The sequence below is a fragment of the Klebsiella sp. P1CD1 genome (genome assembly GCF_003790505.1).
In the GTDB taxonomy this organism is placed as follows: domain Bacteria; phylum Pseudomonadota; class Gammaproteobacteria; order Enterobacterales; family Enterobacteriaceae; genus Klebsiella; species Klebsiella variicola.
This window is the reverse complement of record NZ_CP033631.1, coordinates 2,903,017-2,959,500: the sequence shown is the minus strand read 5'-3', so window position 1 is coordinate 2,959,500 and position 56,484 is coordinate 2,903,017. Positions and strand designations below refer to the sequence as shown.

Annotated in this window: 54 protein-coding genes and 4 pseudogenes (2 of these 58 cut by a window edge); 22 read left to right on the top strand and 36 right to left on the bottom strand. The window is 55.6% G+C overall.

Features of this window, described 5'->3' with window-relative positions; all coding sequences use genetic code 11:
* The 3 genes from DTA24_RS14770 to DTA24_RS14755 form a co-directional block, all read right to left on the bottom strand.
* Window positions 1-1,197, bottom strand: partial view of a sugar porter family MFS transporter gene (locus tag DTA24_RS14770; protein ID WP_123836915.1) — the 5' portion only. It extends 249 nt beyond the left edge of the window; 1,197 of the gene's 1,446 nt are visible here — the first part of the coding sequence; its start codon is at window positions 1,195-1,197; the stop codon falls past the left edge of the window.
* Between the two features lie 728 nt (window positions 1,198-1,925).
* Complete coding sequence (locus DTA24_RS14760) at window positions 1,926-3,254, bottom strand: 6-phospho-alpha-glucosidase (protein WP_072125992.1); 1,329 nt, start codon at window positions 3,252-3,254, stop codon at window positions 1,926-1,928.
* Window positions 3,255-3,265: 11 nt separating this feature from the next.
* Window positions 3,266-4,804 carry a PTS transporter subunit EIIC gene (locus tag DTA24_RS14755; protein ID WP_008804901.1) on the bottom strand — a complete coding sequence of 513 codons (1,539 nt, stop codon included), beginning with the start codon at window positions 4,802-4,804 and terminating at the stop codon, window positions 3,266-3,268.
* Between the two features lie 255 nt (window positions 4,805-5,059).
* Between DTA24_RS14755 and DTA24_RS14750 the strand changes: the two genes are divergently transcribed.
* Window positions 5,060-5,758: a GntR family transcriptional regulator gene (locus tag DTA24_RS14750; protein ID WP_123836913.1), complete on the top strand. Its 699-nt coding sequence runs from the start codon at window positions 5,060-5,062 to the stop codon at window positions 5,756-5,758.
* A 5-nt stretch (window positions 5,759-5,763) separates the two neighbouring features.
* Here the strand turns inward: DTA24_RS14750 and DTA24_RS14745 are convergent, their stop codons facing one another.
* Complete coding sequence (locus DTA24_RS14745; RefSeq protein ID WP_023340133.1) at window positions 5,764-6,507, bottom strand: sulfite exporter TauE/SafE family protein; 744 nt, start codon at window positions 6,505-6,507, stop codon at window positions 5,764-5,766.
* A 111-nt stretch (window positions 6,508-6,618) separates the two neighbouring features.
* Between DTA24_RS14745 and DTA24_RS14740 the strand changes: the two genes are divergently transcribed.
* Window positions 6,619-7,503 (top strand): LysR family transcriptional regulator, encoded by an 885-nt coding sequence (locus tag DTA24_RS14740; protein ID WP_012968233.1) that lies wholly within the window; start codon window positions 6,619-6,621, stop codon window positions 7,501-7,503.
* A 112-nt stretch (window positions 7,504-7,615) separates the two neighbouring features.
* Entirely contained in the window at window positions 7,616-8,491 is an 876-nt protein-coding gene (locus DTA24_RS14735) for an NAD(P)-dependent oxidoreductase (protein ID WP_016161020.1), read from the top strand.
* A gap of 52 nt (window positions 8,492-8,543) precedes the next feature.
* Here the strand turns inward: DTA24_RS14735 and DTA24_RS14730 are convergent, their stop codons facing one another.
* The 10 genes from DTA24_RS14730 to DTA24_RS14685 form a co-directional block, all read right to left on the bottom strand.
* Window positions 8,544-10,013, bottom strand: a complete 1,470-nt coding sequence (locus tag DTA24_RS14730; RefSeq protein WP_123836912.1) for an alpha/beta hydrolase — start codon at window positions 10,011-10,013, stop codon at window positions 8,544-8,546.
* Window positions 10,014-10,195: 182 nt separating this feature from the next.
* Entirely contained in the window at window positions 10,196-10,783 is a 588-nt protein-coding gene (locus tag DTA24_RS14725) for a histidine phosphatase family protein (RefSeq protein WP_012968231.1), read from the bottom strand.
* A gap of 4 nt (window positions 10,784-10,787) precedes the next feature.
* Window positions 10,788-11,543: a CbtA family protein gene (locus tag DTA24_RS14720; RefSeq protein WP_008804894.1), complete on the bottom strand. Its 756-nt coding sequence runs from the start codon at window positions 11,541-11,543 to the stop codon at window positions 10,788-10,790.
* Window positions 11,544-11,553: 10 nt separating this feature from the next.
* Entirely contained in the window at window positions 11,554-11,763 is a 210-nt protein-coding gene (locus DTA24_RS14715) for a CbtB domain-containing protein (RefSeq protein ID WP_008804893.1), read from the bottom strand.
* On the bottom strand, window positions 11,760-12,227 hold the full coding sequence (locus tag DTA24_RS14710; protein WP_008804892.1) for a nitrile hydratase accessory protein: 468 nt from the start codon (window positions 12,225-12,227) through the stop codon (window positions 11,760-11,762). Before DTA24_RS14710 ends, DTA24_RS14715 begins: the two co-directional genes overlap by 4 nt.
* The gene (nthB, locus tag DTA24_RS14705) at window positions 12,224-12,877 is read right to left on the bottom strand and encodes a nitrile hydratase subunit beta (protein WP_044649963.1); all 654 of its coding nucleotides are present in this window, start codon (window positions 12,875-12,877) and stop codon (window positions 12,224-12,226) included. Before nthB ends, DTA24_RS14710 begins: the two co-directional genes overlap by 4 nt.
* A gap of 15 nt (window positions 12,878-12,892) precedes the next feature.
* Window positions 12,893-13,501, bottom strand: a complete 609-nt coding sequence (gene nthA, locus DTA24_RS14700; protein WP_008804890.1) for a nitrile hydratase subunit alpha — start codon at window positions 13,499-13,501, stop codon at window positions 12,893-12,895.
* Window positions 13,502-13,525: 24 nt separating this feature from the next.
* Window positions 13,526-15,040: an amidase gene (locus DTA24_RS14695; RefSeq protein WP_012541727.1), complete on the bottom strand. Its 1,515-nt coding sequence runs from the start codon at window positions 15,038-15,040 to the stop codon at window positions 13,526-13,528.
* Window positions 15,041-15,176: 136 nt separating this feature from the next.
* The gene (locus DTA24_RS14690; protein ID WP_008804888.1) at window positions 15,177-15,659 is read right to left on the bottom strand and encodes a group I truncated hemoglobin; all 483 of its coding nucleotides are present in this window, start codon (window positions 15,657-15,659) and stop codon (window positions 15,177-15,179) included.
* Window positions 15,660-15,719: 60 nt separating this feature from the next.
* Window positions 15,720-16,613 carry a transporter gene (locus DTA24_RS14685; protein WP_012541726.1) on the bottom strand — a complete coding sequence of 298 codons (894 nt, stop codon included), beginning with the start codon at window positions 16,611-16,613 and terminating at the stop codon, window positions 15,720-15,722.
* A 408-nt stretch (window positions 16,614-17,021) separates the two neighbouring features.
* Between DTA24_RS14685 and DTA24_RS14680 the strand changes: the two genes are divergently transcribed.
* Window positions 17,022-17,975 (top strand): helix-turn-helix domain-containing protein, encoded by a 954-nt coding sequence (locus DTA24_RS14680; RefSeq protein WP_032730996.1) that lies wholly within the window; start codon window positions 17,022-17,024, stop codon window positions 17,973-17,975.
* A 121-nt stretch (window positions 17,976-18,096) separates the two neighbouring features.
* On the opposite strand, the gene DTA24_RS14675 is transcribed toward DTA24_RS14680, so the two are convergent.
* The 4 genes from DTA24_RS14675 to DTA24_RS14660 form a co-directional block, all read right to left on the bottom strand.
* Window positions 18,097-21,171, bottom strand: coding sequence for an efflux RND transporter permease subunit (locus tag DTA24_RS14675; protein WP_043875286.1), 3,075 nt, complete (start codon window positions 21,169-21,171; stop codon window positions 18,097-18,099).
* Window positions 21,168-22,316 (bottom strand): efflux RND transporter periplasmic adaptor subunit, encoded by a 1,149-nt coding sequence (locus DTA24_RS14670; protein ID WP_072045536.1) that lies wholly within the window; start codon window positions 22,314-22,316, stop codon window positions 21,168-21,170. Before DTA24_RS14670 ends, DTA24_RS14675 begins: the two co-directional genes overlap by 4 nt.
* 78 nt (window positions 22,317-22,394) lie before the next feature.
* On the bottom strand, window positions 22,395-23,591 hold the full coding sequence (locus DTA24_RS14665) for a sensor histidine kinase (protein WP_072045535.1): 1,197 nt from the start codon (window positions 23,589-23,591) through the stop codon (window positions 22,395-22,397).
* Entirely contained in the window at window positions 23,588-24,283 is a 696-nt protein-coding gene (locus tag DTA24_RS14660; RefSeq protein WP_022064721.1) for a response regulator, read from the bottom strand. Before DTA24_RS14660 ends, DTA24_RS14665 begins: the two co-directional genes overlap by 4 nt.
* Window positions 24,284-24,407: 124 nt before the next feature.
* Between DTA24_RS14660 and DTA24_RS14655 the strand changes: the two genes are divergently transcribed.
* The 5 genes and pseudogenes from DTA24_RS14655 to DTA24_RS14635 form a co-directional block, all read left to right on the top strand.
* Window positions 24,408-25,193 carry a MipA/OmpV family protein gene (locus tag DTA24_RS14655; protein WP_012968225.1) on the top strand — a complete coding sequence of 262 codons (786 nt, stop codon included), beginning with the start codon at window positions 24,408-24,410 and terminating at the stop codon, window positions 25,191-25,193.
* 499 nt (window positions 25,194-25,692) lie between these two features.
* A pseudogene (locus DTA24_RS29100) lies at window positions 25,693-25,956 on the top strand (ISNCY family transposase); the annotation flags it as partial.
* A gap of 405 nt (window positions 25,957-26,361) precedes the next feature.
* Entirely contained in the window at window positions 26,362-26,817 is a 456-nt protein-coding gene (locus DTA24_RS14645) for a MarR family winged helix-turn-helix transcriptional regulator (RefSeq protein ID WP_012541719.1), read from the top strand.
* Window positions 26,818-26,832: 15 nt separating this feature from the next.
* Window positions 26,833-27,024 (top strand): annotated as a pseudogene (locus tag DTA24_RS14640) (EmrA/EmrK family multidrug efflux transporter periplasmic adaptor subunit); the annotation flags it as partial.
* A 1-nt stretch (window position 27,025) separates the two neighbouring features.
* Window positions 27,026-27,232, top strand: a pseudogene (locus DTA24_RS14635) (MFS transporter); the annotation flags it as partial.
* A 185-nt stretch (window positions 27,233-27,417) separates the two neighbouring features.
* Here the strand turns inward: DTA24_RS14635 and DTA24_RS14630 are convergent.
* The 6 genes from DTA24_RS14630 to DTA24_RS14605 all read right to left on the bottom strand — a co-directional run bounded on the left by DTA24_RS14630 (window position 27,418) and on the right by DTA24_RS14605 (window position 34,362).
* Window positions 27,418-29,091, bottom strand: coding sequence for a dipeptide ABC transporter ATP-binding protein (locus tag DTA24_RS14630; RefSeq protein WP_012968222.1), 1,674 nt, complete (start codon window positions 29,089-29,091; stop codon window positions 27,418-27,420).
* Window positions 29,088-29,951 carry an ABC transporter permease gene (locus DTA24_RS14625; RefSeq protein WP_012968221.1) on the bottom strand — a complete coding sequence of 288 codons (864 nt, stop codon included), beginning with the start codon at window positions 29,949-29,951 and terminating at the stop codon, window positions 29,088-29,090. The genes DTA24_RS14630 and DTA24_RS14625 overlap by 4 nt, the downstream gene beginning before the upstream one ends.
* Complete coding sequence (locus tag DTA24_RS14620; RefSeq protein ID WP_008804871.1) at window positions 29,944-30,906, bottom strand: ABC transporter permease; 963 nt, start codon at window positions 30,904-30,906, stop codon at window positions 29,944-29,946. Before DTA24_RS14620 ends, DTA24_RS14625 begins: the two co-directional genes overlap by 8 nt.
* Window positions 30,884-32,494 (bottom strand): ABC transporter substrate-binding protein, encoded by a 1,611-nt coding sequence (locus DTA24_RS14615; RefSeq protein WP_032740652.1) that lies wholly within the window; start codon window positions 32,492-32,494, stop codon window positions 30,884-30,886. The genes DTA24_RS14620 and DTA24_RS14615 overlap by 23 nt, the downstream gene beginning before the upstream one ends.
* 378 nt (window positions 32,495-32,872) lie before the next feature.
* A complete protein-coding gene (locus DTA24_RS14610) occupies window positions 32,873-33,517 on the bottom strand; it encodes a TenA family protein (RefSeq protein WP_043875266.1) in 645 nt (214 codons plus the stop codon).
* Window positions 33,517-34,362: a BtpA/SgcQ family protein gene (locus tag DTA24_RS14605; protein ID WP_004176161.1), complete on the bottom strand. Its 846-nt coding sequence runs from the start codon at window positions 34,360-34,362 to the stop codon at window positions 33,517-33,519. Before DTA24_RS14605 ends, DTA24_RS14610 begins: the two co-directional genes overlap by 1 nt.
* A gap of 26 nt (window positions 34,363-34,388) precedes the next feature.
* Here DTA24_RS14605 and DTA24_RS14600 point away from each other — a divergent pair, with 26 nt between their 5' ends.
* Window positions 34,389-35,261 (top strand): PfkB family carbohydrate kinase, encoded by an 873-nt coding sequence (locus DTA24_RS14600; RefSeq protein WP_032456053.1) that lies wholly within the window; start codon window positions 34,389-34,391, stop codon window positions 35,259-35,261.
* 1 nt (window position 35,262) lies between these two features.
* Here DTA24_RS14600 and DTA24_RS14595 read toward each other — a convergent pair whose 3' ends face one another.
* A complete protein-coding gene (locus DTA24_RS14595) occupies window positions 35,263-36,216 on the bottom strand; it encodes a substrate-binding domain-containing protein (protein ID WP_004176159.1) in 954 nt (317 codons plus the stop codon).
* A 345-nt stretch (window positions 36,217-36,561) separates the two neighbouring features.
* Between DTA24_RS14595 and DTA24_RS14590 the strand changes: the two genes are divergently transcribed.
* From DTA24_RS14590 to tolA, 7 genes and pseudogenes are all read left to right on the top strand, one after another.
* Window positions 36,562-37,584, top strand: coding sequence for a LacI family DNA-binding transcriptional regulator (locus DTA24_RS14590; RefSeq protein WP_004190069.1), 1,023 nt, complete (start codon window positions 36,562-36,564; stop codon window positions 37,582-37,584).
* Between the two features lie 380 nt (window positions 37,585-37,964).
* Complete coding sequence (locus tag DTA24_RS14585; protein ID WP_164481368.1) at window positions 37,965-38,711, top strand: ATP-binding cassette domain-containing protein; 747 nt, start codon at window positions 37,965-37,967, stop codon at window positions 38,709-38,711.
* Between the two features lie 18 nt (window positions 38,712-38,729).
* Complete coding sequence (locus tag DTA24_RS14580; protein ID WP_008804867.1) at window positions 38,730-39,731, top strand: ABC transporter permease; 1,002 nt, start codon at window positions 38,730-38,732, stop codon at window positions 39,729-39,731.
* 3 nt (window positions 39,732-39,734) lie between these two features.
* A complete protein-coding gene (locus tag DTA24_RS14575; protein WP_043875264.1) occupies window positions 39,735-40,814 on the top strand; it encodes a phosphotriesterase in 1,080 nt (359 codons plus the stop codon).
* Window positions 40,815-40,828: 14 nt separating this feature from the next.
* Entirely contained in the window at window positions 40,829-41,584 is a 756-nt protein-coding gene (locus DTA24_RS14570; RefSeq protein ID WP_008804865.1) for a glutamine amidotransferase, read from the top strand.
* A pseudogene (locus DTA24_RS14565) lies at window positions 41,584-42,725 on the top strand (M20 family metallopeptidase). Before DTA24_RS14570 ends, DTA24_RS14565 begins: the two are co-directional and overlap by 1 nt.
* A gap of 111 nt (window positions 42,726-42,836) precedes the next feature.
* Window positions 42,837-43,265, top strand: coding sequence for a cell envelope integrity protein TolA (gene tolA, locus DTA24_RS14560; RefSeq protein ID WP_008804864.1), 429 nt, complete (start codon window positions 42,837-42,839; stop codon window positions 43,263-43,265).
* Between the two features lie 104 nt (window positions 43,266-43,369).
* Here the strand turns inward: tolA and ahlK are convergent, their stop codons facing one another.
* Window positions 43,370-44,164 carry an N-acyl homoserine lactonase AhlK gene (gene ahlK, locus DTA24_RS14555; RefSeq protein ID WP_164481337.1) on the bottom strand — a complete coding sequence of 265 codons (795 nt, stop codon included), beginning with the start codon at window positions 44,162-44,164 and terminating at the stop codon, window positions 43,370-43,372.
* A gap of 160 nt (window positions 44,165-44,324) precedes the next feature.
* Here ahlK and DTA24_RS14550 point away from each other — a divergent pair, with 160 nt between their 5' ends.
* The gene (locus tag DTA24_RS14550) at window positions 44,325-45,212 is read left to right on the top strand and encodes a LysR family transcriptional regulator (protein ID WP_043875263.1); all 888 of its coding nucleotides are present in this window, start codon (window positions 44,325-44,327) and stop codon (window positions 45,210-45,212) included.
* Window positions 45,213-45,253: 41 nt separating this feature from the next.
* On the opposite strand, the gene DTA24_RS14545 is transcribed toward DTA24_RS14550, so the two are convergent.
* Window positions 45,254-46,156, bottom strand: coding sequence for a LysR family transcriptional regulator (locus DTA24_RS14545; protein ID WP_004190055.1), 903 nt, complete (start codon window positions 46,154-46,156; stop codon window positions 45,254-45,256).
* 103 nt (window positions 46,157-46,259) lie between these two features.
* Between DTA24_RS14545 and DTA24_RS14540 the strand changes: the two genes are divergently transcribed.
* Window positions 46,260-47,468, top strand: a complete 1,209-nt coding sequence (locus tag DTA24_RS14540) for an MFS transporter (RefSeq protein ID WP_016161051.1) — start codon at window positions 46,260-46,262, stop codon at window positions 47,466-47,468.
* 57 nt (window positions 47,469-47,525) lie between these two features.
* On the opposite strand, the gene DTA24_RS14535 is transcribed toward DTA24_RS14540, so the two are convergent.
* From DTA24_RS14535 to DTA24_RS14500, 8 genes are all read right to left on the bottom strand, one after another.
* The gene (locus DTA24_RS14535) at window positions 47,526-48,146 is read right to left on the bottom strand and encodes a LysE family translocator (protein WP_016161052.1); all 621 of its coding nucleotides are present in this window, start codon (window positions 48,144-48,146) and stop codon (window positions 47,526-47,528) included.
* Between the two features lie 185 nt (window positions 48,147-48,331).
* The gene (locus tag DTA24_RS14530; protein ID WP_012968207.1) at window positions 48,332-49,438 is read right to left on the bottom strand and encodes a PTS fructose transporter subunit IIC; all 1,107 of its coding nucleotides are present in this window, start codon (window positions 49,436-49,438) and stop codon (window positions 48,332-48,334) included.
* 42 nt (window positions 49,439-49,480) lie between these two features.
* Window positions 49,481-49,792: a PTS fructose transporter subunit IIB gene (locus DTA24_RS14525; protein ID WP_004179922.1), complete on the bottom strand. Its 312-nt coding sequence runs from the start codon at window positions 49,790-49,792 to the stop codon at window positions 49,481-49,483.
* Window positions 49,793-49,848: 56 nt separating this feature from the next.
* Entirely contained in the window at window positions 49,849-50,319 is a 471-nt protein-coding gene (locus DTA24_RS14520; protein ID WP_012968206.1) for a PTS sugar transporter subunit IIA, read from the bottom strand.
* A gap of 113 nt (window positions 50,320-50,432) precedes the next feature.
* The gene (alsE, locus tag DTA24_RS14515; protein WP_012968205.1) at window positions 50,433-51,113 is read right to left on the bottom strand and encodes a D-allulose 6-phosphate 3-epimerase; all 681 of its coding nucleotides are present in this window, start codon (window positions 51,111-51,113) and stop codon (window positions 50,433-50,435) included.
* Between the two features lie 23 nt (window positions 51,114-51,136).
* Entirely contained in the window at window positions 51,137-52,399 is a 1,263-nt protein-coding gene (locus DTA24_RS14510; protein ID WP_012968204.1) for a PTS ascorbate transporter subunit IIC, read from the bottom strand.
* Between the two features lie 30 nt (window positions 52,400-52,429).
* The gene (locus DTA24_RS14505) at window positions 52,430-52,696 is read right to left on the bottom strand and encodes a PTS sugar transporter subunit IIB (protein ID WP_012968203.1); all 267 of its coding nucleotides are present in this window, start codon (window positions 52,694-52,696) and stop codon (window positions 52,430-52,432) included.
* Between the two features lie 11 nt (window positions 52,697-52,707).
* The gene (locus DTA24_RS14500; protein ID WP_023322630.1) at window positions 52,708-53,145 is read right to left on the bottom strand and encodes a PTS sugar transporter subunit IIA; all 438 of its coding nucleotides are present in this window, start codon (window positions 53,143-53,145) and stop codon (window positions 52,708-52,710) included.
* Window positions 53,146-53,361: 216 nt separating this feature from the next.
* Between DTA24_RS14500 and DTA24_RS14495 the strand changes: the two genes are divergently transcribed.
* Window positions 53,362-54,414, top strand: a complete 1,053-nt coding sequence (locus DTA24_RS14495; RefSeq protein ID WP_110196465.1) for a LacI family DNA-binding transcriptional regulator — start codon at window positions 53,362-53,364, stop codon at window positions 54,412-54,414.
* A 36-nt stretch (window positions 54,415-54,450) separates the two neighbouring features.
* Here DTA24_RS14495 and DTA24_RS14490 read toward each other — a convergent pair whose 3' ends face one another.
* Window positions 54,451-55,371, bottom strand: a complete 921-nt coding sequence (locus DTA24_RS14490; protein ID WP_016161055.1) for a LysR family transcriptional regulator — start codon at window positions 55,369-55,371, stop codon at window positions 54,451-54,453.
* A 104-nt stretch (window positions 55,372-55,475) separates the two neighbouring features.
* On the opposite strand from DTA24_RS14490, the gene DTA24_RS14485 reads away from it, so the two are divergent.
* Together DTA24_RS14485 and DTA24_RS14480 are read left to right on the top strand one after the other, a co-directional pair.
* On the top strand, window positions 55,476-56,141 hold the full coding sequence (locus DTA24_RS14485) for an SDR family NAD(P)-dependent oxidoreductase (protein WP_049138077.1): 666 nt from the start codon (window positions 55,476-55,478) through the stop codon (window positions 56,139-56,141).
* Between the two features lie 124 nt (window positions 56,142-56,265).
* A protein-coding gene (locus DTA24_RS14480; protein WP_023340159.1) for a hypothetical protein crosses the window boundary here: on the top strand, window positions 56,266-56,484 show its beginning. The gene runs 420 nt beyond the window's last position; 219 of the gene's 639 nt are visible here — the first part of the coding sequence; the start codon lies at window positions 56,266-56,268; its stop codon lies beyond the right edge, outside the window.

Genomic DNA, 56,484 nt, shown 5'->3' with positions numbered 1-56,484 from the left:
GATCCCCATCGACAGCCCGCGGAATTTCAACGGGAACAGCTCAGCTAATACCACCCAGGTAATAAAGCCCATGGAACCCTGCATCACACCGACGAACAGCGCGCCCAGCAGCCAGATGGCGGTGGCTTTCAGATCGCCCACCATGGTGTAATCGACAGCGGCGATAATCAGGTGCAGCGTGGCCATAATGGCAAAGCCGTAGATAATGATCGTCTTACGTTTGAAACGGTCGACAAGGAACAGCACGCCAATCAGCATACCGCCGACGGAGAAGACACCGTTCAGCACGTTACAGATCAGCGAGGTACGTTCTGAGAAGCCGGCGGCACTCAGAATTTCCGTGCCGTAGTACATAATGACGTTAACCCCAGTAGTTTGCTGCAACGCGGCCCAGGTAATACCGACCAGCAAAATTTTGAGGATCCATGGCGTTTTGAGGATAGTCGTGAAGGTGCCCTGAGCGCTGTACTTATTGCCGGCTTCAATTTTGATCAGGGTGGAGATGTCGTCATACTCCTTCTGCGCGCGTTCCGCCGGGCGGATCTGTTTGAGAATATGCAGCGCTTCCTCGTGGCGATTTTTGCTGAGCAGCCAGCGCGGGCTTTCCGGCGCGCGCCACATGCCAACAAACAGGCAGACAGCGGGAATGGCCTGTACCAGCAGCATATAGCGCCAGACGTCCGGCAGATGGCCCCAGATGATGCCAATGATCGCGTTGATGGCAAACGCCGCCAACTGGCCAATGACGATGGCGACTTCATTCAGGCCGGTCAGCTTACCGCGCATCTCGGTAGGCGCCACTTCCGAAATAAAAGTGGGGGCAGTGACCGACGCGCCGCCGACGGCGTAGCCCAGCAGGGCGCGGGCAATCAGCAGGGTGGTGATATCGGGAGCTGCGGCGGAAAGCAGGGCGCCGATAAGAAAAATAAAAGAGAGGAAGAGTAAATATTTGCGCCGGCCGAAGAAGTCGGCAAACTTGCCGCCAAACACGCTGCCCAGCGCGGCGCCGATCAGCAGGACGCTCATCACCAGCCCTTCGGTAGTCGGGGTCAGCGCCATGTACTGCTTCAGTGAGGAAAAAGCGCCGTTGATAACGCCGGTGTCGTAACCGAAAAGCAGGCCGCCGAAGGTGGCCACTAAGGTGATCTGATGAAGTCGTTTTCTCTGTTGCTGGTTCAGGTTTGTTATAAATGACATGGTAGTCCCTTTATTTTGTTGAACGACACAAGATAAAAATACATCTCCCCAGTCAGGATTTATCACGCCTGTGCTGTCGTATCTAACTGAATTAAATGATTTTCTTCTTTGTGTAATTGCTCAGCACAAGGCAGGGTACGCTAAGCAATGGCGGTCAAAGAGGTTTACGGCTTGGTGTTGATATGGATGTAGTCGATATCCGTTCTCCTTTTCGGGTTAGCGGTCTTCAGTGCGTCGGCAGCGCCGACGTCTGCCGGTGGACAGCGCCCTGGTGTGGCACGTTGCTGTCGTTGCGGCGATTTATCGTGATAAGAATATGGCACAAAGAAATGGAATGAGCATGCTACAAGATCACATTATGAAAATTTAATTTCAAATTGGTGTTGCAGAATGGTAAATGCATGAAGCCAATCACAAAGGATGGAGGGAGCATATCCCCATGAAAACCAGGTTAAATTTACAGACCGGTAATAATGATGTTGTTTTCAGTAGGTTAATGTAAATCAAAGAATACAACGCAGATCACATTTTTACGCCATAATATCCTGGAATAGAATTTATATTTCATTACTGTGATCAGGGTAAACGAGGATGGCGGCCTTCTGGCAACGGTCTGGAGGGGAAGAAAGCCCGTGGGGAAGGTTATAGGATGAATGTCTGGCCGGCGGGAACGCTGGGTAAAAATGCAGAGAAGGGGGATCCTCTGCATTTTACCCATCACGAAAAGATCAGTGCAGTGCGGGCCAGTAGCCTTCGTTGGCGACGATCAGTTCATCGAGGATGGCTTTCGCCACCGCGGCGCTGGGCACCGTTTTCGATAGCGTGATGGCCTGCCACAGTTTCTGGTAACTACCCTCAACCCAGGCGTCAACCACCAGCTTTTCGACCGCCACCTGCTGCTCCATCAACCCTTTCTGGAACGACGGGATTTTCCCCATCGCCAGCGGCTCCGGGCCATTGACGCCCACCAGGCAGGGGACTTCCACCATCGCCGTCTCATCAAAGTTGGCGATCGCCCCGTTGTTCTCAACGATCAACAGCATCCGCTCCTGGGTGTTAAAAGCGATGGCGCAGGCGAGGTCGACGATAAAGGTGGCATGGGCCCCGGCATGAAAATGCGCGCCTTCCGCCGTGCCCCGACGGGTAATCTCCCGGGCCATATCGAAGACCTCTTTTTCACGTCCGGCCATCACCTCGTTCGCCCGCGTAAAGTCTGGATCGGCGTGCGCCACCTCATAGTCAGGATAGAGGTAGTATTTCAGATAGGTGTTAGGCAGCGTCGACGGATCGAGGGCAAACACATCCTTCACCTTTTTAAAGGTTTCGATCCAGCTTGGCGCTTTATGCTGAAAATCTTCTTTTGGACTGCTGTATCCCTGTTCCGCCACGTGACGCTTCAGCGCCGGCATCAGATCGTTACCGGCTTTATCGGTGATACGGGTCCACCAGCCGAAATGGTTCAGGCCATAGTAGCGGACGTTCAGCGACTTGCGCGACGGCAGGCCGAGGATGTCGGCAAACAGCCCCTCGATAGCCACCGGCATATCGCAGATGTTGATGATGCGCGCGTCGGGTCGCAGGCGACGGGTGGCTTCCGCGACGATGGCCGCCGGATTGGAATAGTTGAGCATCCAGGCGTTCGGAGCGTATTGCTGCATATAATCGACCAGCTCCAGCACCCCGGCAATGGAGCGCATGCCGTAGGCAATCCCACCCGGACCGCAGGTCTCCTGTCCCGGCACGCCATATTTTAACGGGATCTTTTCATCCTTTTCCCGCATTTCATACAGACCGACGCGAATATGCGCCATCACAAAATCGACGTCAGTGAAGGCCGCCTGCGGATCGGTGGTATAGCTGAACTTCACCTGCGGGAAGCGTTCTGCCACCAGAATAGCGCAGGCGTCGCCGATCGTTTTCTGACGCTGGCGATGGTTGTCGTACAGACGGATCTCCCGCAGGGGAAAGCGCGACATATTTTCCAGCAACATCATCACAATCCCAGGGGTATAAGTACTGCCGCCGCCGGCAATCGTGACCACAAAGTTATCTTTCATTTACCACCTCGTTATTCAGTAACACCCAGACTGGCGTTGACCGCCGTTCGAATTTTGTTAACCCCCAGGCCATAGATCACCTGGACATGGTTGCCTTTAATCAGCACGCTGCTCCCGCCGCTCTCTTTCAACAGCGACTGCTGGATGAGGGCGGGGTCGCGCACATCGACCCGCAGACGGGTAAAACAGTTTTCCACTACGCAGACATTCTCTTTTCCGCCCAGTCCCGCAATCACCAGCGTACCTTTATCGGCAATCTCGCTTGCCTGGCCCGTCTGCTCGGAAGGCTCCGCATCGGCAGCCGCTTCACGGCCAGGGGTGAGCATCCGCAGACGGGTAATACAGAAGGTGCCGACCAGGTACATGGTGGCGGTCTCCAGCAGGCCGAGGGCGACAAATACCGGCCAGCGCGTCACGCTGGCGCCGGCAGGGAGGTTATAGACGACAAAATCGATAAGACCGTTGGTGGCGCAGACCCGCACGTGAAGCAGCCAGGCCAGCATCTGGAAAAAACCGTCCAGCAGGGAGTAGATAAGCCACAGCAGCGGGGCGGTGAAGATAAAGAGAAACTCAAAAGGTTCGGTGATCCCCACCAGAACGGAGGTCACAATTAAGGGGATCAGCGTGACTTTAAGCCGCTGCTTATTCTCCGGTTTCGCCGTACGGTAGAAGGCGAGCGCCATGCCGGCGGTGCCGAAGATCTTCACCATCCCGTAGGTTAAAAACCGGGCGGAATCACTCAGCGCCCCGATGGGATGACGGGCGATTTCGGCAAGGAAAATAGGCTTGGCGCCAATAACCGTTTGACCATCAATCAGCAGCTGTCCGCCGATCGAGGTAAAGACAAACGGCGACCAGATAAGATGATGCAACCCGGTCGGGATCAGGAACCGGTTGAGAAAACCGTACAGGAAGACCCCGATGGCGCCAAAGGATTTCATAAAGCCGGTCAGCGCCGAAATGCCCAGCTCAACCACCGGCCAGAGATAGACGGTGGCGATAGCAAACAGGCCAACCAGCGGTAGCATCACGATCAGCACCAGCTTACTGTTGCCGTAGATCGACAGCGCGCCGCGAAACTCAATGCCGACCACGCGGTTGTGGACAAAGGCGACGGCGCAGCCAAGGATAATCCCAAGGAACACGCCCATATCAATGACCTGAAAGCCAAAGATAAAGGTTTGTCCACTGCCGTACAGTTGCGCGTTGGTGGCACCGGACGCCAGGCGATGGGTCAGGGTCAGCCAGCTATTGTTCGCCGCCAGATACACCAGCCAGGTCATCGCCGCCACGAAGGCCGCTTCGGCTTTGCGGGTTTTCGCCAGGCCGCTGGCCAGCCCAAGGCAGAACAGAAACCCGAGATGGTTCATCAGCGCCCAGAGCATGCTGGAGACGAATTTCCCCAACAGGTAGAGCGCGCTGCTTTCATCCACCCACAGCCGGTTGGTGGTCATGCTGAACAGGGCGATCAACAGGCCGATAGCCGGCAGATATAGCACCGGCCCGATCATTGCTTTGGAAAAGTCCTGAAGCTTTTTCACGCCAATCATGGTTGTCCTCTCGTCTTCGCAGACCTGATGAATAGGCTTATCAGACTAGGAGCAGACCACCGGGATCCCGAGCAGGAAAAGGGCCATCTGTGATGAAAGTCATACATATTGTTGCTGGACAGATATATAAATATGGCGAGATTTATAGATGAGTTAGTGTTGAAGTTTTCGCTGCAATGTAAAAATAATCTTTTATTTACATTAAGTTATCCGCTTATCTGTTTGACGAGCGCCACCTTAGCGAGACATCTAAAAGTGATTTATAAAAAGATTGCCACTGAACTGAAGGCCCGCATCAACAGCGACGACTATGCCGTGGGCGATATGCTGCCCAGCGAAAAAGCGCTCGCTGCGGAGCTGCTGGTCTCGGTGATGACGCTGCGCAAAGCGCTGGCGCTACTGGAGGAGGAAAAGCTGATCGCGCGGCGGCACGGCAGCGGAACCTGCATTGTGCGTAAAAGTAACTATCACGGGGGAGAACTGGAGGGCTTTAACTACCAGATGCAGGTGGTAGGCGTCACCAACTACCGTAACAAAGTCATTGAATTCACGCTGCTTGATGCTCCTCCGGCCATCGCCCAGCAGTTAAAGATCCAGCCGGGGGAAAAAGTTTACTACGTCAGGCGGCTGCGGCTAATTGATGAGGTCCCGATCCTCGTGGAAAACAGCTATATTCCATTCGCCACCTTTCCCTGGCTCAGCGTGGGTAACCTCGAGCAGTCTAAATTCAACTATTTCAAAAAAGAGTGTCATATCACCATCATCGAGAGCCACCGCAGCTATACGCCGGTGCTGGCGACCCGCGAGCAGGCCGAGCTGCTGCAGGTGGCGCCAAACAGCCTCCTGCTGCGGGTGCAGTCGGTGAGTTATGCGCAAAACCGGGCGATCGTCGATTTCTCAGAGATCTACCAGAACACCAGTAAGTACAACGTGAAGCACATTACTCGCCGCTAGCGGATTCAGATCAGCCATCCCCGGGCGATCAGCTCCATTCCCAGCGCCAGCAGGAACAGCAGAAAGCCCTGACGAAAGCGTCGCGGGCTGAGACGCGAGCGGATCCACTGTCCCAGCCACATGCCGAGTAGCGCGGGCAACAGCGCCAGCCCCGACAGCAGCAGCGAATCAGCATGCCAGCCATCGTGCAGGGAGAGGCCGGCCGCCATCGCCAGGGTGGAGAGGGTGAACGACAACCCCAGAGCCTGCACCAGTTCGTCTCGACGAAAGCCCAGCGTCTGCAGCCAGGGAACGGCCGGAATAACAAATACCCCGGTCGCCCCGGTGATAACGCCGGTCAGACCGCCCATGAGCGGCGACAGCCACTTCTCCACGCGGGCGGAAACCTGCAACGCCGGGCCACAGAGCGCATACCCGGCATAGGCTATCAACACGGTGCCAAGCGCCAGCGCTGAGCACCGAGGATTGAGGCTGATCAGCAGTGACGACCCCGCCAGCGTTCCCATAATAATCCCGGTCATCATAAGCCAGAGGCGGCGCACAATCTGCGCCAGCGCGGGGCCAGCCAGCAACTGCCAGAGATTGGTTAACAGCGAGGGAAGTACCAGCAGCGCCGCTGCGGCCTGCGGCGGCATCAGCAGACCAAGCAGGCCCATCGCCACGGTGGGTAATCCCATGCCGGTCACCCCTTTGACCAGTCCGGCGGCGATAAAGATCAGCAGTAAATAAAAGATGTGGAGATCGAACATCATGGCTCACTTTTCAGGGTAGAAAGGGACATTGAAACCACTGGTCGCTAAAGCCACAATGCGGTATGTTGCCCTAAGACTACGGGAAAACCGAAGGGTGGGGAGGGTGTGATGCGGATGGATCTGGCCGATCTGCGACTGTTTATCGCCATCGTGGATAGCGGCAGTATTACCGGTGGGGCCGCCATGGCCCATCTCGCCCTGGCCTCCGCCAGCGAAAGAGTGCGCAAGCTGGAGGCAGAGGTCGGTGTTCCCCTGTTGCAGCGTCATGCTCGCGGCGTGACGCTGACTGAGGCCGGGGAGGTACTGGCGCGCCATGCACGCCCGCTTCTTGAGCAGCAGCAGCGTCTGCGCCAGGCGATGAGCGCCTTCGCCCGCGGTCAGCAGGGGACGCTGCGGCTGTTCGCCAACACCTCGGCGATGTCGGCTTTTCTGCCGGGCAAGCTCGCCGCCTGGATGGCAGCGCATCCGGCGGTGCAGATCGACACCGAAGAGCGCACCAGCGCGGATATCGTCAGCAGCATTCTGGCGGGTGTGGCGCAGGCTGGAGTGGTGTCCGATGCGGTCGACCCAGGGCCGCTGCATCTGGATCCTGTCGCCGATGATCCCCTGGTGCTGATTGTGCCGCCGACTCACCCTCTGGCCGGCGCGAATGAAGTGGCGTTTGCGGCGGTCATCAACGAGCCGCTGGTCGCCCTCTACCAGACCAGCGCACTGCAGCAGCATATTGAACAACATGCCGCCGGGCTCGGCCAGGCGCTAAACGTCCGGGTCCGGATGAGCCATTTTGAAGGGCTTTGCGAGATGGTGGCGCACGGCGCCGGCGGGGCAATCCTGCCCCGCGTCATTGCCGAACGCTACCAGCAGCGCTACCGGTTTGCCGTCATCGCGCTGCAGGATCGCTGGGCACAGCGCCGCCTGTGTCTGTGTTATCAGGATGATGCCCGGCTGACGCCAGCGATGCGCCGTTTGCTGGCGTGGCTCCGACAGCCGTGAGACCATGAGTGACAGTGTCACTTTTTATGGCGGTTATTGCTACTGACATCCGTGTCAGAGATGCGATAGTAGACGTCCGACATTTATTAACACGCGAATCAGGACAGACAAGATGAGTACATTACCAAAGGTCGCGGTGCTGGGACTCGGCGCCATGGGACATGCTTTTGCCAGCAATCTGCTGAAGAAGGGCTTTACCGTCGCAGGCTGGAACCGTTCGCCAGCACGCGGCGAAGATTTACAGGCGCAGGGATTATCCCTGCATACCACGCCGCAGCAGGCGGTCGCTGATGCCGAGGTGATCATCAGTATGCTCGCCGACGGTCAGGCTACCCTCGAGGTACTGGCGCAAATAGCGCCTGCCTGTCAGCCGCAGGCGATCTATTGTCAGATGGGCACCATTGGCCTGCCGGAGACGCAGGAGGCTATCGCCTTGCTGCGGGCGCTTCAGCCGGCGATGACCTTCGTCGATGCCCCGGTTTCAGGGACCAAAGCCCCGGCGGAGAAGGCGCAGATCCTGGTGCTCGCCAGCGGAGATCGTGAAAAGTGTGCCGCTGCCGAACAGGTGTTTGCGGCTATCTCCCGCGGGACGCAGTGGTTTGGCGAGGCCGGCAACAGCCAGAAAATGAAGCTGGTCCTCAATGCCTGGCTGATTTCGATGATGCAGGGCATCGCGGAAAGCGCCCGGCTGGCGAAGACGCTGGGCTTTACCCCCGACCAGCTCTGGAGCGCTCTGGAAGGCGGCCCGCTGGCCGCACCGTATGTCAAAGTCAAACTGGATGCCATCGCCAGCGAGCAATTCGCGCCGCAGATGCAACTGGCGCATGCGCTGAAAGATGCCCGGCTGGCGCTATCCCTGGCCGAGCCGCACACCATGCCGGGGCTGGATAACATTGCCGAACTGTGGCAGCAGGCGGCGGACGCGGGATATGCCGGAGAGGATTTGTCAGCGGTATATCAGTGGCTGTCGACGTCGGCGAAAGCGTAGTACCGCATCCTCAGGAAAAAGTGGCCGTGGTGGCCACTTATCCAGAGAAGAGTTATTTCCCGGAGAGAGCCGGGCGAGTGTCGATCCCTTCGTCAATGCGCTTGATCATATAGGGAAAGAACGGATTGGAAGACTGACGCATCAGCGAGTCCAGACCCACAACCAGCACCGAACGCTCGCCGCGAGCAGCAAACGTGCCGAGGCTGATCCCATATTGATTCAGCGGATGGGGATAGCGCCCGTACAGCGAATCGCTTAACGGGAAGGGGAGCGCGACATGAGAAAGGGAGTATACGTCCGGCAGGTAGCGCATTCCCTGCAGCTTTACCACTGTGGTGTCTGTTTTCCCGGCAGGTGTTGTGCGGATTTCCATATCGGTACTGGCTGAATTCGCGTTAGTGATGATCGTGGTCTGATAAGCGCGTGGCGGCGCGGGCAGCAACCGCGCCAGCGCGGTGTAAGACGTCCGGCGTAATAATGAATTAAACCTGACGGCATGATTCAAATCGAAGAGGACAATTTCACTGCCATTTTCCGGCAAACGGTTATACAGCGCCGTCACGATCGCCCGCGTACTGACCGTTGAATCCACAACGGACTGAAAGGTCAATACCGGCGGTAAGCTGTTAAGTCTGTGATTTCTCGAGTCAGTCACTATCTGCTTTTGCAGCGCTTTGGTCAGCAGGAAGGACTGCCGGGCGGCGTTCGTCGGGAAGGAGTTATATTTGAACGGATTAAACTCGGGCATGATGTTTAACCATGCGGCTTTCGAGAAGGCGGGAAGAAACGCGGGCCAGCCAGCGAGGCCGGAAAAACGCGCGAAGCTGGTAATACCGATCATCGGAGAAATCAGGATCACCCGCTGGGGTTTTGCCAGTTCGGCATTATCCAGCGCGTCCAGCGAATATTTCATTGCCAGCGCGCCGCCGTTGGAAAATCCGACGATATGCAGGGGCACATCATTACCCGTCAGTCGTTTCGCTTCTCTCACCGCAAGGCGCGTGGCGGCAAGCCAGTCCTGCCAGTCCACATCGGTCAGCCCGGCGGGAACCGTCCCATGGCCCGGTAATCTGATACCGATGGCGACATAACCCTGTTGCCGGTAATTTTCAGCAATATGCCGCAGGCTGTAGGGGGTATCTGTCAGACCATGCAGCAACACCACTGCGCCTTTCGGTTTGCCATCCGGCATCATGATATATGACCGATTCCAGTTGGTTGGAAACGAGTCCGGATAGATGGGGCTGTGACTATAGTAACGATTCAGTTCGGTTTGCTGCTCAGCGTCCAGCTTATCGGTAACCTGGCGTTTTACCTCACTGAAGAGCGCATTCTCTTTGTTGATGTAATCGTTCCAGTCAGCATTGTCGATTTCATCCGCGTCCATCTCATGCGGAACCCAGGTATGCCAGAGCTGCAGCTCGGGTCCGCGCTGAATGTCATAAAGGCGTAGTCCCAGAGCGCCAACGATCAACAGCAGCAGGGACAACACGATACGTTTTAACCAGGTTACCCATTTCAACGCGTAGCTTCCTTTCTTAATGACATGTTTTCTGAGTATAAATAAACATGGTCAGGGAGATTTACTTTTTTACGCAGGACGGGGCGTGAAGCGCGCTGAGCGGTTCTATGGCATTGGGTTTAGCGATGCAAGACCAGTGGAGGGATCCATCAATGGCCAAAGGCGCTTACTGGCTGACGGCTTCAGCGGGACAGCGTCGAACATTCGCCCTTTATGTCATCTCTTAATAAACAAAAATTCCAGCGCCGTCCGTCACTGCGCAACTCGGTGATGCTGAGCGGGTGAACGTCGATACGTGCAAATGAGTGAAGTGGGGCGCCGAGAACGTTGAGGAGCATGGCACGGATAGTGGAGGCCGACGCAATTACACCGTGTCGGCCTGGAATATCGACGTGTTTTGCCAGCCAACGGCCACAGCGCGCCAGCAACTGAGCACGTGACTCTCCGCCCGGCGGCGGATCGCCCTCCAGCCAGGCCAGGAAAGCGTCGGCGTCTTGCGTCATCACCTCACGTACTGGCCGACCGGCCCAGATGCCGTAGTCGGGTTCCGCCAGCTCCATCACCGGGGTACCCTGTAAAGAGAGCGCTGCGGCAGTTTGTCGGGCGGCGGTCTCCGGGGAGATCCAGACGCGGTGACAACGGGCGACACGGCTTTGTAACTGACGCGCCCGCTGCCATTCCCGCGCCTCCAGAGGGTCATCACAGGGGAAATGTGAACCTCGGGACGCTGCCGTTTCTCCCTGACAAATCAACGTTAGCGACGCTCTCATGATGTTAACCGCGGCGGAAGGCTGGGCGCTGCACACCTGTCGCCGGCGTGCGTTCGGCTAAGGCACCGAACGCCACACCGATAACGCTCCAGAGCACCAGGTGCGTGCCGAAGGAGCTGATACGGAAACGCCATAGCAGGTCCGCCGGGAAGTGTTCGGGCACTTCGTTCACTGTCGGCATCAGGGCACAAACCACGAGCATCAGCGCCACCGCGAACAGCGTTGCCCACATCATCGCATTTCCTCTACCGAGGCGCGGTATTAGCTGATGTGATAACCACGCGGCCGCAATGACGATGCCGATGGAAAGCAACATCATGACGAAGTACAGTTCGGTACGATAGCCGATGGTCTCCGGGTTACCAACCGCGGGCGGATTGGGTGGGTATTTCAGACCAGGCATCAGGCTCATGACCAGAAAGCCGACCAGCGCCAGGCCTAACGCTAACAGACGCGGGTTCGATGGTCCGAAGCGCTGATAGCTAAAGGCCCAACTCAGCGCCAGACCGCCGCCCAGCGCTGCGCCGAACAGCACCATGCCGGCCATTAGCCCGATCCCGGACTGGGTTTGACGGCTAAACACCTCTTCTTCACCGCCGTCAGCCGACGCGCTGTGTTGGTGTGAATGAGTGGCCAGACTTTCTTCAATCCCGATAGCGCGATCGACCTGCGGCTCGCCGAAATGGTGTGCAAAAGCAAATGCCACCAGTCCAGCCAGAATGCCTGCTATCATCCCCTTGAATAATAGTTTCCCAATCATGTCCGCCTCCTTAGTGGCAGGGAAAACCCAGCAGATGTCGTGCGTCGTGGAAGAATTCATGCACCTGGGTGCCGGAAAACATCGACGTCGCACCTTGTTCCGCACCGACGAAATAGATCGCTAACAGTGCCAGCAGGGTGGTAAACAGTGCCCAGGGCAACAGCGCCGCGACCGGTATCGGAGTGGCCGGGGTGTTGGTGGTAAGGGTGATATCGCTCATGATGTGACTCCGTTGTTAATTTGGCTGATGGAAGATTGTGCCGGGCTCACCGTGACCGGAACGCCGAGTGGAAGCGAGTGGTGGTTATGCGCCGGCGGACAGCTGGCATTGGCCAGGACGATCGGCTGACCATGCGGCGTGTTGATATACGCCAGTCGCCATTCCTGGGTCCGTCGGGCAATGTCATCCGGTGCGGTCAGGTGGAGGGCGGTGATCATGTTCTCCATTGCTGTCGCCCACTGGCGATAGTAGGCATCGTTCACGCTTTCGCCGGGCTGCGCCGGAGCCGCCTTGATCGCTTCGCTGAACGTCCGTACCCATTCTGCCCACGGGAACAGCCCCGCCCGGTGCAGATGGACGATCAGGGAGAATGCTTTCGCCTGCCAGGGCTTATCAAAAACCGGCCCCTCCTCGTCGCGGGGTAACCCGACGGCGGCGTAATCATGCTGTGTCGCAATGCTCATGCTTCCTCCAGATAGTCGTCCCACAGATCGATGTACACGTTGTCCGGGCGCGGCGTGCCCCACAGTTCCAGCGCGGTGAAGCTGACGCTGTAGACGTGCTGAGGATGTTCGCCCAGACCGTGCGCCGCGGTGTCCGGCGTGATGAACACGCCATGATCGGTCTCAATACGGCCGATTTTCCCGCGCACGTAACGCGGCAGGCGGGTGTGGGTGGTTGGGTTGATGTTTTTTGCCCGAACCCGGTCTCCGGCCTTAAAGCGGGGAGCAATATCGTGACTGACGCGCGCGGAGGCGCCGGTACTGACAACCATCGCCACGATGTCCTGCGTCAGCACCGGCGTGCCCGGCGCGCAGGGGGCAGGGGTCGAGTCACCCCAGAGTTCATCGGCGGTGATCACCCCTTTTTCCAGCAGCAGCGTTTCAAATGCGTGCAACCAGTGCTCGTAGTAGCTCGCCTCCAGGTAGTGGGCTGGATCCATGCGTTCAATGGCGTGGCGGAATTCATCCACATTGAAATGTCCGCCGACGAACAGCGAGGCGAACAGCGGAAATACCCGGCGCTCCCATTCATGATGGAAATACGGCTCATTTTCCTCGTTGAGGATCGGCCCGAGGCCGTGCATACCGCCCAGATCATGTATCCCGTTCATGGTTTTCTCCTCTTATTATGGCGCGGCGACCAGGCCGGTGCCGATCATGGAATCGCGGGTGACCAGTTCGATCAGCTGCGCTTCGCTCCAGCCGTCGGTACCCGCCGGACGTTCTGGCAGGACCAGATAGCGCAGTTCCGCGCTGCTGTCCCAGACGCGCACCTCTTTACTTTCTGGAATGTTTACCCCGAATTCGGCCAGAACGCCGCGCGGGTCGATAACGATACGCGAACGATAGGGGGCCGATTTGTACCACACCGGTGGCAGACCCAGCACCGGCCAGGGGTAGCAGGAACATAATGTACAGACGGTCACGTTGTGCACGTCCGGCGTGTTCTCCACTACCTGCATGTCTTCACCCTGCACGCCGGAGAAACCCAGCTCGGCGATGGCGGCTGTGGCGTCCGCCAGCAGCCGACGTTTATACTCCGGATCACTCCACGCTTTAGCGACCACCTGCGCGCCGTTACGGGGGCCGACCTTGTGCTCATAAGTGTCAATCAGTTCATCCAGTGCCGCCGGGTCAATCAGTCCTTTCTCCTGTAGCAGGGATTCCAGCGCCCGGACGCGTAGCTCGATGTCCGCCGGCGGTTCAGTATGGTCGTGGTCGTGTTGATGGCTCATTTTATGGTTCCCGATAGTTAAGGGTTAAAACATCCGCCAGTCGCCGGAAGCTTCAAATGCGGCGGCGGCCTGATAAAGGGTGCTTTCGGCGAAGTGGCGTCCTACCAACATCATTCCTACCGGTAAGCCGTCGACCAGCCCACAAGGGAGAGTCATTGCCGGATGGCCGGTAATATCCTGCGGCGCGGTATTGCCGATCATTTCAAATGCGCGGGAGATGTATTCGGTAATGGAGCAGTCAGGTTCCGGTAATGGCTGAGCGACAAGCGGTACAGTGGGCATCACCAGCAGGTCGAAGTCCGCCAGCGCCCGGTCATAGCCCGCACGCGCGCGACGCGCGATATTCTGCGCCTTGGCATAGTAGCGGCCATGGTAGCGTTCCAGCCCGTACTGGCCGACGAACATGCATATCTTCAGCGATGGGGAAAGCGCATCGGCGTTGTCACGCCACTGGGCGTGCTTGTCCAGCAGCGCTACGTCATATTGTCCTTTCCAGTTAAAGCCCATGCCGTTGCCATGCATCATCTGCGCGGTCAGCCCCTCGCAGCCGATAGGGGACCAGAGCGCCCCCGCCAGGCTATGCTCCGGTACCGAAATCTCGCCGACCGTCGCGCCCAATTCCTGCAGACGGGCGACGGCAGCGCGAACTTTCTCCGCGACTCGCGCATCCAGGTTCGGCAACTGAAAACCTTCGGCCATAATGCCGATCTTTAAGCCACGGACTCCCTTACCGAGCGCCTCGGTATAGGCTTCCACTTTGGGAGCATACTGACGTGGGTCCAATCCGTCCGCGCCGGCAATGACCTCAAGGACTAAGGCATTGTCTTTTACGCTGCGGGTCATCGGCCCGGTATGGTCGAAAGTGGCTTCGATCGGCATGATGCCGGTATAAGGCACCAGACCGTGGGTCGGTTTCAGGCCATAGAGGCCACACCATGCGGCGGGAATACGCGCCGAGCCCCCTTGATCGCCCCCCATGGCCAAATCGACTTCCCCGGAAGCGACCAAAGCGGCGCTGCCAGAAGATGAGCCACCGGCCGAGTAGCCGCGGCGCAACGGGTTATGCACTGGCGCCGGATCGGAGGTATGGCTGCCTCCCGACAAGCAGAAGTGCTCGCAGGTGGCTTTGCCGAGAATAGTCGCGCCGGCATCCAGCAGTCGGGTGGCAACGGTGGCGTCGTAGAGGGGGACGAAGCCTTCCAGCGTCGAGGCGCCGTTCATCATTGGTACGCCAGCCAGCGCGATGTTGTCCTTGAGCACCACGGTGCGGCCGGCCAGTTTACCGGTTGCTGCACCTGTCACCTCGGTCTTGTAATACCAGGCATTAAGCGGATTTTCGTCGCCTTCAGGACGATAGCCGGCGGCGCGTGGGTAGTGCACCGCGGGGATCTCGTCGGGCAGGGCGTCGATGAGATCATAGGCGTCGAAATTGGCCTGCATCAGCGCCAGATATTCTTCGGCTTGTGCAGGCGTCAATCGTATGTTTAGCCGACTGGCGAGCGCTTGCAGCTGTTCAATGGTAGGACGTTCAATAGCCATGGAGTTCCCTTTATATGGTGTTTGCCAATGCAACCTGCCTTCAACATAAGCCCGAAATGTCATCACTACATGGTTGTGCAGGTCAGTCATTTGGCTGAGACGGACACCCGCCTGTTGCGCGGATGTCCTTCCTCGGTTAAGACGGTTTATCTGTTTTCGGCCAGTGAATGCCGACGCTTTTCATCCCTTTGGTGACGTCCATGTCAGGGTGCGCGAGTACCACATCCCGGTATGAAGGGCTGCCGATGACGGCGGGTTTGAACTGGGTCAGGAATGCGGTAACCTCTTCACGGATATCCTGCGGAACGTTGAAGTTCTCGTAGCATTCATCAATAGCCTCGAATACGGCTTTCCAGTGCACTTCGGTCAGCCCCATTCCGCGGTGCGCGGTCACCATATCTCGTCCCCGGTAGACCGTGTTGCCGCCCCAGTGCTTGCACAGAAAATCGACAAAGTTGATATGCTCTTTCTGGAACGACGATTCGGATACGTGCGCCCAGATATGGCCGATATCGGGATGCTTCATACAGGTCTTCAACACCTCTCCTGCGAAAGCGTAAACGGCGTCATAACCACCGAGACGTTCATAAAGTGTGGGTTTTTGCTGCTGATCGGTCATGATGGATTTCTCCGTTGCGGGTGAGTAGTGAGTCTGGGGATGTCTCTGTGCCGATTCGCATCAGAACAGTTTCATCACGCGCAGGGTGGTATGTAGATCTTCCTTAAAACCGCCATCGACGTTGAGGTCGCGCTGGAGCAGACCCTGTACCTGCACCGTGGGGGTGACGAATTTCGATAATTCCAGCCGGACCTGATCGACGCGCGTCGCCTGTCCGTTCTCGATACCGTCAAGCTGCTGTTTGCCGCCCCAGTATTGGGAATAACCGGCGGCCAGGGTCCAGCTCTTATCGGCGGGCGGCGTCCAGGTCACCCAGCCCTGAAACTGATAGGTGTTGTCCTGCTTGAGTCGACCGGTGCCGATGCCCGAGGCGTCGTCGTTGACGCCATACCACATCACGTCCGTGGAAAGTTGGGTGGCGAAACCGTTACCCAGCTGCTGCACGCCGCCGAGCTGAAGGTCGAACTTCCAGCGATTTTCACCGACGTTTAGCGTGCGTCCGGCGTCGTAGGAGCCCGCGGGGAGGTACAGGTAAGGCACAATGGCAAAGGTTGTGCTGGGGTTGTTGACCAGCCAGACCGGCGCGGCAAGGATGGGATCGCCCAGGCCGCTGGCTGAATCAAGTCGAACGCCGTTTAGTGAGCCATTGTAAAGGCGTCCGTAAGGCAGCAGCACTTGCGGCGCAACCGTAAAGCCACCGACGTCCATGTAGTGAACGTAACGAAAGATGCTGACGAAGGAGTCGAGCCCGGTCTCTTGCTTAAGTTCACCGCCCCCGGTGGGGGTGAAGCTATCTCTCGTCGCGTAGGTGAAATATCCCAGAACGGCATCGGTGCCGGCGGGGGCGGGAATGAGGTCCTGCGAATTGAGATCGACCGCATGGGCCGGGCCGGTTGCCAGCCACAGTGTGCAGGCGGCCAGGCTGGTGCGAAACGTAGCGTTACTGAAAGTCATGACGTTCCCCCTCTTGTCTGATGTCGTGTTATGTCCGGAGCACGGTGTGGCCGGAAGACCTTACGCTTACTGATACTAGGGAGAAATTTGCGGCGTACTTGCTTCAGCAGGACAGTCGTTTGGCTGGAAGGGACATTCGGTTGCGGGCCTGCCCCTCGTCGTGTGATGGTCCGCCATAGTGCAGACGCCGCACGTTTAGGGTGCGGTTCCACGTTTTGTCGTTCCGCTATTCGACGCCCTATATGCCAGCAGAAAAGGGGGGGCGCGGATTTTCAGTGATAGTTCCCGGTAACTTAGCGCCGATCGGCGTAACTGAAAGAGGGTGTATTAGCTCGTTGGCATGATAGTTGCTGTCTGCGGAAACGTTTCTGTCGTTTTGGCGGAATTCCCGGCGCGAGGTGAATGATGATGAATAGCATGCAGTCTGCGGGCAGTCTCCACTATTCAACCGTTGGCGTTACCGAGTCGCGCCGCTTCGAGTACTGGAACGACGTAGTGTTACGCCACTGTATTCCAGCCGCCAGCGCCCCTCTGGCTGGGGTCGACTTTGATGCACGGCTGACGGTACGTGGAGTGGGTCTGGTGGATATGTGTTCACTGTCCGCGCCGCTACACAGTTGGGATCGCACGGCCCGTTATTTGCGCCAGGGCCCCGACGACGATCTGTGGTTGGGGTATATGCAGGATGGATACGGTCAGCTTGAACAGGGGGGACGCAAGGCGACGCTGGCAGCGGACAGTCTGGTGCTCTACGATGCCGCCCAGACATTCCGCTTCAGTCTTGGCGGGCGCGATAATCATTTGGTGCGGATCCCCCGCCATTTGCTGAGCTGTCATTTACCGGGGGTCGAACACCTCACCGCGATGGTGCTCGACGACCGCCGCCCGGGCGTGATCCCATTGCGCGAAATGCTGCGTCAGGCGGCAGCGATGCCCGCCTGTCTGAACACAGCAGATATCTCCGGCCGCTTCTCCCAGACGTTGCTGGATCTACTGGTACTGAGCCTGGAGCTACAGGACCTGAACAACGTTGGTGTTGAGCGCGATCTGTATTCCCGGATGATGAACTACATCCGGCGGCAACTTGTCGATCCCGATTTGAACATCGAAAGCCTGGCACGGGCGCACCACGTTTCCGTTCGCACCGTCACGCGTGCTTTCGCCCGCCATAAAAAAACGCCGATGGCAGTGATTTGGCAGGAGAGGCTGCAGGCGAGCCGAGAGGCTATCGAACGCGGACGAGTCAGTAGCGTGTCCCAGGCGGCGCTGGATTTCGGCTTCTCTGATTTCTCTCATTTCAGCCATGCCTTCCGCAAAGCCTTCGGCATTTCTCCTCGTTCTCTGCTGCCGAAGAAGCAGTAAAATTAGGTCTCCTGTTATCCACGCGTTGCGCCAGCAGGTGGATGACACGATGGAGCAAGTTCTTTGTCTTGCAGCGAATAACCTGGCAGACCCCTGAGGCGAGGATACGACGGCACGCTACTCATTTTTCACGAGTCTCGCCTGAGGACGTCATTCTCAGGTGTAACAACAGGCTAAACGATGCCGGTAAAACGGTCAGTGTAACCAGGGTGGCAACCAGTAGTCCCCCGATAATCGCATAGGCCATCGGTCCCCAGAATACCTGATGAGAGATGGGGATCATTCCAAGAATGGCGGCACAGGCAGTCAGGCAGATGGGGCGCGCACGATGCTCTGCGGCCGCAATAATGGCGGCATCGCTTGCCATTCCCTGAGCAAGATTGCTGTCAACCTCGCTAATCAGTATGACGGCGTTACGAATGATCATGCCAGCGAGCGCAATCACGCCAAGCAGAGCGACAAATCCCATTGCTGTTCCGCCAGGCAACATAGCCAGCACGATACCCGGTAAACCAAACGGGGCCATCAGTATAGCCAACGCCATACGGGAATAGTTGCGCAACTGGAGCATCAACAGCAAGAGCATGATGACCAGTGTCACCGGCAGAATCGCATAGACCGAACTATTACCTTTTTCAGACTCAGCAACCGCGCCCCCTTCTTCAATGCTGTAGCCTTCAGGCAGTTCCGCGCGCAACCTGTCTACCGCAGGTCGCAACGCCGCGGATACTGCTTCGGCGCGAAGTCCCGGGGCGAGGTCAGTTTGCACGGTAATGAAAGGCAAACGCTGTCGACGCCAGATAACCGGATCATCCACGCCCCAGACTGGCGTGGCAAAGGCGCTGAGGGGGATTTGTTTACCGTCATTCCCCTGAATAGTCAGCGAAGAGAAGGTGGCAAGGTTAAGACGCTCATTGTCCCTGGCCCGGAGCACCACATCGACAAGGCGGTCATTATCGCGAACCGACGTGACTATACTGCCGGACCAGACGGTATTGAGCATCCGGGCCAGACTTTCTGACGACACGCCCGCAGCCCGGGCTGCGGTCTGATTGACCTTGAGGGTAATGACTCTCTCCGGTTCGCCTGCCGTCTGATTAACCTCGCGAGAGGAGGGGGACCGGCCAATGACATCGCTCAGGCGGTTCGCGATCGACCTGACCTTCAGATAATCTGGCCCACTCACCCGGTATTTCACTGGCCAGCCGACGGGGGGCCCAAGTTCCAGGGGTGATACGCGCGTGATGATGTCGCTAAAGCCCGTAGCCAGTATCCTGTTTAACTGTCGATGAAGACGATCCCGCGCTTTAAGATCTTTAGCCACCACCACTATCTGGGCGATATTTTCATTTGCCAGAAGCACATCCATAGGCAGGTAAAAACGGATCGCTCCCGACCCAACGTATGTCGAAAAGCGCTCAACGTTGCGGTTGCCTGCCAGGGCCTTCTCCAGCTTTTCAGCCGTATTTTGCGTTTCCGACTGCGAGGCATTTGCCGGTAGCGTCAGGCTTACCAGCAATTCTGGCCTGTCGGAGGCGGGGAAAAACTCCCCCTGCATAAAGGTTGTTCCGTAAACGGACAGACCAAGCGCAATGAGAGCAATACACACGGTGGCGAAGCGGTGACGCAACGCCTTGCGCAGTAGCCACTGGTATCCGCGAGCCATCCGTCCAGGACCTTTCACCTTCTGTCTGATGTTGTCAGATAACAGCCACGTCCCGGTTAACGGTGAAAACAGGATCGCGACAACCCATGAGCACAGCAGGGCGATGAGCACCACGGCAAACAGGGAAAAGCAATATTCACCGGCGCTGGACGCAGCAAATCCCACGGGAATAAACCCGGCAATCATCACAAGGGTGCCCGTCAGCATCGGAAATGCGGTCGTTTTAAAAGCCCGGGTCGCCGCCTGCCGGCGGGAATCCCCGGCTTCCAGACCAGAGACCATGGTTTCCACGGTGATCATGGCGTCATCGACCAGCAGACCCAGCGCGATAATCAATGCGCCGAGAGAAATACGCTGCAGACCTATTCCTGCCAGCATCATTCCCGTAAAGGTCATGGCCAGAACCAGTGGGATGGCCGCAGCCACTACCAGTCCGGCTCGTAAACCCAGAGAGACAAACGAAACGGCCAGGACGATCGCCACGGCTTCGATAAGCACCCGGATAAACCCGCTTACGGCGTCGCTGACCACCGCTGATTGATCGGCAACCTTGACCATCTCAATACCGTGCGGCAGCGTGACGCTGATGGCCTGCATTTTTGCATTCAGCGCGGCGCCGAAACGCAGCATATTACCGGTCGGCGCCATCGAGATAGCCAGCCCGATGGCGGGTTTGCCGTTGACCCGGTAAACCGGCTGGGGAGGCTCGGCGTTTTCCCGACTAACGGTGGCAATATCCGTCAGAGGAAGGTAACGATCGTTAATATGCAGCGTGACGGCACGTAAGCTCGCTTCAGAAGTCAGTTCCCCGCTGACCTTTATCGCCATATTTTCCTGTCCGGTGCGGATCATACCTGCCGGGACAACCGCATTTTGTGCTCTGAGGGCATCCGCTACCTGCTGGATGTTCAACCCCATACCTGCCAGACGCGCTGGAGAAAAAGAGAGAACTATCTGTTCCTGCTGCTCACCCAGCAGGCTGGTTTTTCCGATATCCGGTAACGACATGAGTTCCCGGCGGATTGTCTCAACACGGTCCCGGACCTCCCGCAGGGTATAGCCCTCAGGTATAAAGCCATAGATCGTACCGTACGTGTCATCAAACTCGTCGTCGACGGCGGGGCCCTGAACGCCTTCTGGCAAAGAGGGGGCAATATCCTGCATTTTCTTACGTACCTGATACCAGATATCCGGCACCTTTTGCGGCGGGGTATCGTCACGAAGATTGACATGAATAACGGAGCTCCCGGCGCGGGTCTCACTTTCGAGATAATCAAGCCAGGGGGTTTCCTGCAGCTTTTTTTCCAGCGTATCGGTCAGCAGTCGGGTGGTATCCGTTACGGATGCCCCGGGCCATTGCGCAGAAACAACGGCCGTTTTAATCGTAAACGCCGGATCTTCGTTACGTGGCAGGTTCTCATAACAGAACGCGCCCATAGCAATGATCAGCAGCATGAAGAAACTGACCATCTGCTGATGATTTAGCGCCCAGGAGGACAGGTTAAATTTCTCATGCAATACGGGTTTCATGATTCGCACTCCCCGGCAATCACCGGCTCGCCGGAGCGTAATTTACTCACGCCGGCGGTAATCACCCGGTCGCCTGGTTCAAGGCCGCCGGAGATAATGACCGAGGTGGCGGTATAGTATGCTGGCACCACCACGCGAAGCTGCGCTTGCGACTGTGGGTTAATCACATAAACCGCCGGTTTGTCGTCGACACGGCTCAGCGCTGAAGCGGGAAGGGCGTATCCATGCGGACCCGTTGCGGGTAACGTGACGGTGACGCTGGCGCCCAGCGCCATTGCCAGCGGTGGGTTTTGCAGGGTAGCCCTGACGCGCCATGTGCGGGTCTGAGGATCGGCCTGCGGGCTAATATCTCTTACCGCGGCGGACGCTTGCACCGACGGGTCGCTGAGGAGGGAAACTCGCAAGCCAGCCTGTTCCTGTGGCGGGATCGCCTCGGGTTTAGCGATATCAAACACCACATCGCGGGCTTCACCGGTCGCCAGCGTCAACACCGACTGACCACCATTGACCACCTGACCCGCAGAGGCGCTTACTTCGGTGATCACGCCGCTTCGCGGCGCAATCAGACGCGTCCAGCCAAGGCTTTCCCGGGCATTACGCAACGCGGACTCGCTGTTTTTTAAACGCGCGCGGGCGACAAGCCAGTCTGCGCGGGCGGTATCGAGCTGCGTGCGGGCAATCGCGCCTGTTGGCATAAGCTTTTGCATTCGGTTGACGTTAAGTGCAGCAACCTGAGCAGAGGCTTTGGCTCCTTCATAATCAGCCTGTGCGCCATCGAGCTGATTCTGACTGGTTGTATTTTCAAGCGTGGCCAGCAGTTGCCCTGCATTGACCCGATCGCCAATATCGACGCTACGCGTCACTATCCGGCCGCCGGTACGAAAGCTCAGAATCGTTTCATCGTGCGCATGGATCTCTCCGGTTCTTTCCAGCGCGGGAAGGGTTTGCGCTGAGCCAACAACAACGTAGCGCACCGTTCGCACAGGATCAGTCGTATTACCCTGGTTGTCCCCGCATCCGGGCAGCAGAAAAATCACTACCGAAAGAATGGTCAGGGGGAGAAAGTGCAGCCAGGAAAGGGTGCGCGCCACGTCGTACAAATGGTGCAGACTGTGGCGGAGGGAGAGTAAAAATGCATCTGACATAACGCCGCTCCATAAAGGTGATGGCGTTATTAAATGCGCGCTTAGTCGAGAAAGATTCGACGTTTCGTCAAGGTATTATCAAGAGCGGCTATTTTCCATCTCAGACGACGTCCAGGGTAACAAAAGGGTGACTGCGAGTCCGCCGGTTTCAGGTAACGACGCGCTGATACTGCCACCATGGGCCTGACAAATCGCGCGAGCAATCGACAAACCGAGACCGCTGCCGCCGGAGTGGCGGGCACGCGACTGCTCCTCCCGGCTAAAACGGTTGAACATTTCCGGCAGGAACTGGGAGGATACCCCCGGACCGTCATCGCGAAATTCGAGGCAATATTGCCCGCTGGCGTAGTGCAGCGTGACATCAAGATAACCGCCATCACGCCCGTAACGGAGGGCATTTTCCATAAGAATGGTGAAAACCTGGCCCATACGGAACGTATCGCCTTTGAAGGGACACGCCTGAGAATGATGAAGCCTGATTGTAAAACGATGTGCATCAGCCTGGGGCATGATCCATGTCGCCCGTTCTTTAAGCAGCTCATCCAGACGAAAGGGTTCGTTTTCCAGCACCAAATTCCCGGCATCAGACAGCGAGAGCAGATGAAGTTCATCGGTCAGGCGATTCAGGTGCTGAAGCTGTTTCATTACCATTGCCAGTTGTTCCGGGCTGGCATCAAACACACCATCCAGCATGCCCTGCAAACGTCCGATAGCGGCAGTCAGGGGGGAGCGAAGCTCATGCGCCATGGCCACATGAGAGGTACGTAACTCTTTTTCATAGCGGGCCAGTTTCCCCGTCATGGCATTAAAGTCACTGGCAAAGCTGACCATTTCAGCCGGCGCATTCCTGATGAGCTCAGCCTGGCGGCCAAATTGCCCTTCGGCGACGTCCTTTGCCGCATCACGCAGTCGGCTGAACTGCAGCGCCAGTGGCCTGGCGTATCTCAATCCCATCACCACAATAAAAGGGATCATGACCAGGACCAGTAACGCCACGGTGACCCAGTCCGCCGAGGCGATGGATGGGGTTGAATAACTCAACCCCCACCAGGTATCGACGATTTGATGGAAGCGCGCCGGGTTCGCCTGCGGGTTCTGGCTGAGCGCAAGAAACTCTTGTCGGACCGATGCCGGCATTCTGCCTATGTTCCAGTAATTCTGCACCGCATAACGTAGCCACATACAGGTCGCAATGACAATTACGCTTCCGATGGCCAGCGCTAATATACGTGCGCAAATCCAGCGCCACAGGGAGGAGTAGCGGGTTTTTGTCATGGTTGTCTGAACCTGTAGCCTACGCCGCGAACGTTAACCAGCACGCCGGAAATACCCGCCGCCTCGAGTTTTTTACGCAGGTTATAAATATGGGTATCCACCACGCGCTCCAGGGCTTCACTTTCCGGCAAACAGTTCTCCAGTAAATGCTGGCGGGAAAAAGGACGTGAAGGAGAGCGCATAAGCGTGGTCAGTAGTGAAAATTCGGTTGGGGTCAGATCCAACGTGCGCGGTGTGGTGTCCCCGTCGACAATGCTCGCCACGATGGCCGTAACATTCACTTCAAGCGATTGCCAGCGAAGGATCTCTTCCTTTGTTTCTGTTTGATTGCTGCGGCGCAGTACCGCCTGCACCCGAGCCACAACTTCTCCCGGATGGTAAGGCTTAACAACATAATCATCAGCGCCATAGCGCAAGGCGCCAATACGATCGGGAGTATCTCCCATGGCGGTCACCATGATCACCGGAACATCATTTTTACGGCGCAGGCCAGCCAGGACTTCGGTGCCGTTAAGCCCCGGAAGCATCACATCCAGCAGGATCAGATCGGGTTTCCACCGGTGCGCCATATCCAGCCCGGAAAGACCGTCTCCGGTAATGACGACATCGTAATTTTCACGGCGTAAATAGGCTTCGAGCACGCCAGCCGCATCGGCGTCATCTTCAATAATCAGCACTCTTCTGGACAACATCCGTTCACCTTGACCGTTTCTTAACACTATCCCGACGATTCATTGATTTTGCCAAATCATACTGCGCCAACATTTTGTGGCAGCTCCTGCCTCAGGAGAAGCCGGCGTCTGTGAGGAGAACAGTATGATAGCGATAAAAAAAGCCCTGTATATGACCGTACCGCTTTTGACGGCCATGACATCCTGCGTACAAGCAAATGATGACACTTCCTCCGGCACCTTCACCATTGGGCTGGGAGGCCACTACACTCCGCGATATTCAGGTTCAGACAAGCAGGTATGGCAGGTGGTTCCTGTACTTCAGGGGCGTAACGGCGCATTTTTTATTGATACGCAGAAAGGGGTGGGATATGACCTGCAGAACGCCAGCGGCTGGTACTTCGAACATACGCTGGGATACGATCTGGGTAGGGCGGATAAAAACGCCAGCTGGCGGGCAGGGGCAAATAATCTGAAAGGGATGGGAGACATTGACGCCTCCCTGAACACGGCCCTTGCCGTCGGCTGGCAGGCGCTTTCGTGGCTCAGTGTTGAAGGTAAAGCGACGCTGCCTTTAACGGACAGCCAGGGGGTAAGCTACCAGGCATCCTTGACGTTGCTCCCTGTACAAACTGACCATGACACGGTCGCCTTTCAGACGGCGGCCCTGTTTGGCGACAACCGTTACCTGAATACCTGGTATGGGGTGGATCCGCAGCAGAGCCAGCGCTCAGGTTATAGCCGCTATTCAGCACCGGGGGGATTTTATGGCATAGACAACAGTCTGACCTGGAGTCACCAGTTTGATGCCCACTGGGGCACGCTCCTGAGCGCTGACTATACCTGGCTTGGGGAGCATGCAAATGAGAGCCCGATCGTGTTACGACGTAACGAGGCGGCACTGACAGCAGCTGTCATCTGGACATTTTAGGGCGGAGAAAGCGCGGCGTGCGGTTTGTCGGGTTAGCATTGAGTGAGTCGGCATTGTTTGGCAGATACGGAACCAGAAACGAGACATGATGTTAACGGCGCCGGAAGACCTGGTGCGGTCCTCGTGTCACCGGCGTGCGTTCGGCTAAAGAACCCAACGACGGTCGAGAGCGCCACATGCGTGCTGGAGGAGTTTATGCCAAAACGCCATAGCTGGTCCGCCGGGAGGTTTTCGTATACGTCGTTCACGGTCGGCATCAGAGTCCCCTGAGTGAGAGCGGCACGTGATGGAAGGGGCCATATCCAAACGTGTCAGCAGCCGCTGAATGACAAGATGGTGTTTATGGATTTCATGGGGAAGAGTTGGCGCTATGGGGGGATTACGCGCCCTGATATCATATTTAACATAATATACATTATGCGCACTCATATTATGGTGGCTAAGTTGTAAGGTTTTCTCCTGGATAAGTTACTCGTAGATTCAGCATCGATAGATTCTGATGACTGCTCATGCGGCGGAGTTTTTTGCTTTGGATAAAGTTAACCGACTCAAAGTTATTAGGACGTTATCGTTCGGCGTCTGACTACACTTGATGGCCACACAGCGCCTGAGCATATCTGACAGCCTGTGCCGATGCCTTCTGTCGCGTTGCCGTGAATCTGGCCCGCTGGGTATGGCTAGCCGTCGTCGTTGAAAACCCAGCAATAACCAACGACCTGATGGTCTTGCCCGGTACGTACTCAATATTATCCGCTTGAGATATCTGACAGACACTGCCGACGGTTGTTGGAGCGCTATCGTGAACATGGGCCGCTTTCACTTGTTAACCGTCGTCGTAGCCAGCCTGGCAACCGGCAACTGAGAACGTGTACTGCGTACTATCCGCGAACATTACGCTGATTTTGGTCCGACAGTACGCCAGCTGATGACACCGACTGGTTTAGGGAACCCTGGCAAATTACGGCCGCGCGTACATCAATCTCGCCTGCGTCGGGCCTGTACCACAGAGCGCATCCAAATTGATGTCTGCGGGCATCACGGGTTCGAGTGATCGTAATACGCTTATCGCCCTCCTCCATTTGTCAATATGTGTGCTTTCTGTTGACCTAATTTGACAATTGGTGACCAGGCAGTAATTATCATGTTAATTACTGACCAGGCAGCTATCATGAATACCCCAATCGACTCTTCCCATAAAAACCTGCATCTGGGTTTGCTGTTCCATCTGGCAAACCAGTTTAAGGACCTGCTTATCGGCCATTACTTTGCCGACAGCGGCATTACCGCACCGCAATTTAAGGTATTGATTAATATATTTAAAGGTAACACCAGCCCGGCAGAAATCTGCAAGAGCCTGCAGATGGATACCGGGGCAATGAGCCGTATGGTTGCACGTATGGTGAAGAACGACCTGATCGAGCGCCGCCCGAATCCGCACGACAAGCGCCAGGTGATCCTGGCCCTTACGGCAAAAGGTCAGACGCTGTGCAATACGTTTCAGAATGAAGCACTGAATACCATCCTCGCGGACTTAACGGCGCGTCTGACGCCCGAAGAATCCCGGCAGCTCGCAGATATTCTTATCAAAATGCTGCCCGATGAATTCACGGCCCCCCATCGCTAATTAAGGTCACCGGTTATGTCTATGGAAAATAACGCGCCTCCCTCTGACAAGCGCCCAGGCAAGCGTACAAGAAACTTCGCCATTTTATTACTGATCCTGATCCTCGCGGCAGGAGGCTGTCTGGCCTGGTATCTGCTTTACGCCCGCTATTACGAGAGCACCGACGATGCTTACGTCAACGGAAATCAGGTCACCCTGACACCGCAAAGATTACGTAAATAAGATGGGTGGCCCGACGCAGCAGCATCTTGCGATGATTGACCAGGTGGTTACCCAGCAGGCCTACATGATGTCGACAATCGACTATTTCTGGGTGCTCGGCTGGGGTTTTATGGCGCTGATTATCATCATCTGGTTCACCCGCCCGCCGTTCGTGAAATCGGGTATGCCAGGCGCCCCCGCAGCAGGTCACTAAACTGAAATTCACATAGGCAAACTTAGCTGAACGAGCACTGCGTACGGATGGCACTATCGAGCGCCGGGCCAGTGCCTCTTCCCTGCCCTTTATCACGCAAGACCGCCTGGAATGGGCTCTGGAGATGATAAGAGCGTTGAATAACATTGACCCCATTTCTGATAACGGTGTTTAACGTTTACTGCTCAGTTATATCGCAACGGCGTCTGCCCAACAGCTGATAACAATTGTCGAGTCCACGGGTGGCGTGGCGCCCGAAAAATTTGATCCACACTGCCGCTTTCGACGACCTCGCCGTCTTTCATCACTGCAATACGATGACTCATATGCTGCACCACGCCCAGATCATGAGAGATAAACAGCATTGACAGATGCAAACGGCGTTGCAGCGCTACCAGCAAATCCAACACTTGCGCCTGGGTGGTGACATCCAGCGCCGACACCGGCTCGTCGCAAATCAGAATATCCGGCTCGCAGGCCAGGGCCTGGGCGATGGCGATACGTTGCCGCTGCCCACCGGAAAGCGTGGCCGGACGTCGCGTCAGCAGATCAGGACTTAAACCAACCAGCGCCAGCAACGCCTGCGCACGTGACAACCGGTCCGCGGCTGTGAGCGTCGTATGCAGGCGCAGAGGCTGTTGCAGCAATTGCGCCACGTTATATTGCGGATTAAATGAACCCAGCGGATCCTGCACAATCGTCTGGATACGCGACCGCAACGGCTGCCGCTGACGTTCTGTCAGCCTGCTCCATGGTTGCCCAGCGAGAAGGATCTCGCCCTGTTGCGGTGCCTGCAGCGCCAGCGCCAGTTTGCCTAGCGTGGTCTTCCCGCTACCGGATTCGCCCACAATGCCCAGCGTTTCGCCCTGCGCGACCTCTAACGTCACCTGATTGACGGCCTGCAAGCGACGGCCATCCGGCAGAACATACGCCAGTGATACGTTATCGGCAGCCAGCACGGGTGTGGTGCTGTCAGTACTGATGTTCTCCCGCACTACCGTTTGACCCAGCGGATCGTTTCCTGTTAACCACGTCCCACGCGTACCGGCAGAGGGAATGGCCGCCAGCAGACGGCGGGTATAAGGGTGTTGCGGCGCATGCAGCACCTGTCGCACCTTGCCGCTCTCCACTGCTTTGCCCTGCCGCATCACCACCACACGGTCGGCAATATCCGCCACCACCGATAAATCATGGGTGATCAGCAGCACGCCATGCCCGGCATCCGCCAGGGCCCTGAATACATTCAAAACTTGTTTTTGTACGGTGGCGTCCAGCGCGGTAGTAGGTTCATCGGCAATGAGTAATCGCGGCCCCGCTGCCAGCGCCGACGCGATGAGCGCTCGTTGGCGCAAGCCACCGGAGAGTTCATGTGCGTACTGCGCCATCCGGTTATGCGGATCGGGGATGCCGGTTTGCGTTAACAGCTCCGCCACGCGTTCGCGAACTGCCGCCCCCCGTTCCAGGCGGTGCGTCAACAACGGCTCCGCGACTTCCTGACCAATCCGGCGCAGCGGGTCAAGCGAGGTCAGTGCATCCTGCAAAACAAAACCAATTTCGCGCCCGCGTAGTTGCTGCCAACGGCGGGCATCGCACGCCAGTAAATTCTGCGACAGGCCATCGTGCCCATGCAATATCAGGGACTCGGCGCGAACAGCCGCCCCTGCCCCCGCCAGCCCGACTAGCGTCCGGGCCGTGACGGATTTACCCGAACCGGACTCGCCTACCAAAGCCAGGACTTCACCGGCATGCACGTCAAACGATAAGGCGTTAACCGCCTCAATCAGCCCCTGCGGCGAGGGGAAGCTGACGCTCAGTTGCGCCACCTGTAACAGCGGTTGCTGGAAGGTCTCTGAAGTCATGCGATCCCGCCTTTGGCAATAAGGGTTTGAACACGTCGGCCCAGCAGCGTAATGGCAATCACCGACAGCGCGACAACGCTGGCGGGCAGCAGGCTGACCCATGGGGCGCTATCGAGAAAATTACGTCCCTCAGAGAGCAATGCGCCCCACTCCGCCGTCGGCGGAGTCACCCCAAGTCCAAGGAAACTGAGGGCCGAGGCGGATAATATGGAATACCCTATCCCCACCGTTGCCAGTACCAGCAGCGGGCGCAGCGTATTGGGCACAATATGGCGCAAAATAATCACCATTGGCGGCTCTCCCAACGCCACCGCATGCTGCACATACCCCGATAACCTGACCTGCAACACTTGCGCGCGCACCAGCCTGGCATAGCCAGCAATGCCGGCCAGTCCGACCGCCAGCAGGGTATTCTCTGGCCCACGCCCCAACACCGTGATAGCCAGCAGCGCCAACAGCAAATCGGGGAACGCCAGCATAATGTCCAGTAGCCGTACGAGTAACTGCCGTACCGCCCTGGGCGCAAGACCTGCCAGTGTCCCCAGCACAATACCGCCCGCGCTGGCAATCAGGGTCGCGCCGACCCCAATGCTCAGCGACAGCGAGGTGCCATACACCACGCGGGTAAACACATCACGCCCCAACTGGTCAGTACCGAACCAGTGTCTGAGGTCCGGCGGCTGCAAAATCGCGCTGAAATCCATCTGTTCGGGGGTGTACGGCGTGAATAGCGATGGAAAAAACACCGCCACCACGAGCAGTAGCACCAGTAACAACGGAATGCTGGTACCCGGCGCCAGCCACGGGTTACGATAGCGCCCCCCGTCGCGGCGGGCCACCCGCAGTAAAAGATCACTCATCAGCATGCCCTCGCAGACGTAGACGGGGATCGATCAGTAAATAAAGGGTATCAATCAGCAGGTTAATCACCACAAACAACAGCGCGGAGAACATCACCACCCCCAGCACCAGGGGCATGTCTCGGTTCTCAATCGCACCGAGAGTGATTTGCCCCAGCCCCGCCCGACCAAATACTGTTTCGGTCAGAATTGAGCCGCCTAATACGCTGGCCAGCAGCGTCCCCGTCAGCGTCGACACCGCCAGCGAGGCATGGCGCAACGCATGCCGTAAGCGCAGCGCAGTTTCACTCACCCCTCGCGTACGCACGGTCATGGCGAACGGCTGCGAAAGCGCCTCCTCCAGCCCATCACGCAGCACCTGGCTGAGTGTCGCAGCCAGCGGCAGGCTGAGCGTCACCACCGGCAGCACAAGGGCGATCCAGCCATCGTTACCGGTCACCGGAAACCATTGCAGTTTGAAACTGAAAATGCTCAACAACACGATGCCGATCCAGTACACCGGTGTGCTAAGCAGCATCAGCTCCAACCCGGCAAGCAGAGACCGCAGACGCGGATGACGTCCGGCTGTCAGTAATGCGTTAAATACCGCCAGTACCAGTGCCAGCGCCAGGGCGCTGACGGCCAGCGGCACCGTCTCTTTCAACGCTGCGCTAATCACCTGCACAACAGGCTGGCGATACTGATAACTCACGCCAAGGTTGCCCGTCAGCGCCTCGCCACAGTAGCGCAAATATTGCCACCACAGTGGCTTATCCAGGCCGAACTGGCGGGTCAGTGTCTCGCGAAAACTATCATCCACAACGCTGTTGGCGCTGCCTATCAGAATTGCCACAGGATCGCCGGGGATCAGTTTTACCGCAACAAAGGTCAGCGTTGCCGCACCCCACAGCACGGCGAAAATGGTCAGCAAGCGCTTGCCTGCTGCCAGCAGCTTAGCGTTGGATCCAGACATCATAGAAATTCGGCTTCGCGTTCGTGGCCCAGCTAATGCCCTGCACCTGTTTGGCTTTCCCTAACTGATATGCCGGGATGTAAATTGGCACCGCCCAGGCCTGATCGATAATCTGGTGCTGGATGGCATAGTAGATGCGTTTACGCTCGGCTTCGCTGGCACCGACAGCGGTTTCCAGTTGGCTATCCAGCGCTTTAACGCGGCTGAAGTTGTTCCCCTTCGGCGGAATATAATTGGAATGGAAAACGGTACGCAGGATGTCCGGCTCCGGGCGAACAAAATAGTTCGAGATAATGTCGTACTGGTTAGCCGCCGTGCGACTGCTGAGAATGCCTGAATCCACCGGATCGAGTTTCAGTTCAAAACCGGCTTGTTTTACCTGGTATTGAATTGCCTGGAACAGCGTCACGTCAGCGGCTTCGACATCGTTTGAAGAGTAGGTAAATTGCACAGTAAGGCGTTTACCCTCCTTGACCCGGTAGCCTTCTCCATCGGTTTGCTGCCAGCCGGCTTCATCCAGAAGACGGCGGGCTTTTTGCAGATCAAACCCCCACTGGCTGGCAATGGCCGGATCGTAATCCAGCGTAGCGGGTCCAAGAATATTGTCGGCAGGTTTCAGGATGCCAAAGAACGCGGCTTTAACGGCAGTAGTGCGATCGATGGCGCTCTGGAAGGCCTGCCGCACTTTCAGGTCGCTGAAGATCCCTGTGTCGCTATTCAAATAAAGGACGCGTGGAACGCCAGGGTTTTCCCTGGTGATCACATCCAGCTTTGGATTATTTTTTACCTGCGCATAATTCACCGGCGGAATGGCATCGATCACCTGTACCTGCCCGCTATTCAGCGCGCCAAGCCGCACCGCTGATTCCGGCAGGTACTTAAATTCGATCTTATCCAGCCATGCCGGGCCTTTGTGGGTGGCATAGCCCGGGCCCCAGTTGTAATCGGCGCGCTTGCTGAGTTTACTCCCGCTGCCTTTGACAAACGATTCGAGGATAAAGGGACCAGAACCGACCACGGTATTGCTGGTATTCGCCGTTTTCTGCAGATAAGCCGGTGACTGAATACCGAGATACGGCAAGCTCAGCCCCTGCAGCAGCGGTGCGAAAGGCGTTTTATAGCGGATCACCACGGTGTACTCATCTGGCGTAGTGATCGCGTCAATCGGCCCCAACAACGATTTGGAGTAACTGGAGGTGGTTTTCGGATCGAGTATGCGTTCAAAGTTATATTTTACCGCCGCAGCATCCAGTTTCGTGCCATCACTAAAAGTCACATCCTTGCGAAGATGGAAGGTGTATTCGCGGTTATTGTTTTTAATTTCCCAGCGTTCCGCCAGCCATGGTGTAAAGCTGTTATCTTCTGCCTGGCCGACCAAAGAATCCACCACGTTACGCGTAACCAGAGCGGTGACAGAATAAGCGGTAATAGAGGGGTCAATAATCGGGGTATCGCTGCCCAGAGCGACCGTCAGCACACCACCCGCGACAGGTTTATCCTGTGCGTGAGTGGTGAAGCTGGCAGTAAGCGTTAGCGCGGAAAGCAGACTGATGCGCAATAAACTGTTCTGTGAATAAATGCTTCGTTTCATCCCTTTTCCTTGGCCTGGTTTTTGTTAAATATCTGGCAATTAAAGTCCATTGTAGGGGGAGAGCCGCCGTCGAGTAACGATGGATAATTTATATCTATTTCTGAAAATAGCTTTTACTTCAGGGGGAGGAAAAGAAAAAAAGAGCCCCCCGAGCTACAGGCTCCAAATAAAATAATATAAACTCTCTACCGCCATTATTTCTCTCAAAAGAGTCAGAAGGCAGCTAAATTAACCCTCCGACTTTATTAAGATAAAAATGTGAAATAAGAATCGGCATTAACGGTAATGCTAAGTTTCGCCAACAAGACGCAGAACGTCGAGATATAACCCGTATTCAGGAGACGCCGCGTCCGGCGCCCCCTGTGATTCACCTCGCGGCTACTCCTCGTACGCCGCGTGATGGAAATCAATTTCCCACTGCAGCACCTCGCCGTAAAGCGCCGATAACGCCTGCTTTTCGTCTTCACTCAGCGCCATGGCGCAGCGGTCGAGTTCGTTTTTTAGCCAGAGAGCCTGCTGATAAAATTCGTCCTCCGCGTGCATTTCCATCCAGCGTCGTAAATCAGCATCGCTCTGATAATGTTCGCTCGCCCGTCGGCACCAGAAATAGTACATCCATTCCGCACCGAACATCAGGGTCACAATCTGCTCATAGCTGCCCTCGCGGGCGGTCCGCAGCATACCGTCGCGAAAGCGCCGTACCCCGGGCAAATCATCCGGGTACTCAGCGGGATCGATCTGCCGCGCTGACAACACCTGTTCAAACCACGCGATCTGTATATCAACCAGGGCATTCAGCACGCCAATCAGCCAGCGCTGTTGTTGAATACCCGGCGCTTTGCTGACCCCGAGGGCAACAATCGCGATTGCCGTCGCGACAAAGTTGCCCTCAAACACCAGATAGCGGTTGAAGACGACTGTCGGCAGACGATCCTGTTCGATATCAGTCACAAACGGGTGCTGCTGCATCGCCTGCCACGCCGGTTGATGTTCGCGCAGCAGGCGTTCGCTAAACGCTTCCATTAAGCTTCCTCCAGCGCGGCCTGCGCGACCGACATAAAATGCTTCACCCGGGCCAGCTCAACATCGTTCCACCAGACGCCATCGACCTTCATTGTACTGGCCACAATGACCCCCTGAGTCCGCCCGAGGATCTGCTTCACGTTAGCCGGTGTCACCCCGGAGCCCACCAGGAGCGGTAGTTCCGTCGCCGCGCGGATCTCGTCAATTTCCGCCATCGTGGCGCTATCGCCCGTACGCTGGCCGGTGGCGATCACCGCGTCAGCCTCGAAGAAATCGACATCGCGCGTCAGTTCCTGAATCGAACGATCGGCGACAATGGCATGGCTACCGTGCTTAACGTGGCTATCGGCAAAAACGCGAATATGTTCAGCGCGCAGCATACTGCGGTAGCGCAGCGCCTTAGCGGCCGCCCCTTCTATAAATCCTTCGTTGGCGATATAGGCGTTGGCCCACTGGTTTACGCGGACGAAATCGGCGCCTCCCGCCAGGGCGATCGCCATTGCCGGGATCGCCGCGTTAGCCAGAACGTTAATGCCCAGCGGCACAGCAAAACGTTCACGAACTTTCTCGGTAATGACCGCCATCAGCGCTGAGGTTTCATGGCCGATATCCTCAGGTTTAGAGAAAGGAATATCGCCATGGTTTTCAATAATCAGACCATGAACACCGCCTGAAATATAATTTTCAGCATCGCGAAGTGCACGTTCAACAATATCAGAGACTGATTTTCCTCGATATTTTGGCGAGCCAGGAAATGGGTCGCAATGAATAACACCAATAACAGCCTTGCTTCGTGAAAAAATAGCTTGTATTGCGTTCGTTTTTTCTGCTGAGATAGCAACCATCTTATCCATCCTGTTAAGGGAACACTATGCGTGTTTACGTTACTGGTAATATTACCGTAGATGAAACCTGGTCCATTCCGGATATACCGAAAAAAGGAGCCTCCATTCACGGCGTTAAAGTGTCGCAGGATATCGGCGGTAAAGGCGCGAACCAGGCGATTATATTATCCCGCTGCGGAATAGAGACGCGTTTAATTGCCGCCACGGGAAATGACAGCAACGGCGCGTGGATCCGCCAGCAGATAAAAAATGAACCACTGACGCTACTACCCGACGGCCATTTCAATCAACATAGCGATACCTCGATTATTTTAAATAGCGCTGATGGCGACAACGCCATCATTACCACTACGGCGGCGGCCGATACATTCAGCCTGGATGAAATTATTCCGCATATGGCGGATGCCGTCGCTGGCGATATTCTGCTACAGCAGGGCAATTTCTCCCTCGATAAAACGCGGGCGCTGTTCCAGTACGCCAGAAGCCGCGGCATGACGACGGTATTCAACCCCTCACCTGTCAATCCTGACTTTTGCCATCTGTGGCCGCTCATCGACATCGCGGTGGTCAATGAATCCGAGGCCGAGCTGCTCCAGCCATACGGGGTGAAAACCTTAGTGATTACCCAGGGTGCCGCAGGCGCCTGGCTGGTCCAGGAGGGCCAGCGTCAGTTTTGTCCCGCCGTGCCCGCCGAGGCGCTTGATACTACCGGCGCGGGCGACACGTTCCTCGCCGTCATGTTGGCTTCCGCCCTGCTGCGCGGCGTCGCGCCGGATGCGCTGGCGCTGGCGCACGCCAGTCGCGCTGCCGCCATTACCGTTAGCCGCCGGGGAACGCTCAGCGCGTTTCCCGGCAGCCATGAGCTCGCCGCCCTGTTAACCACGGGCGGCGCGCGCTGACCTACTTAAACAGTGGACGGTATGAATCGACGTTCGCTTTGGTTACCACCGTCGCCGGAACCAGAATGGTTTTCGGCACGGTTTTACCCGACGTGATGCTGTTCAGCGCATTCAGGGCTTCTGCGCCCATCTTTTCCGGGTCCTGCTGCAGTACGGCGGTGACGTAGCCGCCGTCAATACCGGAAATCGCCTTCGCCGTCAGATCCCAGCCAAAGACTTTAATATCCTTCTGCCGCCCCTGGTTTTCCACGGCGGCGATAGCGCCGAGCAGCGCGGGTTCGCCGGTGGCATAAATCGCTGTCAGATCCGGATTACCGGTGATCAGGTTTTCCGCCGCGGTCATCGCTTTATCCTGCACATTCTGCCCGTCGACCACGTTAGCGATAGTAATCTTCGGATTGCTTTTCAGCGTCTCTTCGAACCCTTTCTGCCGCTGGTTCTGAATGGCCGAATTCAGCGCGCCGACAATACCCAGTCGCGCCTGGCCGCCCATCTCTTTCTGCACGTAGTCCACGAAGTATTGACCAATAATTCTGCCGCCTTCAATATTATCAACGCCGACCTGAGCTGCCTGTGGCCCGGCCGGTAATACGGCATCAATCGCAATCACCGGAATGTTTGCGGCGGCGGCTTCTTTAACCGCTGGCATGATCCCGTTAACGTCGATAGCAGCAACCAGAATGCCTTTAACGCCTTGCTGAATATAGTTTTCTATCGCGTCGTTTTGCGCCACGGGATTATCGTTAGAGTTAAAAATAACTAAATCCTTGCCACTGGCTTTGGCCGCATCCTGTGCGCCTTTATTCATCAGATTAAAGAACAGCGCCTGTTGGTTGATTTGTACCAGCGCATAAGTCGGACCGGCAGCGCTGGCGGCAGAAATAAAACTCATTGATGCCAGCATGGTCGTGGCGACAGCAAGGAAACGCAGTTTTCCGGTGTGAAATAACATCATCAGTATCCTCGTCGGGAATAGTTGATAGCCAGCAGAGTTCCGCGCCGCATGCGAACGCAGAAGGATTATTTTTTTGGCGGGCAAATATCGTCTATATCGCCAGAACAATCATTGAACGTTCGGCGGATACCTGCTTAATGTCATCCCGGCAACCGGTCCGTGTCGGTGCGCGACTGGAATAACTTAAACGGGGTTGGGAATGACTTCCCGGATGATGCGGTAAACTGCCTATACAATTCTCTGCTGATTAAAATTTGTCAAGCATTTATTTTTGGTGATTGTTCGCAGAGAAATTGCTGTATCCACCGCGCTTAACTATGTTACAGATAGCCGATTCTGGCAGAAATGGCGCAGGAAATGAGTATAAAACGCGTATTGTTATCCGATGTGGCAAAGCTGGCGGGGCTGTCGAAGGCGACCCTGTCGCGCTATATGAACAACAGTATTGTGCTGCCGCAGGACACCATCGACCGCATCGAAACCGCCATTCGCGAACTGGACTATCGCGGCAATAGCCTGGCACGTCGTCTTAGCAAAGGCGGCAGCGAAACGCTTGGCCTGGTGCTTCCCGATATTACCAACCCCTTCTTTGCCGAACTGGCCGACGCTGCCGAAGAGGCTGCTTCTGCCAGCGGCTACAGCCTGGTGCTGTGTATCACCCGCAACAACCCGGAAAAAGAGTGCCAGTTCATTCGCTGGCTGGATACCTGCCAGGTCGACGGTCTGCTGTTCACCACCAACCGCCCCGATAATGGCCTGCTGCGCAAGGAAGTCCAGCGTCACGAACGCATTGTCCTGCTGGATGAAGATATTCCCGGCAGTAAGGTACCGAAAGTGTTTGCCGATAACGTCCAGGGCGGGCGGATCGCCACCGAAAAACTGATCGCCGCCGGGCATCGCCATATCGCTTTCGTCGGTGGCCCGGACAAGCTGATGAGCGTCCGTGAGCGCTATCAGGGCTTTTGCACCGCGATGGAGCAAGCGGGCCTGAGCTGGCCGCCCGAATGGGTGATGTATGGCGACTACCAGCGCGAGTTTGGCCAGCAGGCGCTGCGGTACCTGTTCAGCCAACCGGTTCGCCCCACCGCCGTCTTCGCGGCCAGCGACTATCTGGTGCTCGGCCTGCTCGATGGCTTGCGCGCCAGCGGGCTCCAGGCGCCGGAGGCGCTTTCGTTAGTCGGCTTCGATGACGCCAACTACGCCGATTTTACCCAGCCGCGGATCTCCACTATCCGTCAGCCCGCCCGCGAACTGGGCCGTACCGCGGTGAACATCATGATGCGCCTGCTAAACGACGATCCGGACATCCCTGCGGAAACCCGCCTGCCGGTTGAATGGATTGGCCGCGACTCGATCAAGATCTGTTAAGCCCGTCCCAAAATGGCGCAAAAGTGCCCGCTTTTGGCGCAAAAAACGATCAATTAACAATTTATTCACTATAATCAGTAAACCGGTTTACCGGATTGTATTCAATTAAGTGTATTGAATACATATGGTTAAGTTACAGGGCTGCTGTGTGGTTCCTGCCCTGGCACGGATGCTGCAATGTGCTTACTGGCGAACAAATATCTTACATAGCGTTTGTCCTGACTGCCCTGGCGAGTGCTCTATTCCGCAGGTAAACCGGTTTACTAGATTGTAAACCGTGTCGGATAGAGTCCCTCCCGCAGGATGGCGAACATTTTCCCGGCCACAGCGATGGGAGTTATCAGATGCAGCAGCCACAAACTACCCCGCCAAGGGTAGAGATGATCAATATCACCAAGACCTACGGGTCGATACGCTCATTGCGCGGAGTCAACCTTGAGCTGGCCCCGGGCGAAGTGCTGGGCTTAGTGGGCGATAACGGTGCGGGGAAATCCACCCTGACCAAAGTGCTCTCTGGCGCGGTGATCCCCTCCAGCGGCACGATTCGTATCGACGGTGAACAGCAACAGTTTACGAATCCGGCCGATTCGCGCCGTTGCCATATCGAGATGGTCTACCAGGATCTGTCGCTCTGCGACACGGTCGACGTCGCGGGCAATCTGTTTATGGGCCGTGAGCCGATGAAATCGGTCCTCGGCATCCCCTTTCTCGACGAGGCCAAAATGCACGCCGATGCCAGAGAGATGCTTAAAGGGCTCGGGATCTCCATTCCGGATACTCACCTGCTGGTGCGAAATCTCTCCGGCGGCCAGCGCCAGGCTATAGCCATCGCCCGCGCCGCGGCCTTTGACCCGAAAGTGCTGATTATGGATGAACCCACCGCCGCGCTGGCCGTCGCGGAAGTTGAAGCGGTTCTGGAGCTCATTCGCCGCGTTTCCGCTCGCGGGGCGAGCGTGATTCTGATTACCCACCGCCTGCAGGACCTGTTCCTGGTCTGCGACCGGATCATGGTGATGTATGAGGGTACTAACGTCGCCGACAGACGGGTGTCCGACACCAGCCTGAGCGATATCGTTAACCTGATTGTGGGCGAAAAATTCACCGCCCGCTCTGCGGCAGCACATTGAGGTAACAGGATGAGTATCATGAACTTAAGCAGCTCCCGCATGATCCAGCATTCGCTGCCGCGCCGCCTGCTGCATAACCACTCAGGCGTGGTCAGCATCGCGCTCTTTTTCGTCTTCTGCTGCGTGGTGTTTTCGCTGATCACCAGCAACTTTCTCACCGGCACCAACTGGCTCAACATTATCCGTCAGAGCGCCCCGCTGCTGATCGTCGCGACGGCAATGACCCTGGTCATTACCACCGGCGGTATCGATCTGTCGGTGGGCTCCACCCTGGCGCTGGTCGGCGCACTCTCCGCTATCGCCCTGAATAGCTGGGGTCTGCCGTGGCCGGTGGTCCTCCTTGGCGGCCTGCTGCTCGGCGGATTCGTTGGCGCCATCAACGGCTTCTTTATTGCCTATGAAGGCATTCCGGCGTTCATCGTCACGCTCGCCACCCTGGCCGTAGTTCGCGGCATCGCGCTGCTGGTCACCCAGGGCTACTCGATTCCGGTACCGGCTGACAGCCTGTTTACCTTTATCGGACGCGCGTGGGTAGTTGGTATCCCCATGCCCGCGCTGATCGGCATGATGATACTGGTGATCGGACATATCGTTCTCAACCATATGCGCTTTGGCCGCTACGTGACCGCTATCGGCGCCAACGCCGAAGGCGCGCGGCGCAGCGGCATTAACACCAAAGCGGTGACCATGAAGGTCTATATCATCAGCGGAATGGCCGCCGCGCTGGCGGGGATGATCATTACCGCACGCCTCGGCAGCGGCTCTTCCAACCAGGGCGAAGGCTTTGAACTGCAGGTCATTGCTGCCGTTGTGCTAGGCAGCACCAGTCTGTTTGGCGGCTTCGGGACTATTATTGGCACGCTGCTGGGCGCGCTGTCGATTGCGGTCATTCAGAACGGGCTGATCCTGTCGCATATTTCGCCGTTTTACACCCAGATAGCCACCGGCACCATTATCCTGCTGGCTATCTGGCTGAACACCCGCATTCTCAACCCGACGCGCTCCGCGGCAAAAGGATAGCTGATGAAAGGATCAATTTTTCGCCATCCCTCCCCGCTGCCGGTTGGCGTCAGCAGCGGTTATGTAATGACTGTGCTTGGCCCACTACCGATTAACGAAATGGGCGTTACTCTGATGCATGAGCATATTCTGCTGGATGCCTCCGGCAAATGGGTGCCGCCCTGCTGCTGCAGCGATCGCCATCTTGCCGAAATGCCGGTGAAAATGGAAAACCTTGGCGAACTGTCGCTTAACCCGCTGATGAGCCGCGATAACTGTCAGCTGTTTGATGTCGACGTTGCGATTGACGAGCTGACTAAATATCGAGCCCTTGGCGGAGAAACGGTGGTCGACCCGACCAATATCGGCATTGGCCGCGATCCGAAAGCGCTGGCGCGCATCGCGCGTCTGACCGGTCTGAACATCATTATGGGTACCGGGCTCTATCTGGAAGCTTCGCACCCTGAGTGGGTAAAAATCAGCAGCGTCGAACAGCTGACCGAACGGCTGATTTACGATCTTGGCGGCGCGGAGGAGAAACCGGAGGTGCTCGCCGGGCTCATCGGCGAAATCGGTATCTCCAGCCGCTTTACGCCGGATGAGGAGAAATCCCTGCGCGCTGCGGGTCGGGCCAGCGCCGCGACCGGCGTGCCGATCGAGGTCCATCTGCCCGGCTGGGAGCGGCTGGGCCATCGGGTGCTGGATATTCTCGAGCAGGAAGGCGCCGATTTACGCCATACCGTGCTGTGCCATATGAATCCCAGCTTTGCCGATAAGCGCTACCAGCGCGAACTGGCGCAGCGCGGGGCGTTTCTCGAATACGACATGATTGGCATGAGCTATTACTACGCCGACGAGTCGGCGCAGTCGCCCTCCGACGAGGAGAACGCCCGCGCGATCCGCGAGCTGATTGACGACGGCTACATCCAGCAAATTCTGCTGTCGCAGGACGTCTTCCTGAAAACCATGCTCACCCGCTACGGCGGCCACGGTTATGGCTACATACTCAAGCATTTTGTTCCCCGTCTGCGGCGCCACGGCGTCAGCGGCGAACAACTTGAAACCTTAATGATTGAAAACCCCCAGCGGGTCTTTGGCGGATAAAAGGAAACGTCATCATGCAGAAAAAAATCTTACTGGTCGGTGAGTCCTGGACCAGCACGTCAACGCACGTTAAAGGCTTCGACCAGTTTGCCACCGCCACCTGGCACACCGGCGCAACGGACTTTCTGGCCGCGCTCGCCGACAGTCCCTATGCCATTACCTATATGCCCGCCCACGCGGCGGCGACCGACTTTCCGCTGACGCTGGAAGCGCTGCAGGAGTGGGATGCGATTATTCTCTCGGACATTGGCGCCAATACGCTGCTGCTGCATCCGGACACCTGGCTGAAGAGCCGCCGAACCGCCAACCGTTTAACGCTCCTGCATGATTACGTGGCCGGCGGGGGGGCGCTGATGATGATCGGCGGCTATTACAGCTTCCAGGGAATCAACGGCGGCGCGCGCTACCGCCATACCGCGGTGGAGAAAGTGCTGCCGGTACGCTGCCTGGCCTGGGACGATCGCATTGAAACCCCGGAAGGCTGCTATGCCGAAGTGACGGAATCTCACCCCCTGTTTAACGATATTCCGGGCGAATGGCCGTGGCTGCTGGGCTATAACGAAGTTGAAATGCACCCGGAAGGCAAACTGCTGGCAACCGTGGCCGGTACCGGTCATCCGCTGCTGGCTGTGCGCGAATATCAGCAGGGTCGCTCGCTGGTGTGGACCAGCGACATGTCGGCGCACTGGCTGCCGGAAGAGTTTGCCAAATGGCCCGGCTATCGCCAGCTATGGATTAACTGCCTCGACTGGCTGACGGAACGCCGCTGATGACCACGACCCTTGAGCTCGCCCGGCAGCTGCTGGGCTTTAACACCATTAACCCGCCGGGCAGCGAAGCCGACTGCATGCGGTTCTTCGCCGACTGGCTTGACGATAGCGGTTTTGAGGTTTCGCTGTCGTCGTTCGGCGAGGGACGCTGCAATCTTATCGCCAGCCTGCCCGGGGCGAAGAGCGGTAAACCGCTGGCCTTTACCGGACATCTGGATACCGTCCCGCTGGGAAATGCCCGCTGGCAGTACGATCCTTTTGGCTCGCAGATGGAAGACGGGCGTCTTTATGGCCGCGGATCCAGCGATATGAAAGCGGCGATAGCGGCGTTTGCCGTCGCCTGCGTTCATCAGCGGGAAGCGATCCTCGCCGGACGCGGCGCGGTATTGCTGATAACCGGCGGAGAAGAGACCGGCTGCGACGGCGCGCGGGCGCTGATCGCCTCCGCAACGTTGCCGGAGGTGGGCGCGCTGATCGTCGGTGAACCCACCGCCAACTATCCGGTTATCGGCCATAAAGGCGCGCTCTGGCTACGCTGCGAAACGCGGGGGAAAACCGCCCACGGCGCGATGCCGGAGCTGGGGATCAATGCTATCTATCTTGCGGCGGATGCGTTGGGTAAGATTCAGCATTTTTCGCCAGGCGCGCCGCATCCGCTAATGAAGCAACCCACCCTCAACGTCGGACGCATAGAAGGCGGACTCAATATTAATTCCGTACCGGACCGCACGCGTTTTGATGTCGATATCCGCAGCGCGCCCAATTTACAGCACGCCACTATCCGGGAGCGCTTGACGACGCTGCTTGGCGAAAGCGTCACCGTCTCCACGCTGGTCGACCTGCCCGCCGTCCTCAGCCGGGAGGATCACGCGTGGATTAAGCAGGTTTACCAACGCTGTCAGCCGCTGCACGCTGAGCCGATTGCGCCGCGCGTGGTGCCCTACTTTACCGACGCCTCGCTGCTGCTGCCTGCATTGGGCGATCCGCCCTGTATTATTCTCGGCCCCGGCGAGCCGTCGATGGCGCATCAAACCGACGAGTACTGCCTGCTCAGCCGACTGGCGGAGGCAGAACAGCTATACGGTGACATTATTCGCGACTGGAGGCATCACCGCCCGCGACGAAAGTAAAAAATGAGTGACACTGTCACTGAAAGCGCGTGCCATGCATTCAGCGTTTGAATAATTTCGCGGAATAACAGAGGATAACCGCCTCGTACACGACGGTATCCCCACCAGCAAGGAGGCTTAGCATGTCCGTGAAAACCAACGCTGTGCTCGTTTGCACCCTCTCTTTACTTCTTTCCGCCTGCTCGGGTGGTGCTTCTGCGCCGGACAGCGCCGAAGACGCTAAAATATCGGCTGAAGTGGATAAGATACTTCGCGATTATCAAACGGGTTCCGATACTTCACCCCAGGCCAATGCCTCACGCTATCTGGCGCGGATCCAGGCGGCTATCTTCGCTAACATAGACCAGCCGGCCTCCTGGCAAGGGCAAAAATGCTCGGTGCGCTTTACGCTACAGCGTGACGGGACAGTGCAGGATCCGACGGTCGAGAGCGGCGATCGGCCATTCTGCGCGCAGGTGATGTCCGCGCTGAAAAAAGCCAACATCCCGCCCGCGCCGGACGAAAAAACCTATCAAACCTTCAGTCATGTCGTGCTGGACGTGAAGCCCTGAGCTTGCCCGCAGAAATGGCCCCGGCCATCACCAGGGCCATTTCGAACAAGATAAGCTGACAGCCCTGCTTAACAGACGCTTTTTGGCGATCAGCGAGGAATGATTCAATAGTAACAGGCTGGCGCAAGCCTGTTTTTTTTCCATTCTTCAGGATCGTGGCCGGGTATGAATACCGCATGATATCGCTCGGTAAGCTGACGCAGCTTTCGCACTGACTGAGCGACATCAGTAGCAGACGTCATTAGCCCCGGGAGCGCCTTCTCATGGTAATGATCTAAGGTATAAGCCGCATCAATCGCTAGCGTAAAATTTGTACCACCCGGTAAGCGGATAAGAAAAGATTGATGGCCCGGTGAATGCCCTGGGGTGAAAATACATTGGAACGTGCCATCACCGTAAAGGTCATAGTGATCATCGGACAACCCGTTCAGAAATAGCCAGTTAAGTTGGGGACGATCGAAATCGCGTCGGCAATAGGCTCCCGAAGTAAACCAGTCAGGGGCAAAGGCATATTCATACTCTTGCCTCTGGACAACATGCGTAGCATGGGGGAAGCGACCAATTGCTCCCGTATGATCAGAGTGCAAATGGGACAGGACCACATAGCGGATATCCTCAGGAGCAATGCCAATCCTCTTAAGTTGTTCCACGCAACCCTGTTCTTCTGACATCACCGGTTTAAACTGCTCTACAGTACTTCCCCAATAACCGCTGGGATCTTTCAATCCTTCGACAGCCAGACCGCCGTCAATCAGCGTAAACCCATCCGGATGGGTCAGCAGAAACCAGGGAACAGGGATCTGATAATGCTCTCCCACGCCCTGATTCATCCGGATATGCTGATATCGACAATGCTGTGTTCCTGACTGGAACATGAAAAGCTTTATCTCTGGCATCATTATTTTCCACCAATAAATCAATTAAATAGATTGAAATTTAGCCTGGCTCAGGCCTTGAGTCTGGATTTTTCATCATTTCGCAGGAAAGCAGTAGATGCCTGTCCCCACTTACATTTATCGGTAAAGCCAATATAATTGGTGAATGGATCTCTTCTCAGCAATGCGCATATTTATCAGGGTGGTTGAACGGGGCAGCATGTCGGCTGCAGCCCGCGATCTCGGCATTGGCCAGCCCGCCGTGAGTGAAAGAATAGAAAAACTGGAAGCACATCTTGGGACACGTTTGCTTAGGCGCAACACGCGTAACATGTCTCTAACGCACAGCGGTAACGTGTTTTATGAGCGAAGCAAAACGGCCGTTCAGGCGGCAGAGCATGCTCTTTCTGTGAATGAGGAAAATCAGGGGCTGCAAGGCAAAATCCGTATTGCCGCGCCCTATTCCGCCGGAGAAAGCCTGCTGATGCCTGCATTGTTGCAGCTTCAGAACGAGCATCCGGAGCTGCAGGTCGATGTCATTTTTAACGACCGCGTCATCGATCCCGTCACCGAGGGGGTCGATTTATCACTGAGGTTAGGTGATGTCTCCGAAGGCTTTTTTGTCGCACGTCCGCTTGGCGCCGTGCGCAGAGTGCTAGTGGCCTCTCCGGCTCTGCTGGCGAAAATGGGTCATCCTGACACGCCGGAAGCGCTGACAGATTATCCATTTGCTGCTGTTTCCGGTGTATTCGCCAGTAATCGCATTCAATTGATCGCTTCCGAAGATCAACTCATTAATGTTCCCGTCAATATTCAATTTCAGTCCACGCACTGGCGGAGTGTCCTCTCCTGGTTATTAGCTGGACATGCCATTGGTGTTTTGCAAAGTCCGGTTTGCAGAAAAGAAATGGCAGACGGCGCGCTCATCCCCCTCTTAAGCCACTATCCGATCCCGCCATTTAGTGCCTGGTTGCTCCATCCACCAGCTGGGATGATGTCGTATGAAACGCGAATTTGTGCCTCCCTGCTGGAGGGCTATCTCAGAGATTTGTTGCTTGAGCCGGCCGGCTGAATAGAACAGCGCCTCCCTGGCGCGCTGAAGATGGCCTCTTGTTAATGACTCAATCTCTGATGCATGAAATCAATAAGCGCTCTTGTTTTTGCCGGCAAGTAACGCCGATCTGAATACAGAGCGAACAATTGCAAGGGGGCTGCCGATTGTTCAAATTCAATCTCGATTAACCGCCCATCATCAATATAGGGTTGGCAGGCTTGTTTCGACAGGATGGCAAAACCGACACCTGAGATGGCCGCCCGCCCTGCCATCTCTCCGCTGTTGACCCGATAACGACCGTTAACCTTGATCGTCTCGAATCCGCCCTTTTTATTCACAAACTGCCAGGGAGCGCCTTTAAGCGCATTCACCGTTGTAATACAGGGTAACTCTTCAAATTGCTGTATTCGAGAAGGCGTGCCATAACGCTGGATGACGGAGGGGGCCGCAACGATGGTGCAAGGGATCGTCACCAGATGACGGGCGATGTAGTCACTGTCATCCATCTGACCACGGCTAACAATGACAGCTAAATCCAGATCATCTCGCAGGGATTCATAACCCGACAAATTTGTGACGCAACTTATCTCCAGGTCCGGATGCTGACAGGCGAAATCAGCAACAACAGAGCCCAGCAATACAGGACCGATTTCATTGGGAATACAGATACGTAATGGCCCCTTGAATTGCATTTGTCGCAACGTTAATTCGGTTTCAGTTTGCTCAAGTGCTTCCAGTAATGGCTTCGCCCGGGTATAGAGTAGATGCCCCGCCTGTGTGAGTTTCATATGTCGGGTACTGCGCTCAATGAGCTGAAGGTTCAGTTTGTCTTCTAACTGAGAAATGCAACGGCTCACATTTGATGTCGGCATTTCCAGGGCTTTCGATGCCCCGACAAAACTGTCTCTTTCCACCACAGCAATGAAGATTTTCAGCGCATTAAAGTCAAGAACTGGCCGCATCAACTATCCCACATATGATAATAATGAGTGCCATTTTTACCATCTAATCGACAAGTTTGATAGCAGTTAAGCTAGGATATCTTTCATCCACAGGTCGCTTGCTATGCCACTGGTCGCCACAACATTTAATCAAAAGACGCTCATTCGGATTGCTATGGTAATCGCTTTTGTCCAGTTTACTAATGCGCTGGAATATATGATGTTCAGCCCTGTTTTTACATTTATGGCTGCAGATTTCGCTGTTCCCGTCACCTTCTCAGGCTATGTATCCGGTATGTACACATCTGGAGCCGTCCTGTCGGGAATTATCGCCTTTTACTGGGTTGACCGTTGCAATAAGAAACGTTTTTTAATCGCTAATATGGTACTGCTAGCCATGGCGACACTGTTGACGACATTGACCACCAGTTTCCCTCTTCTTCTTACATTGCGCTTTTTCGCAGGACTGGTTGGCGGTACGACAATGGGGGTGGGGATCACTATTTTGATAAACCACACGCCGGCTGACTCGCGCGGAAAAATGTTGGCGACGGTGATTGCGTCATTTTCGATGGTCAGCATCGTGGGGATGCCCGCTGTATTATTTTTGTGTACTCATTACGGTTGGCATGTCGCGTTGTGGTTAATCTGCACACTGTGTTGGTTGGCATTGCCGCTGATCGTCTCCATCATCCCTCAGGATCCCGTCACTTTCGACACATCCCACGCGCTGCCCCTCGATGTAGATACTTTACTGTTTGCTTCCGGTAATGCGCTGGTACAGTTTAGTCCAATGCTGATCATTCCTGTCCTGGCGCCATTAATGACGCAGCTGTTGGGGGCTTCTCAAGGTCTGCTGCCCTGGTTGTTCTTCGGCGGGGGTCTGGCGGGGTATCTGTCTACCAGAATGACAGGCGCATTAACCTCTCGTTTTTCTGCTTTGAGTTTGGCGACCGGGTCGACCCTCGTTTTTATCCTGAGCTTGCTGATACCCCTCCTGGGCTATCCGTATCCGGCGCTATTTATTACGTTATTTCTCGGCGCAGCTTACAGTCGTCTGGTGTCATCGTCGGCGGTGACGATTCAGTTTCCTGATAACAACCAACGAGCGGGATTCTCTTCATTACAGACATCCATGATGTATCTGATGACGACTGCCGCATTTTTCCTGTCTGCTTTTTTGTTACCCGACCATCGCATGGCGCTACAAAATATGGACACGCTGTTGGCGGTATGTGCAATTACCGCATCAGGAACCCCAATTATTGTCATCGTTTTGCAAAAGAAACTGGCTAAACGTACGTTCGAGCCCGATCGTTACAGCACTGAGTAGTACTCCACGGGTTGCTCATTTTTTAAGACAAAAACAGGGGCATACGCCCCTGCGTGACTACCGGCGGCTCATGGCCAGCTTCGCGGCAAATAGCAGAAACAGGCAGCCGGTTGTCCGGTCCATCCATTTCACCACGGCTGGTTTTTTCAGGATGCCGGCGGCATAGCGAGTGGCGGTAATCAGCGTTAATGACCACAGCGTCCCAATCAATACATGGATGGTGACCAGGAGAAAGGTCCAGCTGACGGGTGAATGCCCGGCGGGGATAAACTGGGGCAAAAACGAAACGTAGAAGACGCCCATTTTGGGGTTAAGCACATTTCCCAGCATCCCACGCAGGAACCAGTTACTCGTGGAATCTGATTCGGCCGGGTGGGTGTTAAATTGCTGGCGTGGGCGCAGGAGCAACTGGATGCCCAGCCAGCAAAGGTATCCTGCTCCGCACCATTTCAATAAGGTATAAGCCAACTCAGAAACCGCCAGTAGCGCACCTAAACCAAAGGCCACCAGCGCGCCCCAGATAAAGCATCCAAGATCAATGCCTAACGCGGCATGTAAGGCTTTGCGTCCCCCTTCAGCGGTCGCCGTGCGGAGGATAAGAGCAGTATCAAGACCTGGCGTCAGGGTAAGCAGTGTGGCAGCGAGGGTGTAAGCAAGAAGTGAATCAGTGACGAGCATTTCCTGTCTCCGAAAGAGACAAGGCTACTGAAGCGTTCACATTTTTGCAACAACAATGTTCACCCTGCTCCACTTTTACCCAGCCGTCTACCTGACGCAACTCAGCCCATAACTAAGGACCCCTCGGTTATGGGCTGAGTTGCAGGACTAGCTCAACGCCATTGATAAAATAATACAGGGGTAAGTTAGCTCACTTTAATATCATTAAGGTCGATATCCTCTTCTTCGTGATCATGAGTAACCAGCACATCACGCGGAATATCTTTTTTGATGACAGCATAAACCGTGGCGGTAACAACAATATTCACCAGCAGGGCCATAATGCCAGCCATCGGGTGTGACATGGTGGGGATCATCAGTACCCCACCAAAAGGCACCGTGGCATCCGCACCATACACCATGGTGACTGCGCCACCGCACGCGCCACCGATGGCCGCGGCGGCGATACCGCGGACGATATCGTTCATGACGATCGGGATAGAGCCTTCAACGATATTAACAATCCCCATTGGAACCGCCGATTTTAAGGTTTCCACTTCTTCACTGTTATAGATGTTCTTACGCAGAAGCTTAGCAATGAAGAAAGCCAGGCCGAAACCAATAGGCGTTGCGGTGTTAACTAACTGAAGCGCGGTAATCGGCTCATTTATTCCCTGCGCCTGCAGCGTGAGAACGAAGGCAAAGCATGTCTTATTAAGCGGGCCGCCAAAGTCAACAATACACAGAGCGCCTATCACTGCGCCCAACACAAGATTCGATGACGTGCCCATACTTCTCAGGAAAGATGTCAGCGCTTCCGTAAAGATACCGATAGGCGTACCAATGATATAGACCATAATCAGGCAGCTGATAATGGAGGCAAAAAAAGGCACGATCAACGTTGGCATCAAACCGCGAGCCCAGTCAGGCACCTTGACGTTTTTAATGATCGCCAGCGCGATATAGCCGGCAATGTAGCCACCGATCATCCCGCCGATAAAGCCTGCGCTGATGGTGTTCGCCGCCAGCCCGACGACAAATCCTGGTGCGATGCCCGGCTTGCCAGCAATCGAGCCGGAAATACCCACCGCAATGACCACCGGCAACAGCCCAAGCGCCTTAGCGCCCAGAGTGGCCATCGCCTGCCATAAATCAAATTGCCCCGGCGTTAACGTGTCCTGCACCGTTCCACCAAGCCCCATGCCGATGGCAATAATAAACCCAGCACCACAGACAATGGGGATCAGAAATGAGATAGCGGTCAGCAGATGTCCTTTAGGATTTGCTGCTTGCCATATTTGTTTTAGAGACATAAATTACGCCCTTAAGTATAGAGTCAGCAGGCCGAAATAAAATTATGAATTGACTATTTCACTGAGTTTTTCAATCAGTTTATTGGGGGATTTCACTGCCGTTTCCGTGGCGACTTTGACCACTTTCTTACCCGCAAACCGTTCTTCTCCCGTCACTTTAACATCCGCGGCAAGCAGAACAATATCTGCCATGGCAATCTCATCAGCGGTTAACTGATTCTCAATGCCGATGGTCCCTTGGGTCTCGATTTTAACGTTATGACCGGCTTTTTTGGCGGCTGTTTCAATTTTCTTTTGAGCAATATAGGTGTGTGCAATCCCCACCGTACAGGCGGTAACTCCGACAATATTCATCACGATTCTCCGTTAATTCATTTAATAAGATATAAAAGAATGTTAACAACTACATATTACGCTTCGGTGCTTTCAGTTTCTGAATTGAAAAGCGCAATGATTTTATATGGATCAGATTCAACCAGTAATTTAGCGATAATGTCTTCGTCGGCCAGTGACCCGGATACTTGCGCTAACAGGCGAATATGAGTGGCATTTTGATCCACCAGGCAAACCGCAAATAAAATAATACAGCGAACATCGCTGCCATCCATGGTCTCCCAGGGAATGGTATGTTGCGTGCGTCCGATGGCTAATGCGGTACGGGAAACACCGGAAGATTTGCCATGCGGGATCGCAATATGATTTTCAAAACCGGTAGAGCCTTGCTCCTCACGTAACCAGACATCACGAATAAAGTCCTCCTTATTAGTCACCGCACCATCCTGTACTAGTAAATCGGTGAGTTCTTCTATCACCTCTTCTTTCGTTCTGGCGGTCATATTTAACTTGATGTTTTTAACATTAAGCACTGTCGAAATATCCATAATTCACCCGCATTCATATAGAGTGGTCGTTGAATAACAGAGCAGGCATCGCTGGCGTGATGCAGGTCTTTTAATTTTTTTTAAATATATGCTGTGGTTCGTAAAAAAATTAATTAGGCAGCGACGGTTTCACGCTGGAAAATCTCGATCATTCTGTCCCATGCCTGGCTGACATCCTCATGGAGAGAAAACAGACCCGATGTCCCTACGATAAAGACATCCACACCGGATTCGGCAATCTGGCCAAACGTTTTTGCATTGCAGGAGCCATCAATTTCTGTCAGATAGTGATAGCCATTATTTTTGCGCATACTGATGAGCTTTCTTATCTTGTTCAGCGATTCAGGAATAAACTTTTGTCCGGCATAGCCCGGATCAACTGACATGACCGTCACTTTATCCAACAGGTGCGCATATTCAGCAATACTTTCAGCCGGTGTCGCCGGGTTCAACACCACCCCGCATTGCTTGCCTGCATCCTTGATCTGATTCAGCAGGCGGAAAATTTTGTTATTCGCCGTCTCGGGATGAAAGCTAATGATATCGGCGCCGGCCTCGAGACACATGGGAATAATATCTTCCGGATGGTTCACCATCAGATGGACATCGATGGGAACGGTAGTGATTTTTTTCAGGTTCTCAATAAAAAAGGGAGACAGTGTGATATTGCGGACGTAATTACCATCCATTATATCAACGTGATAAAAATCCGCTTTTTTATTCATTGCCGTGATCTGTTCTTTGAACTGCGTTAAATCCATGCACATCAGTGAGGGTGAAAATTTCGCGCTCATAAACCATCTCCGATAATAAACAGTTAGTTAAACATTGCGATAATATGCCCCAGAACGATGCCGACAACGCCAAAGTCTGCATCGCCAAAGGTTGTAGAACCCAGGCCCATATCTCCCATCATTGGCAAAAGGATGGCCGGCAGGAACGAAATGAGCAGGCCGTGGGCAAATGCCCCCACCACTGCCCCGCGACGTCCGCCAGTGATGTTGCCGTAAACGCCAGCCGTTGCCCCGCAGAAGAAATGTGGCACCAGCCCCGGGACGATGACGCTCAAGCCGAACAGCGGGCAGAGGAACATGCTGACCAGGCCTGCAACAAAGCTTGCGAGAAACCCGACGATGACGGCATTTGGAGCAAAGGGAAACACCGTCGGGCAGTCGAGCGCCGGCTTCGCATCTTTCACTAATTTGTCTGCAATACCTTTAAACGCTGGCACAATTTCGGCAATCACCATCCGCACACCGGCGAGGATGATATAAACCCCCGCAGCAAAAGTGAGGGACTGAATAATGGCGAAGATAATAAAATTCTGACCGGCACTCAGTGTCTCCTCGACAAAGGTTTTGCCCGCGACGACCACCAACACCAGGAACAGAATCATCATAGTGAGAGAGATGGCCACCGACGAGTCGCGAAGAAAATTGAGTGACTTAGGCACTTTAATTTCTTCAATCGAGGGGCTACCTTTCCCGACGACTTTGCCCACCAGCGCGGAAAGCAGATAACCAATAGAGCCAAAATGGCCGAGAGCCAGATCGTCGGTATTGGTAATTTTACGGGTAAACGGCTGCAAGATCGCCGGAGAGATCACCATCATCGCGCCGAGAATCACCGCCCCGATGGCCACCACCCACCCCCCCGACAATCCCCCGACTGACAAGATCACCGCCAGCATCGCTGCCATATAGAGCGTGTGGTGGCCCGTTAAAAAGATGTACTTTAATGGCGTCAGACGCGCCAGGGCGATATTGATCAACATGCCCAACACCATGATTGTGGCGGTTTCCGTGCCATAATTCTTCTGCGCCAGCGCGGCCATCGCGTCGGTGTTAGGGACCACCCCCTGAATATGAAATGAATGTTCAAACAGCTGGCTAAAAATGGTTAATGTATAGGCAATGATACCGGCGCCTGCCGTTAAAATAACAAAGCCCATGATGGTTTTCAGTGTTCCTGAAATAACATCTGAAATTCCTTTTTTTTGCAACAGCAGACCGATCAGAGAAAACAATCCAACCAGAATTGCCGGTGTCCCTAACACATCATAAATAAGGAAATGAAGCATATTAAACTCCACGGTTCAGAAAGCCGTTGCTTAAATGTGTTCTGCTAAAATCTCTTTGATTTTATTGTTGTCGAGTAAATTACTTAATCCAACAACCTTTGCGGAATGACCAACTAAATGTTCGGCAATATCGTTGGCGCTCAGAATAAGGTCCGCCGTTTCGCTTTTCGCTGACGTCAGGTCGGTATGCGCGACTTCAGCCTCTTTATTCATTTCGGCAAGAATTTTTTTGACATTCATTTCAACGATAAAGCTGCTGCCTAAACCATTGCCGCAGACGATGAGTACTTTTTTCATTCTCTTTTCCTTCAGTCAATAACAGCCTGAATTGCCTTAATATCATCGGCTTTTAACAATCGTTCTAGCTTTTGCTGATCGCTAAAGAGTTCTGCCAGTTCACCGATCATCGTGATATGTTCATTCCCGGAACGAGCGCATAGCATAATAATCACGTATACCGGGTCGTTCTCCGTTGAGCCAAATGATATGCCCTCTTTAATATGAAGGAGCGATAATCCATTCCTCAATGCACCTTGTTCAGGGCGGGCATGGGGCATTGCTAATCCCGGGGCTAATAGATAATAAGGCCCAAGTTCTTCATGGCTTTTCAAAATCGCCTCAATATAGTGCTCTGCCATATACCCCTGCGCCAGCAAAGGTTCTGCTGAGAGTCGAACGGCATTTTTCCAGTTATCTATTGAGTTAATGACATTAATTTTATCCGGGGTTAACCAGTCTCTAATCATATGCACTCCCGAGGGGTCCCATGTGCTGAACTATAAACAGCTAAATAAAATGCAACTGTGATACACCTCCCAAAGTTAGCGCTAACAAGCAAAAATGTTAAAAATGAGTTACCGCTAACACTGGTTATAATGTGCTTTCCCCCTCGCTGTGGTAAGTTATAATGTGTATCAACGATTTACTTTTGTTACTTTTTATTTTTCAAACGGTTGGTGATCCTGGTGAAGAGTCTAGACGCAGACAATAGCCCGAAAGAAAAACGTCGTAAGGGAACTGGGAAGATAACCCTGACCGAAGTGGCTGAGTTTGTCGGCGTGAGCGCCATGACCGTCTCGCGTGCGCTGAGAATGCCTGAAAAAGTCAACCCTGACCTTCGCGACCGTATTGATGCGGCAGTAAGCCAACTCGGCTATGTCCCCAATCTCCAGGCGCGTAATCTGGCGTCGGTCCATTCCGATCTCATTCTGGCCGTCGTCCCCACCTTCTCTTCGCCAGGTTTTTTGCCGGTGTCGGAGGCGTTACAAAAGATCCTGACTGAACGCGGCTATACCATGATGTTTATGGAATCCGGTCATGACGGCCAAAGCGAACAAAAAACGTTTGAAAAAATGCTCGCCTATAACCCGGCAGCGATTATTCAGTTTAATATCGACACCATTGAGAGCTGTACCCAGCTGCAGGCCAACGTAGATGTGCCTATCCTGGAAATTGGCGCGTTAAATACGCAGTCTGTTGGCATGTGCATCGGTGTGGATTACGGTAAGGCTGTGAAACAGATCGTGACCCACCTGGCGGACGCCTCATTAAAAAATATCGCGTTACTGTGTACCCCGGCCAACAATACAATGTTTCGCCAGCTCCTGAGCGGCTGGAATACGGCGATGCTGGCCCTTAACCGTTCTCCGCATCGGGTAGTGACCACTCATTTGCCTTCCACCATTGCCACAGGGGTGAATATTTTCAAGGATATGATGATCACCTGGGGCGATCTGGATGCGCTAATTTGCACATCGGATGAAATGGCGTGTGGATGCATGATGGCCTGCCACAGCGCCGGGATCAAAGTGCCCAATACCGTAGCCATTGCGAGTTTAGGCGGCGGGGTATTATCGACAGTCTGTTCCCCTGCCCTGACAACCGTTGAATTTCACTGGCATGACATTGGGGTGAAGGCCGGGAAAGCGCTTCTCGACCTGCTCAACGATAAACCTTGTGAAAAGTTTATTGAAATTCCGTCAGTACTCAAAGTCCGGGCCAGTACCGCGGTATAACCGCCATCCGTGGCTTGCTCTATCGGCACCCCCCGTTTATCGCTTCAACTCGTCCTGCCACAGCGGGGATGACGCCAGCTGCTGGCATACCGCGTCGATAAATACCCGGGTCTTGGCGGGAACCAGCGTGCCGGGCGGCATCAGGGCATAAACGCTAACCCGCGCCGCGCTGCGCCAGTCGGGCAGCACGCGGACCAGTTCCCCGCGCTGCACCGCCTGATTAACCATCCATCCCGGCAGCAGTGCGATCCCGGTTGCGCGAATGACCGCCGTCAGCAGCGCTTCACTGATATTGGTGGTGAGGGGGCCAACTGGCGTCACCTGGATATGCTCCCGACCATTCTCGAGGATCCAGTAGGGCCAGTCCGGATGGTGGGTAAAGCCGAGACACCGATGGGCTGCCAGTTGCTCAGGATGAGTTGGTTCACCGTAGCGTTGCAGATAGGCCGGCGAAGCAATCAGCTGGCTGCGAAACGCCCCCAGCTCGCGCCCGGTTAAGGTACTGTCCCGCAGGTTTCCCAGGCGGATCACCGCATCAAACCCCTCCGCGACAATATCGACTCGTCGATCGAGAAAATGGGCATCAAGGCGAATATCCGGATACGCCTGCAGGAAATCAGGAAACATCGGGGCAATCAGCTCCCGGCCAAAGGTCACCGGCAGTGAGACCCGCAACGTTCCCTGCGGGGTGGCAGCAAAGTCGCCTACTTCCCGGCTGGCGGCGCTGAGCTCATCCAGCGCCGTGCGGGCGCGCTGCAAAAACCAGATTCCGGCTTCAGTCAGCGTTACGCTACGGGTGGTACGCACCAGCAACCGGACACCCAGTTTTTTCTCAAGGTGGCTGACCCGGCGGGAAATCACCGACGCATCGCGCTCCAGCCTGAGGCTGGCCCCGATAAAACTCCCTGCCTCAGCCACACAGACAAACGCCATCAGCTCATCAAAATCATCGAACATGATTCCTGCACCCTGCACATTAATCATTTGCAAATAAGGCTAATTATCAGCGATCTGTTGGTCTATTAACATAGCGGCTCTTCAACCTACAGTGAGAGCAGCCTATGAAAACGTTTTTGAGTATTGGGTCCGGTCCTGGGATGGGAATGGCGACGGCCTCACGATTTGCCGGTGAGGGATTCCGGGTAATACTGTCCTCTCGCAATAAAAGCAATGTGGCGGCGCAGGCCGACCAGTTGAGAGCGGCTGGATTTGCCGCGGAAGGCCGCGTGGCGGACGCCAGCGATATCACCAGTATCGCGGAACTCATTCGTGAGGTAGAGGTGGAAACCGGCGGTGTGGATGTGCTGCATTTCAACGCCGCGGCCATGCATGACGGTAATCTTGAGACCCAGTCGGTGGCAGGCTTCATTCAGGATCTCAGCACCAATATTGGCGCGGTATATGCCGCCATCAAAGCGGTCTCTCCGCGGATGGCCGCGCGTGGAGAAGGCGCGATCCTGCTGACTGGCGGGATGTTTGCCACTCAGCCCCACCCGGAGTGTCTGACGTTGAGCGTCGGCAAAGCCGGGCTGCTTAACCTGACGCATGGCCTTTTTCCGGTCTTAAAAGCGCAAAATATTCATCTTTCCATCGTGACGGTGGGGGCCTACGTCACGCCGGGTTCCGCCGAAGCCCGGGAGATTGCCGATCTGTTCTGGCAGCAATACCGCCAGCCATCCGCGCAATGGACAGCGGAAGCGTTTTATCCCGTCCCACACCATCAGTAACCTTCCCCGGCCGTCGCCTGGCGTCCGGGAGCCATCGCCCGGACGTGCGGAAGAAACGTCATCCATCGCTTGCTTTCCCTGTCACCTCGGATCAGGATACGACGATATTCATGGAGGCTATGTGATGAAATATTTTATCGGTATGACGGTGACGTTATTGTTGAGCACGCCGGTGCTGGCGGCGGGCGAGCTTGAGATTAACCAGTCTCCCCTGACGCTGGTGTTGAGCGATCAGAATCAGGCACGGGTCTCTTCCTGTGCCGATTTCATTGCGCTGCGTAAAGCGGGAGAGACCGTCGATGCGCTGCCCGGGCTTTCCGACCCGGATGGCCGTGCGGCGGAA

Excerpts from the sequence above, each read along its gene's own strand:
- DTA24_RS14760 (WP_072125992.1), bottom strand. The coding sequence starts at position 3,254 with ATGAAAGATAACTTTGTGGTCACGATTGCCGGCGGCGGCAGTACTTAT.
- DTA24_RS14755 (WP_008804901.1), bottom strand. The coding sequence starts at position 4,804 with ATGATTGGCGTGAAAAAGCTTCAGGACTTTTCCAAAGCAATGATCGGG.
- DTA24_RS14745 (WP_023340133.1), bottom strand. The coding sequence starts at position 6,507 with ATGTTCGATCTCCACATCTTTTATTTACTGCTGATCTTTATCGCCGCC.
- DTA24_RS14740 (WP_012968233.1), top strand. The coding sequence starts at position 6,619 with ATGCGGATGGATCTGGCCGATCTGCGACTGTTTATCGCCATCGTGGAT.
- DTA24_RS14735 (WP_016161020.1), top strand. The coding sequence starts at position 7,616 with ATGAGTACATTACCAAAGGTCGCGGTGCTGGGACTCGGCGCCATGGGA.
- DTA24_RS14725 (WP_012968231.1), bottom strand. The coding sequence starts at position 10,783 with ATGAGAGCGTCGCTAACGTTGATTTGTCAGGGAGAAACGGCAGCGTCC.
- DTA24_RS14720 (WP_008804894.1), bottom strand. The coding sequence starts at position 11,543 with ATGATTGGGAAACTATTATTCAAGGGGATGATAGCAGGCATTCTGGCT.
- DTA24_RS14715 (WP_008804893.1), bottom strand. The coding sequence starts at position 11,763 with ATGAGCGATATCACCCTTACCACCAACACCCCGGCCACTCCGATACCG.
- DTA24_RS14710 (WP_008804892.1), bottom strand. The coding sequence starts at position 12,227 with ATGAGCATTGCGACACAGCATGATTACGCCGCCGTCGGGTTACCCCGC.
- nthB (WP_044649963.1), bottom strand. The coding sequence starts at position 12,877 with ATGAACGGGATACATGATCTGGGCGGTATGCACGGCCTCGGGCCGATC.
- nthA (WP_008804890.1), bottom strand. The coding sequence starts at position 13,501 with ATGAGCCATCAACACGACCACGACCATACTGAACCGCCGGCGGACATC.
- DTA24_RS14695 (WP_012541727.1), bottom strand. The coding sequence starts at position 15,040 with ATGGCTATTGAACGTCCTACCATTGAACAGCTGCAAGCGCTCGCCAGT.
- DTA24_RS14690 (WP_008804888.1), bottom strand. The coding sequence starts at position 15,659 with ATGACCGATCAGCAGCAAAAACCCACACTTTATGAACGTCTCGGTGGT.
- DTA24_RS14685 (WP_012541726.1), bottom strand. The coding sequence starts at position 16,613 with ATGACTTTCAGTAACGCTACGTTTCGCACCAGCCTGGCCGCCTGCACA.
- DTA24_RS14680 (WP_032730996.1), top strand. The coding sequence starts at position 17,022 with ATGAATAGCATGCAGTCTGCGGGCAGTCTCCACTATTCAACCGTTGGC.
- DTA24_RS14675 (WP_043875286.1), bottom strand. The coding sequence starts at position 21,171 with ATGAAACCCGTATTGCATGAGAAATTTAACCTGTCCTCCTGGGCGCTA.
- DTA24_RS14670 (WP_072045536.1), bottom strand. The coding sequence starts at position 22,316 with ATGTCAGATGCATTTTTACTCTCCCTCCGCCACAGTCTGCACCATTTG.
- DTA24_RS14665 (WP_072045535.1), bottom strand. The coding sequence starts at position 23,591 with ATGACAAAAACCCGCTACTCCTCCCTGTGGCGCTGGATTTGCGCACGT.
- DTA24_RS14660 (WP_022064721.1), bottom strand. The coding sequence starts at position 24,283 with ATGTTGTCCAGAAGAGTGCTGATTATTGAAGATGACGCCGATGCGGCT.
- DTA24_RS14655 (WP_012968225.1), top strand. The coding sequence starts at position 24,408 with ATGATAGCGATAAAAAAAGCCCTGTATATGACCGTACCGCTTTTGACG.
- DTA24_RS14645 (WP_012541719.1), top strand. The coding sequence starts at position 26,362 with ATGAATACCCCAATCGACTCTTCCCATAAAAACCTGCATCTGGGTTTG.
- DTA24_RS14630 (WP_012968222.1), bottom strand. The coding sequence starts at position 29,091 with ATGACTTCAGAGACCTTCCAGCAACCGCTGTTACAGGTGGCGCAACTG.
- DTA24_RS14625 (WP_012968221.1), bottom strand. The coding sequence starts at position 29,951 with ATGAGTGATCTTTTACTGCGGGTGGCCCGCCGCGACGGGGGGCGCTAT.
- DTA24_RS14620 (WP_008804871.1), bottom strand. The coding sequence starts at position 30,906 with ATGATGTCTGGATCCAACGCTAAGCTGCTGGCAGCAGGCAAGCGCTTG.
- DTA24_RS14615 (WP_032740652.1), bottom strand. The coding sequence starts at position 32,494 with ATGAAACGAAGCATTTATTCACAGAACAGTTTATTGCGCATCAGTCTG.
- DTA24_RS14610 (WP_043875266.1), bottom strand. The coding sequence starts at position 33,517 with ATGGAAGCGTTTAGCGAACGCCTGCTGCGCGAACATCAACCGGCGTGG.
- DTA24_RS14605 (WP_004176161.1), bottom strand. The coding sequence starts at position 34,362 with ATGGTTGCTATCTCAGCAGAAAAAACGAACGCAATACAAGCTATTTTT.
- DTA24_RS14600 (WP_032456053.1), top strand. The coding sequence starts at position 34,389 with ATGCGTGTTTACGTTACTGGTAATATTACCGTAGATGAAACCTGGTCC.
- DTA24_RS14595 (WP_004176159.1), bottom strand. The coding sequence starts at position 36,216 with ATGATGTTATTTCACACCGGAAAACTGCGTTTCCTTGCTGTCGCCACG.
- DTA24_RS14590 (WP_004190069.1), top strand. The coding sequence starts at position 36,562 with ATGGCGCAGGAAATGAGTATAAAACGCGTATTGTTATCCGATGTGGCA.
- DTA24_RS14585 (WP_164481368.1), top strand. The coding sequence starts at position 37,965 with ATGATCAATATCACCAAGACCTACGGGTCGATACGCTCATTGCGCGGA.
- DTA24_RS14580 (WP_008804867.1), top strand. The coding sequence starts at position 38,730 with ATGAACTTAAGCAGCTCCCGCATGATCCAGCATTCGCTGCCGCGCCGC.
- DTA24_RS14575 (WP_043875264.1), top strand. The coding sequence starts at position 39,735 with ATGAAAGGATCAATTTTTCGCCATCCCTCCCCGCTGCCGGTTGGCGTC.
- DTA24_RS14570 (WP_008804865.1), top strand. The coding sequence starts at position 40,829 with ATGCAGAAAAAAATCTTACTGGTCGGTGAGTCCTGGACCAGCACGTCA.
- tolA (WP_008804864.1), top strand. The coding sequence starts at position 42,837 with ATGTCCGTGAAAACCAACGCTGTGCTCGTTTGCACCCTCTCTTTACTT.
- ahlK (WP_164481337.1), bottom strand. The coding sequence starts at position 44,164 with ATGATGCCAGAGATAAAGCTTTTCATGTTCCAGTCAGGAACACAGCAT.
- DTA24_RS14550 (WP_043875263.1), top strand. The coding sequence starts at position 44,325 with ATGCGCATATTTATCAGGGTGGTTGAACGGGGCAGCATGTCGGCTGCA.
- DTA24_RS14545 (WP_004190055.1), bottom strand. The coding sequence starts at position 46,156 with ATGCGGCCAGTTCTTGACTTTAATGCGCTGAAAATCTTCATTGCTGTG.
- DTA24_RS14540 (WP_016161051.1), top strand. The coding sequence starts at position 46,260 with ATGCCACTGGTCGCCACAACATTTAATCAAAAGACGCTCATTCGGATT.
- DTA24_RS14535 (WP_016161052.1), bottom strand. The coding sequence starts at position 48,146 with ATGCTCGTCACTGATTCACTTCTTGCTTACACCCTCGCTGCCACACTG.
- DTA24_RS14530 (WP_012968207.1), bottom strand. The coding sequence starts at position 49,438 with ATGTCTCTAAAACAAATATGGCAAGCAGCAAATCCTAAAGGACATCTG.
- DTA24_RS14525 (WP_004179922.1), bottom strand. The coding sequence starts at position 49,792 with ATGAATATTGTCGGAGTTACCGCCTGTACGGTGGGGATTGCACACACC.
- DTA24_RS14520 (WP_012968206.1), bottom strand. The coding sequence starts at position 50,319 with ATGGATATTTCGACAGTGCTTAATGTTAAAAACATCAAGTTAAATATG.
- alsE (WP_012968205.1), bottom strand. The coding sequence starts at position 51,113 with ATGAGCGCGAAATTTTCACCCTCACTGATGTGCATGGATTTAACGCAG.
- DTA24_RS14510 (WP_012968204.1), bottom strand. The coding sequence starts at position 52,399 with ATGCTTCATTTCCTTATTTATGATGTGTTAGGGACACCGGCAATTCTG.
- DTA24_RS14505 (WP_012968203.1), bottom strand. The coding sequence starts at position 52,696 with ATGAAAAAAGTACTCATCGTCTGCGGCAATGGTTTAGGCAGCAGCTTT.
- DTA24_RS14500 (WP_023322630.1), bottom strand. The coding sequence starts at position 53,145 with ATGATTAGAGACTGGTTAACCCCGGATAAAATTAATGTCATTAACTCA.
- DTA24_RS14490 (WP_016161055.1), bottom strand. The coding sequence starts at position 55,371 with ATGTTCGATGATTTTGATGAGCTGATGGCGTTTGTCTGTGTGGCTGAG.
- DTA24_RS14485 (WP_049138077.1), top strand. The coding sequence starts at position 55,476 with ATGAAAACGTTTTTGAGTATTGGGTCCGGTCCTGGGATGGGAATGGCG.